Source organism: Nocardiopsis halotolerans DSM 44410, from assembly GCF_000341065.1.
GTDB classification, from domain to species: domain Bacteria; phylum Actinomycetota; class Actinomycetes; order Streptosporangiales; family Streptosporangiaceae; genus Nocardiopsis; species Nocardiopsis halotolerans.
Genome location: NZ_ANAX01000243.1, coordinates 1 through 46041 on the forward strand (window position 1 = coordinate 1; position 46041 = coordinate 46041).

The 46041-nt window shown below is 72.3% G+C and carries 42 protein-coding genes and 3 pseudogenes; 27 read left to right on the forward strand and 18 right to left on the reverse strand.

Annotated features, from left to right (window positions below):
• Positions 1-871, forward strand: a pseudogene (locus tag D455_RS30965) (heparan-alpha-glucosaminide N-acetyltransferase domain-containing protein); the annotation flags it as partial.
• On the opposite strand, the gene D455_RS0118850 reads toward D455_RS30965, so the two are convergent.
• On the reverse strand, positions 834-1535 hold the full coding sequence (locus tag D455_RS0118850) for a hypothetical protein (protein ID WP_026122767.1): 702 nt from the start codon (positions 1533-1535) through the stop codon (positions 834-836). The pseudogene D455_RS30965 and the gene D455_RS0118850 overlap by 38 nt on opposite strands.
• 98 nt (positions 1536-1633) lie before the next feature.
• Positions 1634-2083 (reverse strand): GNAT family N-acetyltransferase, encoded by a 450-nt coding sequence (locus D455_RS30970; protein WP_338037829.1) that lies wholly within the window; start codon positions 2081-2083, stop codon positions 1634-1636.
• Between the two features lie 569 nt (positions 2084-2652).
• Here D455_RS30970 and deoC point away from each other — a divergent pair.
• The 5 genes from deoC to D455_RS0118880 are packed head-to-tail and all read left to right on the forward strand — an operon-like array spanning position 2653 to position 8486.
• Positions 2653-3600 (forward strand): deoxyribose-phosphate aldolase, encoded by a 948-nt coding sequence (deoC, locus tag D455_RS0118860; protein ID WP_026122768.1) that lies wholly within the window; start codon positions 2653-2655, stop codon positions 3598-3600.
• A gap of 5 nt (positions 3601-3605) precedes the next feature.
• A complete protein-coding gene (locus D455_RS0118865; protein WP_017572266.1) occupies positions 3606-5036 on the forward strand; it encodes an aldehyde dehydrogenase family protein in 1431 nt (476 codons plus the stop codon).
• Positions 5029-5979 (forward strand): aldehyde dehydrogenase family protein, encoded by a 951-nt coding sequence (locus D455_RS0118870; RefSeq protein ID WP_017572267.1) that lies wholly within the window; start codon positions 5029-5031, stop codon positions 5977-5979. The genes D455_RS0118865 and D455_RS0118870 overlap by 8 nt, the downstream gene beginning before the upstream one ends.
• A gap of 27 nt (positions 5980-6006) precedes the next feature.
• On the forward strand, positions 6007-6804 hold the full coding sequence (locus D455_RS0118875; RefSeq protein WP_017572268.1) for a purine-nucleoside phosphorylase: 798 nt from the start codon (positions 6007-6009) through the stop codon (positions 6802-6804).
• 11 nt (positions 6805-6815) lie between these two features.
• Positions 6816-8486: a phospho-sugar mutase gene (locus tag D455_RS0118880; protein WP_017572269.1), complete on the forward strand. Its 1671-nt coding sequence runs from the start codon at positions 6816-6818 to the stop codon at positions 8484-8486.
• 9 nt (positions 8487-8495) lie between these two features.
• Here D455_RS0118880 and D455_RS0118885 read toward each other — a convergent pair whose 3' ends face one another.
• Positions 8496-8987, reverse strand: a complete 492-nt coding sequence (locus D455_RS0118885; RefSeq protein WP_017572270.1) for an Lrp/AsnC family transcriptional regulator — start codon at positions 8985-8987, stop codon at positions 8496-8498.
• Between the two features lie 859 nt (positions 8988-9846).
• On the opposite strand from D455_RS0118885, the gene D455_RS0118890 reads away from it, so the two are divergent.
• The 10 genes from D455_RS0118890 to D455_RS0118935 all read left to right on the forward strand — a co-directional run bounded on the left by D455_RS0118890 (position 9847) and on the right by D455_RS0118935 (position 20991).
• A complete protein-coding gene (locus tag D455_RS0118890) occupies positions 9847-10845 on the forward strand; it encodes a thiamine pyrophosphate-dependent dehydrogenase E1 component subunit alpha (RefSeq protein ID WP_051064659.1) in 999 nt (332 codons plus the stop codon).
• On the forward strand, positions 10842-11861 hold the full coding sequence (locus D455_RS0118895) for an alpha-ketoacid dehydrogenase subunit beta (RefSeq protein ID WP_017572272.1): 1020 nt from the start codon (positions 10842-10844) through the stop codon (positions 11859-11861). The genes D455_RS0118890 and D455_RS0118895 overlap by 4 nt, the downstream gene beginning before the upstream one ends.
• Before the next feature lie 7 nt (positions 11862-11868).
• Positions 11869-12210: a biotin/lipoyl-containing protein gene (locus D455_RS0118900; protein WP_017572273.1), complete on the forward strand. Its 342-nt coding sequence runs from the start codon at positions 11869-11871 to the stop codon at positions 12208-12210.
• 135 nt (positions 12211-12345) lie between these two features.
• Positions 12346-13077, forward strand: a complete 732-nt coding sequence (locus D455_RS30975) for an alpha/beta fold hydrolase (protein WP_026122771.1) — start codon at positions 12346-12348, stop codon at positions 13075-13077.
• A gap of 354 nt (positions 13078-13431) precedes the next feature.
• Positions 13432-14484, forward strand: a complete 1053-nt coding sequence (locus tag D455_RS0118910; protein WP_017572275.1) for a BMP family lipoprotein — start codon at positions 13432-13434, stop codon at positions 14482-14484.
• Positions 14485-14767: 283 nt separating this feature from the next.
• A complete protein-coding gene (locus D455_RS0118915; RefSeq protein WP_026122772.1) occupies positions 14768-16378 on the forward strand; it encodes an ABC transporter ATP-binding protein in 1611 nt (536 codons plus the stop codon).
• The gene (locus D455_RS0118920) at positions 16375-17952 is read left to right on the forward strand and encodes an ABC transporter permease (protein WP_017572278.1); all 1578 of its coding nucleotides are present in this window, start codon (positions 16375-16377) and stop codon (positions 17950-17952) included. The genes D455_RS0118915 and D455_RS0118920 overlap by 4 nt, the downstream gene beginning before the upstream one ends.
• Complete coding sequence (locus D455_RS0118925; RefSeq protein WP_017572279.1) at positions 17949-19211, forward strand: ABC transporter permease; 1263 nt, start codon at positions 17949-17951, stop codon at positions 19209-19211. Before D455_RS0118920 ends, D455_RS0118925 begins: the two co-directional genes overlap by 4 nt.
• The gene (locus D455_RS0118930) at positions 19190-19609 is read left to right on the forward strand and encodes a cytidine deaminase (protein ID WP_017572280.1); all 420 of its coding nucleotides are present in this window, start codon (positions 19190-19192) and stop codon (positions 19607-19609) included. Before D455_RS0118925 ends, D455_RS0118930 begins: the two co-directional genes overlap by 22 nt.
• A gap of 92 nt (positions 19610-19701) precedes the next feature.
• A complete protein-coding gene (locus tag D455_RS0118935) occupies positions 19702-20991 on the forward strand; it encodes a thymidine phosphorylase (protein ID WP_017572281.1) in 1290 nt (429 codons plus the stop codon).
• 76 nt (positions 20992-21067) lie between these two features.
• On the opposite strand, the gene D455_RS0118940 is transcribed toward D455_RS0118935, so the two are convergent.
• The 3 genes and pseudogenes from D455_RS0118940 to D455_RS36040 form a co-directional block, all read right to left on the reverse strand.
• Positions 21068-21268: a DUF397 domain-containing protein gene (locus D455_RS0118940; protein WP_017572282.1), complete on the reverse strand. Its 201-nt coding sequence runs from the start codon at positions 21266-21268 to the stop codon at positions 21068-21070.
• Positions 21265-21438: a hypothetical protein gene (locus D455_RS34745; RefSeq protein ID WP_193789451.1), complete on the reverse strand. Its 174-nt coding sequence runs from the start codon at positions 21436-21438 to the stop codon at positions 21265-21267. Before D455_RS34745 ends, D455_RS0118940 begins: the two co-directional genes overlap by 4 nt.
• A 71-nt stretch (positions 21439-21509) precedes the next feature.
• Positions 21510-21557 (reverse strand): annotated as a pseudogene (locus D455_RS36040) (hypothetical protein); the annotation flags it as partial.
• On the opposite strand from D455_RS36040, the gene D455_RS0118950 reads away from it, so the two are divergent.
• Positions 21556-21822, forward strand: coding sequence for a hypothetical protein (locus D455_RS0118950; RefSeq protein ID WP_017572283.1), 267 nt, complete (start codon positions 21556-21558; stop codon positions 21820-21822). The pseudogene D455_RS36040 and the gene D455_RS0118950 overlap by 2 nt on opposite strands.
• Before the next feature lie 162 nt (positions 21823-21984).
• Here the strand turns inward: D455_RS0118950 and D455_RS0118955 are convergent, their stop codons facing one another.
• The 3 genes from D455_RS0118955 to D455_RS0118965 form a co-directional block, all read right to left on the reverse strand.
• Positions 21985-22368, reverse strand: coding sequence for a VOC family protein (locus D455_RS0118955; protein WP_017572284.1), 384 nt, complete (start codon positions 22366-22368; stop codon positions 21985-21987).
• A gap of 320 nt (positions 22369-22688) precedes the next feature.
• A complete protein-coding gene (locus D455_RS0118960; RefSeq protein WP_017572285.1) occupies positions 22689-23288 on the reverse strand; it encodes a hypothetical protein in 600 nt (199 codons plus the stop codon).
• A gap of 63 nt (positions 23289-23351) precedes the next feature.
• Positions 23352-23825: a hypothetical protein gene (locus D455_RS0118965; RefSeq protein ID WP_017572286.1), complete on the reverse strand. Its 474-nt coding sequence runs from the start codon at positions 23823-23825 to the stop codon at positions 23352-23354.
• A 123-nt stretch (positions 23826-23948) separates the two neighbouring features.
• Here D455_RS0118965 and D455_RS0118970 point away from each other — a divergent pair, with 123 nt between their 5' ends.
• The 6 genes from D455_RS0118970 to D455_RS0118995 all read left to right on the forward strand — a co-directional run bounded on the left by D455_RS0118970 (position 23949) and on the right by D455_RS0118995 (position 31950).
• Positions 23949-25709 carry an acyclic terpene utilization AtuA family protein gene (locus D455_RS0118970; RefSeq protein ID WP_017572287.1) on the forward strand — a complete coding sequence of 587 codons (1761 nt, stop codon included), beginning with the start codon at positions 23949-23951 and terminating at the stop codon, positions 25707-25709.
• The gene (locus tag D455_RS0118975; protein WP_017572288.1) at positions 25706-27304 is read left to right on the forward strand and encodes an acyl-CoA carboxylase subunit beta; all 1599 of its coding nucleotides are present in this window, start codon (positions 25706-25708) and stop codon (positions 27302-27304) included. The genes D455_RS0118970 and D455_RS0118975 overlap by 4 nt, the downstream gene beginning before the upstream one ends.
• A gap of 11 nt (positions 27305-27315) precedes the next feature.
• Positions 27316-29472: an ATP-binding protein gene (locus D455_RS0118980; RefSeq protein WP_017572289.1), complete on the forward strand. Its 2157-nt coding sequence runs from the start codon at positions 27316-27318 to the stop codon at positions 29470-29472.
• Positions 29469-30641 carry an acyl-CoA dehydrogenase family protein gene (locus tag D455_RS0118985; RefSeq protein WP_017572290.1) on the forward strand — a complete coding sequence of 391 codons (1173 nt, stop codon included), beginning with the start codon at positions 29469-29471 and terminating at the stop codon, positions 30639-30641. The genes D455_RS0118980 and D455_RS0118985 overlap by 4 nt, the downstream gene beginning before the upstream one ends.
• An 85-nt stretch (positions 30642-30726) precedes the next feature.
• Positions 30727-31281, forward strand: a complete 555-nt coding sequence (locus tag D455_RS30990) for a TetR/AcrR family transcriptional regulator (protein WP_083922307.1) — start codon at positions 30727-30729, stop codon at positions 31279-31281.
• Between the two features lie 90 nt (positions 31282-31371).
• The gene (locus tag D455_RS0118995; RefSeq protein WP_017572292.1) at positions 31372-31950 is read left to right on the forward strand and encodes a hypothetical protein; all 579 of its coding nucleotides are present in this window, start codon (positions 31372-31374) and stop codon (positions 31948-31950) included.
• 177 nt (positions 31951-32127) lie between these two features.
• Here the strand turns inward: D455_RS0118995 and D455_RS30995 are convergent.
• From D455_RS30995 to D455_RS0119010, 3 genes and pseudogenes are all read right to left on the reverse strand, one after another.
• Positions 32128-33461: pseudogene (locus D455_RS30995) on the reverse strand (GH1 family beta-glucosidase).
• Positions 33462-33720: 259 nt separating this feature from the next.
• A complete protein-coding gene (locus D455_RS0119005; RefSeq protein ID WP_017572293.1) occupies positions 33721-35004 on the reverse strand; it encodes an MFS transporter in 1284 nt (427 codons plus the stop codon).
• 310 nt (positions 35005-35314) lie between these two features.
• Positions 35315-37285, reverse strand: coding sequence for an acyl-CoA dehydrogenase family protein (locus tag D455_RS0119010; protein ID WP_017572294.1), 1971 nt, complete (start codon positions 37283-37285; stop codon positions 35315-35317).
• Between the two features lie 234 nt (positions 37286-37519).
• Between D455_RS0119010 and D455_RS0119015 the strand changes: the two genes are divergently transcribed.
• Positions 37520-38458, forward strand: coding sequence for a polysaccharide pyruvyl transferase family protein (locus D455_RS0119015; protein WP_017572295.1), 939 nt, complete (start codon positions 37520-37522; stop codon positions 38456-38458).
• Positions 38459-38489: 31 nt separating this feature from the next.
• Here the strand turns inward: D455_RS0119015 and D455_RS0119020 are convergent, their stop codons facing one another.
• Positions 38490-38774, reverse strand: coding sequence for a helix-turn-helix domain-containing protein (locus tag D455_RS0119020; protein WP_017572296.1), 285 nt, complete (start codon positions 38772-38774; stop codon positions 38490-38492).
• Positions 38775-39166: 392 nt separating this feature from the next.
• Here D455_RS0119020 and D455_RS0119025 point away from each other — a divergent pair, with 392 nt between their 5' ends.
• A complete protein-coding gene (locus tag D455_RS0119025; RefSeq protein WP_017572297.1) occupies positions 39167-39562 on the forward strand; it encodes a type II toxin-antitoxin system VapC family toxin in 396 nt (131 codons plus the stop codon).
• 50 nt (positions 39563-39612) lie between these two features.
• On the opposite strand, the gene D455_RS0119030 is transcribed toward D455_RS0119025, so the two are convergent.
• The 4 genes from D455_RS0119030 to map all read right to left on the reverse strand — a co-directional run bounded on the left by D455_RS0119030 (position 39613) and on the right by map (position 44107).
• Positions 39613-40590 (reverse strand): S66 peptidase family protein, encoded by a 978-nt coding sequence (locus D455_RS0119030; RefSeq protein WP_017572298.1) that lies wholly within the window; start codon positions 40588-40590, stop codon positions 39613-39615.
• 134 nt (positions 40591-40724) lie between these two features.
• Positions 40725-42110 (reverse strand): M20/M25/M40 family metallo-hydrolase, encoded by a 1386-nt coding sequence (locus D455_RS0119035; protein ID WP_017572299.1) that lies wholly within the window; start codon positions 42108-42110, stop codon positions 40725-40727.
• Between the two features lie 215 nt (positions 42111-42325).
• Positions 42326-43159 carry a M55 family metallopeptidase gene (locus D455_RS0119040; protein ID WP_017572300.1) on the reverse strand — a complete coding sequence of 278 codons (834 nt, stop codon included), beginning with the start codon at positions 43157-43159 and terminating at the stop codon, positions 42326-42328.
• Between the two features lie 96 nt (positions 43160-43255).
• Positions 43256-44107: a type I methionyl aminopeptidase gene (gene map, locus D455_RS0119045; protein WP_241480278.1), complete on the reverse strand. Its 852-nt coding sequence runs from the start codon at positions 44105-44107 to the stop codon at positions 43256-43258.
• Positions 44108-44254: 147 nt separating this feature from the next.
• Between map and D455_RS0119050 the strand changes: the two genes are divergently transcribed.
• Together D455_RS0119050 and npdG are read left to right on the forward strand one after the other, a co-directional pair.
• Complete coding sequence (locus D455_RS0119050; protein WP_017572302.1) at positions 44255-44449, forward strand: hypothetical protein; 195 nt, start codon at positions 44255-44257, stop codon at positions 44447-44449.
• Between the two features lie 71 nt (positions 44450-44520).
• The gene (gene npdG, locus D455_RS0119055; RefSeq protein WP_017572303.1) at positions 44521-45216 is read left to right on the forward strand and encodes an NADPH-dependent F420 reductase; all 696 of its coding nucleotides are present in this window, start codon (positions 44521-44523) and stop codon (positions 45214-45216) included.
• Positions 45217-45296: 80 nt separating this feature from the next.
• Here the strand turns inward: npdG and D455_RS0119060 are convergent, their stop codons facing one another.
• Positions 45297-45899: a hypothetical protein gene (locus tag D455_RS0119060; protein WP_026122775.1), complete on the reverse strand. Its 603-nt coding sequence runs from the start codon at positions 45897-45899 to the stop codon at positions 45297-45299.
• Positions 45900-46041 lie beyond the last annotated feature (142 nt).

The window sequence follows — 46041 nt, forward strand, 5'->3', positions numbered from 1 at the left end:
GCTCGGCCCGCCGCTGTCGTTCCTGCTCCGGGACCACGTCTTCCCGCCCTCGCCCCGGACGGCGTCGCTGTCCTCGCTCACCGAGTTCCTCCTGACCGGCTACTACCCGGCGATCACCTTCATGGTCTTCGTGGCCGCGGGGATGGCGGTGGGCCGTCTGGACCTGGCCGCGACCGCCGTGCGGCTGCGCCTGCTGGGCACCGGCGTCGTGCTGGCCCTGTTCGGCTACGGGGGCTCCTGGCTCCTGCTCCACCCGATGGGCGGCCTGGACCGGCTGGTGGAGGAGGTCGGCCCGGGGCTGACCGGTCTGCCCCCCGCCATGGTGACCGACCCGGCGGTGGTGGAGGACGTGCGCTACGCGGTGACCGACCAGATGCACTCGATCTCAGGGCAGGTGCCCACCGACTCCTGGTGGTGGCTGGCGATCGGCACGCCCCACACCGGTACCACCTTCGAGATGGCCGAGGCGGTCGGACAGGCACTCGTGGTGCTGGTGGTGTGCGTGTTCCTGTGTGAACGCCTGCGCGTCCTGACGTACCCGCTGACCTCGGTCGGGCGGATGCCGCTGACCGTCTACACCGGGCACCTCCTGGCCCTGGCGACGGTCATCGCCGTCGACGGCGGGTTCGACTGGCGTCAGCCGTGGCTGCTGGAGTGGTTCGTCCTGGGCGCGCTGGTCTTCGCCACCGTGTGGCGGCTGCTCGCGGGCAGGGGACCGGCCGAACTCCTCCTCGGCGAGGTCGCGAACAGCGCGGTCGCCCTGGTGGAGGAGCGCAGGGCCGGGATCGACGGCCGTCCCGGCGGCCCCGACGGCTCCGGCCGTCCCGACGGCACTACGGGCGGTTTCCCCGGGGATCGTCCCGGCGGGTGATGTTGGCCGAGGTGCGGTCGCGGTGGGCGAGGGAGTCCGTCGTGGTCCGGGAGTTCTGCCGCATGAGCCTGCGCGCGTCGTCGGCGGCCGACCGCGCCACGGACGGACTCGCCACCGGGCGCTGGGACATCTCGGTGTCCTCGGGCAGGCCGATGTCCATCGGCAGTCCCGCCCGGCTGATCACCCGCAGCTGGGCGGCCTCCTGGGACCTGGAGGGCCGGATGTCGCCGTCGGGTGTCCGCCACGCCCTCATCCGGGCGTGCAGCCAGTCGGTGCCCTGGTACTCGGGGCCGCTCGCCCACGGCACGCCGTCGGGCCGGTGCCCCAGGGCGTGCAGCACGTCGGCCACGGTCCACCCGGCGGAGAAGAACCGTGCGGTCTCGCTCCGCAGCACACGGAAGTCCACGCGGCGCAGGGACGGGTCCTCGCGGCGCAGTGTCTCGCAGGCCTCGTGCACGGCGCGCGGGGTGTGCCGGGGGCGGTGCAGGGGATCGGCCTCGGGCCTGCGCAGCAGGGCGTCGTCCACCGTCACGATCACCTCGCCCCGGCGGTTGTCCCAGATGCCGACCTCCTCACGGGCCCAGCCCTGGGACTCGGCCAGCGCCGTCGCCATCCTGCGCAGGTCGACGCTCTTGTCGTCGCTGCTGATCCGGAACTCCGCCATGGTCACAGCGTAGGCGCTCCTCCCTCCGCGCGGCGCCCGGCGCCGCACGTCCGAAGCGCGAACCGGTGCGGGGCGGAGCGCGTGAACGCCCCGGTCGTTCACGGCGGGGTGGTCGGGGCGTCCCGGAGCAGGGGGCGCGTCATCACCAACTGCGGTCCTCCGCCCGCGTCCACGAAGCGGTGCCCGGTGAAGGCGAACCCGGCGCGGCCGTAGACACGGGCCGCCACGTCGTTGGCCTCGTTGACGCACAGCACCAGTTCGGTCGCCTCCGGAGCCACGTCGGCCGCCAGCCGGTCCAACAGGGGAGGGCCGCACACGGCGCGCCCCACGCCCCGGCCCTGCCAGGTCATGGCGACGTAGAAGGCACGCAGCAGCACGGCGTGCTCCGGGTCGGCGACCAGGTCACGGGTGTGCACGGCCCGGTCCAGGACGCCGAACCCCGCGCACGCCGCCCGTGCCCCGGCGGCGTCGGTGACGGGCGCCTCCGTCGCGGCGACGGCGAAGGGCGTGCGCGCCGGATCGGCGTCGGCGGCGGGCAGGGTGGTCACCGGCGGCTTCACGTACNCCGCAGCAGGGCCGCCTCCGGATCGTCCCGGTCCAACCGGACCAGGCGTACCGGCCGTGTTCCCCGCACGCGTCCGCCCTCGTCCGCATCCGTGTCCTCGGTGTTCACAGGGCGCTCGATCCGCTCTCCGGCTGACACCACCACTCCCGTCGTCTCCGGCCACGCCCTCCGACCAGCGGACCCGGTGGGGCGGGAACCCGGGGGAGGGATTCGGCCCAGTCTGGCATCCCGCTCCCCACGGTCAAGGGAGTGGTCCGGTCTGGACCGGACGTGTCCGCGGCGGTCGGGAGAGAACCCCTCCCGTGCCCGTCACGGGGGTTTTCCGGGGACGGATTGGGGGAAGCCACAACCATCATTCATGGGATGACTTGGAGGCTTCTCCAACCTTGGACGGCGCGGTCCGGACGGATGCTGACGCCGCTCCCGCCCGGCGTTAGGGTGACTGCCTGACGGCCCGGACCGGGGGGCGACACCCTCCGCGCCGAGCCGCCCAGGAGCCGTTTCCGCTGGCCACGGCNGGACGGACCGGCCAGCAATCCGATCGAGCTGTAGGTGCCCGTGCCCCACACCGCATTCGCGCCCGAGGCGACGACCAACCGCGAACTCCGCGCGTTCCTACACGGACTCCCGGGTGTGGACGAGGTCGGCGCGCGCGCCCGCGCCCAGGACCTGTCCACCCGGTCCGTCAAGACCACCGCCAAGGCCCAGGCCATCGACCTGGCCATCAGCATGGTGGACCTGACCACGCTGGAGGGCGCCGACACCCCCGGCAAGGTCCGGGCCCTGTGCGCCAAGGCCGCACACCCCGACCCCGCCGACACCACCGTGCCCCGCGTGGGCGCGGTGTGCGTCTACCCCGACATGGTCGCCACCGCCGTCGAGGCGCTGCGCGGCACCGGAGTCGGCGTGGCCTCGGTGGCCACCGCCTTCCCCTCCGGCCGGGCGCCCATGGACGTCAAACTCGCCGACACCCGACGCGCGGTCGCCGACGGCGCCAGCGAGATCGACATGGTCATCGACCGCGGCGCCTTCCTGTCCGGCGACTACCTCAAGGTCTTCGAGGAGATCGCCGCCGTCAAGGAGGCCTGCGGCACCGCCCACCTCAAGGTCATCCTGGAGACCGGCGAACTCGCCACCTACGACAACGTGCGCCGCGCCTCCCACCTGGCCATCCGGGCCGGGGGCGACTTCGTCAAGACCTCCACCGGCAAGGTGTCCCCGGCCGCGACCCTGCCGGTCACCCTGGTCATGCTGGAGGCGGTCCGCGACCACCACGCAGCCACCGGTAGGCACGTGGGCGTCAAGCCCGCGGGCGGCATCCGCACCACCAAGGACGCCATCCGCAACCTGGTCCTGGTCAACGAGGTCGCCGGTTCCGACTGGCTGACCCCGGACCTGTTCCGCATCGGAGCCTCCAGCCTCCTCAACGACCTGCTCATGCAGCGCACCAGGCTGTCCACCGGCACCTACCCGGGCCCCGACTACTACACGCTGGACTGAGAGCCGTGATCTTCGAGTACGCGCCCGCACCGGAGTCCCGCTCCGTCGTCACCCTGCGCGAGACCCACGACCTGTTCGTCGACGGAGCCTTCACCCCGGCCGAGGGCGGCGAATACCTGACCACCCTCAACCCCGCCGACGAGACCAAGCTCGCCCAGGTCGCCGTCGCCGGGTCCGCCGACGTGGACCGGGCCGTCGCCGCCGCCCGCCGCGCCCACGACACCGTCTGGGGCCGGATGCCCGGCGCCGAACGCGGCAAGTACCTGTTCCGCATCGCCCGCATCCTCCAGGAGCGCTCGCGCGAACTGGCCGTGCTGGAGTCGATGGACAACGGCAAGCCCATCAAGGAGACGCGCGACGTCGACCTTCCCCTGGTCGCCGCGCACTTCTTCTACCACGCCGGGTGGGCCGACAAGCTCGCCCACGCCGGGCTGGGCGCCGACCCGCGCCCGCTGGGCGTGGCCGCCCAGGTCATCCCGTGGAACTTCCCGCTGCTCATGCTCGCGTGGAAGATCGCCCCGGCGCTGGCCACCGGCAACACCGTCGTGCTCAAACCCGCCGAGACCACCCCGCTCACCGCGCTGGCCTTCGCCGAGATCTGCCAGGAGGCCGACCTGCCCCCGGGCGTGGTCAACATCCTCACCGGCGCGGGCGAGACCGGACGCGCCCTCGTGGAGCACCCCGGCGTGGACAAGGTGGCCTTCACCGGCTCCACCGAGGTCGGCCGCCGGATCGCCCGCTCGGTCGCGGGCACCGACAAGCGCCTCACCCTCGAACTGGGCGGCAAGGGCGCCAACATCGTCTACGACGACGCGGCCCTGGACCAGGCGGTCGAGGGCGTCGTCTCCGGGATCTTCTTCAACCAGGGCCACGTGTGCTGCGCCGGTTCCCGGCTGCTGGTCCAGGAGTCGATCGCCGAGGAGCTGCTGCCCCGGCTCAGAACGCGCATCTCCAAGCTGCGCCTGGGCGACCCGCTCGACAAGAACACCGACATCGGCGCGATCAACTCCGCCGCCCAACTGGAGCGCATCCGCGAACTCACCGACACCGGCGAGGAGGAGGGCGCCGAGCGCTGGTCGCCCGACTGCGAACTTCCGTCGACCGGCTACTGGTTCGCGCCCACCGTGCTGACCGGCGTCAGCCAGTCCCACCGGGTGGCCCGCGAGGAGATCTTCGGCCCCGTGCTCTCGGTCCTGACCTTCCGCACCCCGGAGGAGGCCGTGGCCAAGGCCAACAACACCCCCTACGGGCTCTCCGCGGGCGTGTGGACCGAGAAGGGCTCGCGCATGCTGTGGACCGCCGAGCGCCTGCGCGCCGGTGTGATCTGGTCCAACACGTTCAACAAGTTCGACCCGACCAGCCCCTTCGGCGGCTACAAGGAGTCGGGATACGGCCGCGAGGGCGGGCGGCACGGATTGGAGGCCTACCTTGGCTGATCGGCGTCACACCGGAAAGGCCGCCAAGGGCGGGGAGGGCACCGGCGGTGGCGCCGCCGCCCGCGTCCCCGCGCGCCTGGCGGTCCGCAAGACCTACAAGCTCTACCTGGGCGGGGCCTTCCCCCGCTCGGAATCGGGCAGGAGCTACCCCGTGACCTCCTCCAGCGGCCAGCACCTGGCCAACGCCGCGCTCGCCTCGCGCAAGGACGCCCGCGACGCCGTGGCCGCCGCGCGCAAGGCGTTCGGCGGCTGGTCGACGCGCACCGCCTACAACCGCGGCCAGATCCTGTACCGGATCGCCGAGATGCTGGAGGGGCGCCGCGCCCAGTTCGTCGACCGGGCCGTGGACGGTCAGGGGCTCTCCCGAGCCGACGCCGACCGCGTGGTCAGCGCCGCCGTCGACCGGTGGGTGTACTACGCGGGCTGGACCGACAAGGTCGCCCAGGTCCTCGGGGGCGCCAACCCGGTCTCGGGCCCCTACTACAACCACTCCGCGCCCGAACCCACCGGCGTGGTCGCGGTGTTCGCGCCCCAGAACGCGCCGCTGCTCGGCCTGACCTCCGTGGTCGCCCCGGTGATCGCCACCGGCAACACCGCCGTCGTGGTCACCTCCGAGAGCGCGCCGCTGGCCGCGATCGACCTGGCCGAGGCGCTCGCCACCTCCGACCTGCCCGGCGGCGTGGTCAACCTGCTCACCGGCCGGGCCGCCGAACTGGGCCCCCACCTGGCCGCGCACGCCGACGTCAACGCCCTGGACCTCACCGGCGCGGGGGAGTCGGCCGTGGAGTTCGAGGAGACCGCCGCCACCACCCTGACCCGGGTGCTGCGCCCCGGTCCCGGCGCCGACGGCGGTGAGGACGCCTGGCTCGACCCCGACCCCGGCACCGCCCGGATGAAGCCCTTCCTGGAGACCAAGACGGTCTGGCACCCCGTGGGCATCTAGGCACGAACGAACGGAAGAGAGCGCACTGTGACTCGCACACCCCAGGCCGCCGCCGAGGAGGCCGCCGCCGAACTGCGTTCGCGCACCGGCGTGGACACCTACGACGTCGCCCTGGTCATGGGGTCGGGATGGGCTCCCGCGGCCGACCTGCTCGGTGACGCGGGGCACGAGGTGCCCACCGCCGACCTGCCCGGCTTCGTGCCCCCGGCCGTGGAGGGCCACAGCGGCACCGTCCGCAGCATCCAGGGCGGCGGGCGCTCCATGCTCGCCTTCCTGGGGCGTACCCACCTGTACGAGGGCCACGGCACCGCCTCCGTCGTGCACGGCGTGCGCACCGCCGTGGCGGCGGGCGCCAGCACGGTCGTACTGACCAACGCCGCGGGCGGCATCAACCCCGCCTACCCGGTGGGCTCGCCGGTGCTCATCGCCGACCACATCAACATGACCGCCCGGTCCCCGCTGACCGGCGCGACCTTCGTCGACCTCACCGAGGCCTACACCCCCGCCCTGCGCGAGCTGGCCCGCTCGGTCGACCCCTCCCTGCCCGAGGGCGTGTACGCGGCGATGCCCGGCCCGCACTTCGAGACCCCCGCCGAGATCCGCATGCTCAGCGCCATGGGCGCCGACCTGGTCGGCATGTCCACCGTGCTGGAGGCCATCGCCGCCCGTGCCGCGGGCGCGCGGGTGCTGGGCCTGTCGCTGGTCACCAACATCGCGGCCGGGCTCACCGGCGCCAACCTCGACCACGAGGACGTGCTGGCCACCGGCCGGGACGCCGCCGGAAACGTCGGCCGCCTGCTCGCCGACATCGTCGCCAAGCTCTGAGGGGAACCCCGATGACCGTCGTCGACCAGGCCAGGCAGTGGATCGGCCAGGACCCCGACCCCGACACCCGCGCGGAACTGACGGGGCTCGCGGAGCGCGCCGAGCGGGGTGAGGCCGACGCGATGGCCGACCTCACCGACCGCTTCGGCACGCGTCTGGAGTTCGGCACCGCGGGGCTGCGCGGCGCGCTCGGCGCCGGACCCAACCGGATGAACCGGGTCGTGGTCATGCGCGCGGCGGCCGGTATCGCCGCCTGGCTCGGCGACGGACCCGGGCACGTGGTCATCGGTTACGACGCCCGGTACCGTTCGGCGGACTTCGCGCGCGACAGCGCCGCCGTCCTCACCGGCGCCGGACACCGGGTGTCCCTCATGCCGGGGCCGCTGCCCACCCCGGTCCTGGCCTTCGCCGTCCGCGACCTGGGCGCCGACGCCGGGATCATGGTCACCGCCAGCCACAACCCGCCCCGGGACAACGGCTACAAGGTCTACGCGGGGGCCGCCAAGGCGGGCGGGGACGCCGACGCGGGCACCCAGATCGTCTCCCCGGCCGACACCGAGATCTCCGAGGCCATCGACGCCGTGGAATCGGTCGTCGACCTGCCCCTGGGCGAGGACTGGACGGTGCTGGGGGAGGAGATCGTGGACCGCTACCTGGACGCGGTCACCGCGCTGGTCCCGGGCAAGGACCGGGAGCTGTCCACCACCTACACCGCCATGCACGGCGTGGGCGGCCGGGTGCTGCTGGAGGCGATGGATCGGGCCGGGTTCCCGCGCCCGTCCGTGGTCGCCGCCCAGTTCGACCCCGACCCCGACTTCCCGACCGTGGACTTTCCCAACCCGGAGGAACCCGGCGCCATGGACATGGCGCTGGCCACCGGCGCCGCCGACGGGGCCGACCTGGTGATCGCCAACGACCCCGACGCCGACCGGCTCGCGCTCGCGGTTCCCGGGCACGGCCTGCTCACCGGCAACGAGGTGGGCGGCCTGCTCGCCGAGTACGTGCTGGACCACACCAGCGGCCCCGACCGGGTGGTGGCCACCTCGATCGTCTCCTCCAGCCTGCTCGGCAAGATCGCCGGGGATCGTGGGGTGCGCTACGAGGAGACCCTCACCGGTTTCAAGTGGCTGGCGCGCGCGGGCGGACCCGGGCAGCGGCGGGTCTTCGCGTTCGAGGAGGCGCTGGGCTACTGCGTGGGCGCGGACGGGGGCCGTCCGGTCGCCGACAAGGACGGGATCAGCGCGGCCCTGGTGGCGTCGGCGCTCGCGGCCCGCGCCAGGCGGGACGGGGTGAGCCTGCTCGACCTGCTCGACGACCAGGCACGCCGGTACGGCCTGCACCTGAGCGACCAGCTGTCGGTACGGGTGGAGGACCTGGCGGTGATCTCCGCGGCGATGCGGCGGTTGCGCGCCGAACCGCCCGCCGCGTTCGGTCCCCTGCGGGTGGAGGGGGTGGACGACTTCGCCGTCGGACACGCGGGTCTGCCGCCGACGGACGCCCTGCGCTTCCGGTTGGAGAACAGGGGGCGTGTGACGCTCAGGCCCTCGGGGACGGAACCCAAGCTGAAGGCCTACGCCGAGGTGGTGGTGGACGTGGACGGCGACGTGGCGGCCACCCGCGCACTGGGCTCGGGTCTGCTGGCCGAGCTGATGGCCTCGGTCGCCGAGGTGGTCAGGGGATGAGGGGACCCTTCAGTCGCCGTCGGCGGGTTCCACGACGGGCCGGTGTACGACCTCGTCGATGACGGTGAGCGTCTGGGTGGCCGTCACACCGGGAAGGGACTGCAACCGGGTCAGGATCAGGTCGCGCAGCTGGTTGGTGTTGGCGACACGGACGAGCAGGACGATGTCCGCCGAGCCCACGACGTACCAGCAGTACTCGATCTCCGGGTAGGAGGACAGGATCTCCCGGTTGGCCCGCCAGTCCGGCTGGCTGCCCGAGATGAGGACGAGCGCGGTGACGCCGAGCCCCATCTTGGAGTGGTCGGTCACCACGGAGTAGCCGCGGATGACGCCCTCGTCGGTGAGCCGCTTGATCCGGTTGTAGGCCGTCGCCCGGGACACGTTGGCCAGTGCGGCGATCTCGGTGATCCCGGTCCGCGCGTCCTTGGCGAGGGCGCTCAGGATCGTCTGGTCGGTCGTGTCCGGCCGCCGGCCGTTCCTACGCTGGTCGCCCATGGCCATGTGCGTGCTCCTCGTGTGCTCTTGTTTCAGGACGAAGCCCCTTGTCGTCGTCATTGACCGGGGCTAACGAGTTACCAGGTAAACGTTGTTTCCGTCTAGCGGAATCTCAGTCGGCGAGACCAGCCGTCCGATCACCGAGAGGAGATCGGAGCGGATCGGGGAGCGGGGACCCGGAGGTCCGACGTGCGGGGGGCATGTCGGGGGAGCCGACTGTACTCATGGTTGACGTGGTCGGTGGGTTGGTGGTTTCCCGGACCGGCGGGTAACTACACCGGGAGTCCGAAAGTGCGACAGATCTTCCTGTCGGGGGGCCTTTCCGCGCCCATGTGTCGTGGAGTCGGGGGGTTTCGTTGACCGGATGGCCGGCTTCCCCGAACGTACGCGCTCGACGCCCCCGTGCGCATCCGTAGCGGGTGAACGCGGCTGTTCCGTGACACGGGACGCCGGTGCCGGTGACTCCGTGTGCCTGTTCGGGGCCTCTCCGGATTGGATGAGGCTTTGGTGGTGATTCCTCTGTGTATAGGTGCGTGTGTCGTTTTCTGGGGTGGAGTGGAGTTCACTCTAGACATCAGAGGACGATGACGCCCTAGTTGTCCTCATCTGTATCAACTACTCGCCTGTATCTAGCGAAAGTGTCGAATCTTCCGGAGAATCGGCGTACAAGACAGACACCATCCGGCCCGGCCCGGCACCACCACATGGGGCGGGGCCACGTTGGGAGCCGCTCGACATGCCCGCCCGTCGCCCACCATCGCCCCAGAGCCCGCTTCGCGGAAGGCGCGGGGCCACCACCCTCAACGGAGGCGCTGTGCACCCAGTCTCGTCGATCCACGAGCCAGCGGGCCGGGACACCATCGCCGTGGACCACCTGCCCGCCGACCTCACCCGCGCGCTCTACCGCCACATGAGGACCGCGCGCGACCTGGACACCGAGGCCATCGCCCTGCAACGCCAAGGTGTCTTCCCCGCCTACGTGTCCGTGCGCGGCCAGGAGGCCGCCCAGGTCGCCAGCGCCTCGGCGCTGGACCCGGCACGGGACTTCGTCTTCCCCACCTACCGTGAGATGGCCTCCGCCCTGGCCTACGGCGTGGAGATGGTCGGCTACATGGCCACCCACCGCGCCCTGTGGCACGGCGGTCTCTACGACGTGGCGGCCTCCCGGTTCGGCGCCGTCAACGCCGTGGTCGGCGGACCCGTCCCGCACGCGGTCGGGTGGGCCGTGGGCGAGCGGCTGCGCGGCGACGACGGCGTGGCCCTGGCCTACTTCGGCGACGGCGCCAGCTCCGAGGGCGACGTCCACGAGGCCATGAACTTCGCCGGGGTCCTCGGCGCCCCGGTGGTCTTCTTCTGCCAGAACAACCAGTGGGCGCTCTCGGTCCCCAACGAGCGCCAGGTCGCGGGCGGCTCGGTCTCCGCCCGCGCCGAGGGCTACGGCATGCCCGGCGTCCTGGTGGACGGCAACGACGCGGGCGCGGTCTACGAGGCCACCGCCGAGGCCGTCGCCCGGGCCCGCCGGGGCGAGGGGCCCACGGTCGTCGAGGCGCTCACCTACCGCGTCGAGCCGCACTCCACCTCCGACGACCCCGGCCGCTACCGCGACGACGCCGAGGCCCAGCGCTGGCGCGACCGCGACCCGGTCACCCTGCTGCGCGAGGCCCTGCTCGCCGCCGGGCACGCCGACGAGGCGCTCCTCAGCGAGACCGACGCCCGGGCCCGCCAGGAGGCCGAACGCATCCGGGACGGCGTCGCCAGCGCACCCGAGCCCGACGGGTCGGAGCTGTTCACCCACGTCTTCCGGGAGACCACCGAGGAGCTGACCCGGCAGCGCCGCACCTGGCAGGAAGAGGTCGAGCTGTGACCGAGCTGATCGAACGCCCCGACACCGCGGCCGACACCCCCACGGTCGAGCTGTCCATGCAGCAGGCCATCAACCGCGCCCTGCGCGACCTGCTCACCGAGGACCCCGACGTGCTGGTCTTCGGTGAGGACGTCGGCACCCTGGGCGGCGTCTTCCGCGTGACCGACGGCCTTCAGAAGGAGTTCGGGGACAGGCGTGTCTTCGACACCCCGCTGGCCGAGTCCGCGATCATGGGCATGTCGGTCGGCCTGGCCATGAACGGATGGCGGCCCGTCCCCGAGCTCCAGTTCGACGGTTTCGCCTACCCCGCGATCGACCAGATCGTCAACCAGGTGGCGCGCATGAACTACCGCACCCGAGGTGCGACCCCCATGCCGATCACCCTGCGTCTGCCCTCCTTCGGCGGTATCCAGGCGCCCGAGCACCACGGGGAGAGCCTGGAGGCGCTCTTCGCGCACACGCCCGGCCTCAAGGTCGCCGCGCCCTCCGACCCCGCCGATGCCTACAGCCTGCTGCTCCAGTCGGTGCGCTCCGACGACCCCGTCGTCTACATGGAGCCCAAGTCCCGCTACTGGGACCGCAGGCCCGTCCAGCTGCGCGAGCCCAGCGATCCCATCGGTACCAGTCGTGTCGTGCGCCCCGGCCGACACGCCACCCTCATCGCCTGGGGCGCCATGGTGCACCGATGCCAGCAGGTGGCCGAACTGGCCGCCGAGGACGGCGTGGACCTGGAGGTGCTGGACCTGCGCTGGCTCAAGCCCATCGACGCGGCCGGGCTCGCGGCCTCGGTCTCGCGCACCAGGCGGGCCGTGGTCGTGCACGAGGCGCCGCTGACCGCCGGGCTCGGAGCGGAGGTCGCCTCCCTGGTCACGGAGAACTGCTTCCGTGATCTGGCCGCCCCCGTCCAGCGCGTCACCGGCTTCGACGTGCCCTACCCCGCGGGTCCCCTGGAACCGCAGTACCTGCCGACCATCGACCGCGTCCTGCTCGCGGTGCAACGGACCCTGGAGTACTGAACCGACCATGGCAGAAGAGAACATCACCTTCGCCCTCCCCGACCTGGGTGAGGGGCTGGTCGAGGCGACCGTCCTGGAGTGGCAGGTCGCCGTCGGCGAGACGGTCGAGCGCAACGCCCCCCTCGTGGAGGTGGAGACCACCAAGTCCGCGGTGGTCATCCCCTCGCCCAAGGAGGGCCGGATCGTCGAGCTGCACGCCGACGAGGACCAGGTGGTCCCGGTGGGCGACCCCCTGGTGACCTTCGCGGTGCGGGCCGAGGACGCGCCCCAGGCGGGCATCGTCGGCAGGGTCCCCGACGAGGAGCCCCGCCCCGCCCGTCGGGTGCGGCTCAAGCCCCCGACGGACTGACGACGAAGTGTGACCGGGGCCCGTTCGGAGAAAGGCACGAGAGAGGGCGCCCAAATGCGCCTTCCTTTCGGAGAAATCTCTGATCGGGCCCCGGATTTTTCTTTCCATTCTTCGATGACAACGATGGGGAGTGGCATGTCCACGAATCCCGCCGACGGCGTGACAACGCGTTATGTGGATTTGCGTCCGCAGACTCCGGGTGGCGGAGTTCCCGTACTTCTTCTGCACGGTTTCGGCACCGACTTCGGCATGAATTGGCGTGCCGCGGGGTGGACACAGGCTCTGGAAACGGCCGGGCTACGGGTGATTGGGCCCGATCTGCGCGGCCACGGCACCAGTGACAAACCGGCGGACAGCAGTTTCTACCTGCCCGAACACTTCGTCGCCGACCTGCTCTCCGTGCTCGACGAGTCGGGCGTGGACGAGGTCGACGCGGTCGGTTACTCCATGGGTTCACGCCTGGCCTGGGAACTGGCGCTGACCGCGCCCGAACGGGTCAGACGGGTGGTTCTCGGTGGTTTCGGGCCGAAAAACGCCTTCGCCGGGACGGACCTGTCGGACCCGGGTTCGGGGGACACGCCCTTCGACCTCGTCTTCCGCACGGTGGCCGCCCTGCCGGGCAACGACCCCGCCGCCCTGGCCGCCTGCGCGCGCGGTCAGGCCTCGCGTCCCTTCAGCGACGAACCCCCGCTGACGGGGTTTCCCGTGCTGCTCGCCGCGGGAGCCCGGGACCCGCTCGCCGAGGGCGCCGCCGCCCTGGCCGAGCGCTGTGGGGGCACCCACGTGGAGATCCCCAAGCGCGACCACGCCAACGCCGTCTCCTCCAAGGTGTTCCGGCAGGCCGTGCTGGACTTCCTGGCGGACTGAGGGGCTGGAACGGCCCCCGGCTGCCCGCGGACACGGGCGTGGTTGGTCCGGTCTGGACCAGCCGCGCCCGTGAGCCGGTGTGACGATCTGTGAAGGTGGAAACGCCAAGCGTGGTAATGCCGTGTCGGTGCGCCGAACGGCAACCGGGTAACGCAATCCCGAAACGGCGCCGACCGCTTCTGGCACCCGCCTGGCGACTTCCGGGTAAGGACCCGTGTCGCTCCGCTCTCGCCTTCATAACAACTCCGTCTGTTCGTTCGATGTACTTTCGGCCACCAGATATCGTCCGGCTGCAGAACTCAGTCCGGTCGCGCGCGAATGCTGGCCGCTGAGAGGGCGTAAGAGGAGTGAGAAGTGAAGCGCAGCAACGCAGTCAGGTTCGCCGCGGTCGCGGCGGCCGGTGTTCTCGCCCTCACCGCGTGTGACAACGCGGCCGAGGGTGGCGGCGGCGAGGGCGGCGGCGAGGCCACCGACTCCGAGGTGCGGGTCGGCCTGGCCTACGACGTCGGCGGTCGCGGTGACCGTTCCTTCAACGACGCGGCCTACCGCGGCCTGAACCAGGCGGCCGAGGAGCTCGGCGTGGAGACCGCCGACTTCGAACCCAGCGACGGTGAGTCCGAGGCGGCCAAGGAGGAGCGCCTGGCCACCATGGCCGAGGAGGGCTTCGACGTCGTCATCGCCGTCGGGTTCGCCTACGCTGGTCCGGTCGAGGCCGTCGCGGCCGAGTACCCCGACGTCCACTTCGCCATCGTGGACTCCGCGATCGAGGGCGTGGACAACGTCACCAGCCTGGTCTTCGCGGAGAACGAGGCGTCCTTCCTGGCCGGTGCCGCCGCGGCGCTGACCACCGAGGAGGACCACATCGGCTTCGTCGGCGGCGTCGAGACCCCGCTGATCCACAAGTTCGAGGCCGGGTACGTCGCGGGCGCCGAGCACGTCAACGAGGACGTCACCATCGAGGTCGACTACCTCAGCCAGCCGCCGGACATGAGCGGCTTCAGCGACCCGGCCAAGGGCCGCGAGCTCGCCCAGGCCCAGTACGACCGCGGCGCGGACGTGATCTACCACGCCGCCGGCGCCTCGGGCAACGGCGTCCTGGAGGCCGCCGTCGCCAACGACTTCACCTTCATCGGCGTCGACAGCGACCAGTACGAGAACGCCACCGAGGAGCAGAAGCCGTACGTGCTCACCTCCGCCATCAAGCAGGTGGACGTGGCCGTGTTCGAGCTGATCGAGGACGCCACCGAGGACGAGGTCGAGGCCGGTATCCAGCGCTTCAACCTGTCCGACGGCGGTGTGGACTACACGACCTCCAACGAGGAGGCGATCAGCCCGATCCAGGACCAGCTGGACGAGATCAAGCAGCAGATCATCGACGGCGAGATCGAGGTTCCGTCCGAGCCGTAGGCCGTGTAGTCCCGGACCTCCGCTTCGCCTCGGTCCGTGTTCGGGCGCCCGAACCAGCCCCCAGCACACGGGGGCTCAGCCCAGGAAGCGGACCCAGAAGGCTCCACCGCGCCACGGCGCGACCGCCACCGCGGGCCGAACCAGCGGTGACAACGCGTCCACGGGCGGCACCGACCGGGCACCACCCGGGCCGGTGCCGCCCCGGTCGCCGTTCAGCGACGGGCGTCCGGCACCGGCCGCGACCCGGCCGCCGAGCCACGCCGCACATTCCACGAGGAGACAGATGAGCAGCACGCCATCGGGCAAAGGGGCCCAGGCGCCCCCCGCCGTTGAGCTGCGCGGGATCACCAAGCGTTTTCCCGGAGTCGTGGCCAACCACGACATCGACATCACCGTGGCCCCCGGTACCGTGCACGCCATCGTCGGCGAGAACGGTGCGGGCAAGTCCACGCTGATGAAGACCCTGTACGGCATGCACCGCCCGGACGAGGGCCAGATCCGCGTCCAGGGCAGGGAGGTGCGCTTCGGCTCACCCTCCGACGCCATCCGGAACGGCATCGGCATGGTGCACCAGCACTTCATGCTCGCCGACAACCTCTCCGTGCTGGAGAACGTCGTCCTGGGCGCCGAAGGCCGCCACGGCATCGGCAACCGCGCCCGCGCGAAGATCCGGGAGCTGTCCACCCAGTACGGCCTCGGGATCGAGCCCGACCGCCTGATGGAGGAGCTGGGCGTCGGCGAACGCCAGCGCGTGGAGATCCTCAAGGTCCTCTACCGCGGCGCGCGGACCATCATCCTCGACGAGCCCACCGCCGTCCTGGTCCCGCAGGAGGTCGACGAGCTGTTCGACAACCTGCGCGAGCTCAAGCGCGAGGGCCTCACCGTCATCTTCATCTCCCACAAGCTGGACGAGGTCCTGTCCGTCGCCGACGAGATCACCGTGATCCGTCGCGGCACCACCGTGGCCACCGCCGACCCGGGCACCACCACCGCCCGGGAGCTGGCCACGCTCATGGTCGGCGGCGAACTGCCCGTGCCCGAGCTGCGCGAGTCCACCGTCACCGACCACGTCGTGCTCTCCCTGGACGGGGTCACCGTCCGCTCCGCCGACGGCCGCGCCGTCGTGGACGGGGTCGGCGTGGACATCCACCGGGGTGAGATCGTCGGCATCGCCGGTGTCGAGGGCAACGGCCAGTCCGAGCTGATCGAGGCCATCATGGGCATGCGCCCGCTGGCCGACGGGCGCATCCTCCTGGAGGAGCGGGACGTCACCGGCTGGTCCACGCTGCGGATCCGCGAGGCGGGCGTCGGCTACATCCCCGAGGACCGCCACCGGCACGGCGTGCTGCTGGAGTCCCCGCTGTGGGAGAACCGCATCCTCGGCCACCAGACCAAGGAACCCAGCGTCCGCGGCCCCTGGATCAACAAGGTCGGGGCGCGCGCGGACGCCGCGCGCATCGTCGACGAGTACGACGTGCGCACCCCCAGCATCGACGTGATCGCCGACGCCCTGTCCGGCGGCAACCAGCAGAAGTTCATCATCGGCAGGGAGATGAGCGGGTCCCCGCGCTTCCTGGTCGCCGCCCACCCCACCCGCGGTGTGGACGTGGGCGCCCAGGCCGCCATCTGGGAGCAGCTGCGCGACGCCCGCGCCGCCGGTCTGGCCGTGCTGCTGATCTCCGCCGACCTGGACGAGCTGATCGGCATGTCCGACACCCTGCACGTGATCCTGCGCGGCCGGCTCGTCACGCAGGCCGACCCGACCACCGTCACACCCGAACAGCTGGGCTCGGCCATGACCGGAGCCGGACTGGACGGGGCCGACCAGAGCACGGAAGGCGGTACCGACGGTGCCGACGGTGCCCACCGACACGGAAGTGAGGGCGGCGCATGAGTAGGCTTCCCCGCCCCGACACGACCCTGTCCGCGCCCGTGGCGCTGGGCGTTCCGGTCGTCCTGGGCGTGCTGCTGACCCTCGGGCTGGACACGGCGCTGCTGTGGTGGGCGGCGCTGATCATCGGTGTCGTGGTCGCCTTCGCGTTCGTGGCCTGGTCCGGTCCCATGGTCCCCGCCGCGGGACGCTCCGGCGGCGCCGGATCCGCCGAGGAGGGCGGGGTCCTGCGCGCCACCCTGGTGGTACCGACCGCCCTGGTGCTGTCGGTTGCGGCCGGACTGCTGACCGGCTGGTTCCTGGACCTGTCCCTGGTCGAGCCGGTGGCCGCGGTCCTGGGAGCCCTGGTCGGCTCCGCGCTGGCCTTCCTGCTCTTCCACCGGCTCTCGGGCATGCTCGCGCTGTCCTTCGCCGCGGTCCTGGCCGCCGGGGTCATCGCCACCGCGGTCACCGCGGCCGTGCTGTTCTTCAGCGGTATCCCGCCGCTGGCCACGTTCGCGCGGATGATGGAGTACGGCTCCAGGCCCGACAGCCTGGTGCGGATCATCAACGACGGCACCACGTACTACCTGGCCGCCGTCGCGGTGGCGATCGGCTTCAAGATGAAGCTGTTCAACATCGGCGTGGACGGCCAGTACCGGCTCGCCGCGCTGCTGGCCGCCGCCGTGGGCGGACACATCCTGCTGCCGCCGGTGATCAGCCAGATCGTCGTCGTCATCACGGCCGTGGTGGTCGGCGGCGTGTGGGCCGGTATCGCCGGGTACCTCAAGGTGACCCGGGGCGTGTCCGAGGTGATCTCCACGATCATGCTCAACTCCATCGCCACCGGCATCACCGCCTACCTGCTGAGCACCGACCGCCTGGCGGTGGAGATCAGCACCAACAACATCGGCACCCCGCCGATGCCCGAGTCGTCCTGGGTGCCGGGCGTCCCGGCGCTTTTCCTCGGCTCCGAGGACAGGATCTACGGTTTCGTGTTCCTGGCCGTCGCCGTCGGCATCGCCTACTGGGTGATGCTCAACCGCACCCGCTTCGGCTTCGAGCTGCGGGCCACCGGCCAGTCGAAGANCGGCGTCGACGTCAGGAAGATGGTGTTCCTGTCCATGCTCTTCTCGGGCATGGTCGCCGGTCTGGTGGGCCTGCCGCAGCTGCTGGGCAGCTCGCACTACTACGCCCTGGACTTCCCGACCGGCATCGGCTTCATCGGCATCGCCATCGCGCTGCTGGGCCGCAACCACCCCGTGGGCATCGTCTTCGCCGCCCTGTTCTGGTCCTTCCTGAACCAGGCGTCGGGCATCCTGCCCTTCGACGACATCCCGCAGGAGATCGCGGTCATCGCGCAGGCCACCATCGTGCTCACCGTGGTCGTGGTCTACGAGGTCGTGCACCGCTGGGGCCGCCGCTACCAGCAGCAGCAGATCGGCAAGCAGCTCGACGTCACCGCCGGGCCGAGCACACAGGAGACGGTGAAGGTCAAGGTGTCCACGGAGGAGTCTCCGGCCCGCACCGACGGGTCGCCCGACCCGGACGGCACCGGCCCCGACTCCGACGACAGGCGCGGAGGGGAGGCCAAGTGAGCCAGGAGATGAACGTGATGGAGCCGGTGGCGAAGCCCTCGCCACGGCCCCGGGGATGGGCGCGCTGGCGCTTCCTCACCCTGTTCGGCGCGGTGCTGGTGGCCCTGGCGGGCCTGCGCACCATCACCGGCCAGGACATGCTCACCGACGCGGGCACCATCAACACCACCATCACCTTCGCGGTGCCCATCGGCCTGGCCGCCCTGGGCGGTCTGTGGGCCGAACGCGCGGGCATCATCAACATCGGCCTCGAAGGCATGATGATCCTGGGCACCTGGTTCGGCGCCTACTTCGCCTGGTCCACGGACAACCCGTGGATGGGCCTGCTGGCGGGCGTGCTCGCCGGTATGGCGGGCGGCCTCCTGCACGCCGTGGCCACGGTGACCTTCGCGGTGGACCACATCGTGTCCGGTGTGGCGATCAACATCCTCATGCTCGGCGCCATGCGCTACCTGTCGATCCTGGTCTACGCCGACGTGCCCGGCGCGGGCGCGGCCCAGTCGCCGATGGCCCCGTCGTTCCCGGTGTGGGACCTGCCCTTCGTCGCCCGGGCGCTCGGGCCGGTCGCCGACAGCGGGGTCTTCCTGGTCGCCGACCTGGCCTCGCTGGTGGTCGGCGTGACCACGCACATGCCCGCGCTGACGGTCGTCGCGATCCTGATGATCCCGCTGTCCTACCTGGTGCTGTGGAGGACCACCTTCGGCCTGCGGCTGCGCTCGGTGGGCGAGAACCCCGACGCGGCCGAGTCCCTCGGCGTGCCGGTGTACAGCCTCAAGTACGTCGCCGTGATCGTCTCCGGCGGCCTGGCCGGTATGGGCGGCGTGTTCCTGTCCGTCGTCGCCTCGCAGATCTACCAGGAGGGGCAGACCGGCGGCCGCGGCTACATCGGTCTGGCCGCGATGATCTTCGGTAACTGGCGTCCGGGCGGCCTCGCCATGGGCGCGGGCCTGTTCGGCTACACCGACGCCCTCCAGGTGCGCGGCGGCGGCGAGGCGGTCCACGCGCTGCTGCTGCTCCTGGCGGTGGCCCTGCTGGGTGTGGCCCTGTGGCAGGTGCGCCGGGACCGCAAGGGGCTGGCCGCCTTCGGCGTGCTCGTCTCGGTCCTGCTGTTCGCGTGGTTCTTCTCCACCGACTCGCTGCCGCGGGAGCTGGCCACCTACAGCCCGCACGTCACCACCCTGCTGGTACTGTCGCTGGCTTCCCAGAGACTGAGGCCACCCGCCTCGGTCGGTAAGCAATGGAGGGCGAGCCGATCATGACGGACACACCCGTGAAGGTGGACTGGGCCGCGCTCCGGGCCGCCGCTCGCGAGGCCATGGCCCACGCCTACGCTCCCTACTCGAACTACCCGGTGGGCGCGGCGGCGCTGGTCGACGACGGCCGGGTGGTCAGCGGCTGCAACGTGGAGAACGCCTCCTACGGGGTGGGCCTGTGCGCCGAGTGCGGTCTGGTCAGTGCCCTGCACGCCTCCGGCGGCGGGCGTCTGACGGCGTTCAGCTGCGTGGACGGGCGGGGGGAGACCCTCATGCCCTGCGGGCGCTGCCGACAACTGCTGTTCGAGCACGGCGGGCCGGACCTGCTCGTGGACACCCCCGAGGGAATCCTGACCATGGACCAGGTCCTGCCGCAGGCCTTCGGCCCGCACAACCTCACGTAACCAGTTCAGTGTTGTTCTGGGGCCTCCCCGGACGCCGCCCGACCGGCGGTGCCCGGGGAGACCTGTTTTCCGCCAGGTGAAAGGAAGATGACATGGACGTCATCGAGGTCATCCGAGCCAAGCGCGACGGGGGAGAGCTGACCCCCGAGCAGATCGACTGGGTGATCGGCGCCTACACCCGGGGTGAGGTCGCCGAGGAGCAGATGTCGGCACTGGCCATGGCGATCTTCCTGCGCGGGATGAACCGGGCCGAGGTGAGCCGCTGGACCGAGGCCATGCTGTCCTCGGGCGAGCGCCTGGACTTCACCGACCTGGCGCGGCCCACCACCGACAAGCACTCCACGGGCGGGGTGGGCGACAAGATCACCCTGCCGCTCACCCCCACCGTCGCCGCGTGCGGCGCGGCCGTGCCGCAGCTGTCGGGGCGGGGGCTGGGACACACCGGCGGGACCCTGGACAAGCTGGAGTCGATCCCCGGGTGGCGCGCGTCGCTGTCCACGGACGAGATGCGGGAGGTGCTGGACTCCACGGGCGGGGTGATCTGCGCGGCCGGGTCCGGGCTGGCCCCGGCCGACCGGAAGCTGTACGCGCTGCGGGACGTGACCGGGACGGTCGAGTCGATCCCGCTGATCGCGGCGTCCATCATGAGCAAGAAGCTCGCCGAGGGCACCGGGGCGCTGGTCCTGGACGTCAAGGTGGGTTCGGGCGCTTTCATGAAGGACACCGCCTCGGCGCGCGAGCTGGCCCGCACGATGGTCGACATCGGGCGCGACCACGGGGTGCGCACGGTGGCGCTGCTGACCGACATGGCCGCTCCGCTGGGGCGCCGGGTGGGCAACGCGCTGGAGGTGGCCGAGGCCGTGGAGGTGCTCTCCGGCGGCGGGCCCGCGGACGTGGTGGAGCTGACCGTGGCGCTGGCCCGGGAGATGCTGGCCGCGGCCGGGCTCGTGCCCGGTGAGGACGGGGTGAAGGACCCGGCCGAGGCGCTGCGGGACGGTAGTGCCCTGGCCGTGTGGAAGGACCTTGTCCGGGCGCAGGGCGGCGACCCCGAGGCGCCCCTGCCGGTGGCCGCCGAGCGCCGGGTGGTGCTCGCTCCGGCCTCGGGCACGGTGACCCGGATGGACGCCTACCAGGTGGGGGTGGCCGCGTGGCGGTTGGGCGCCGGTCGGGCGCGCAAGGAGGACGCGGTGTCCTTCGGTGCGGGGGTGACCCTGCACGCCAAGCCGGGGGAGCCCGTGCAGGCGGGGGAGCCGCTGTTCACCCTGCACGCCGATGAGGCGGAGCGGTTCGAGCGGGCCGCCGAGGCGCTGGAGGGCGCCTTCGACATCGACCCGGAGGCCGGTTACGAGGCCCGGCCGCTGGTGATCGACCGGATCGCCTGAGTCCGAACCCTGACCGTGGGGCGGGCACCGGTTCTCCGGTGGCCGCCCCACGGGTGTTCCGGGTGGAGGGTGAGGGTCAGCGCGCGGCGCTGCGCAGGAGCGCGGACCACTCGGGGGAGGGGAAGGAGAGGTAGCCGAGGTCGCGCTGGGTGGAGTCGCGGACCGCGAACCGCTGGGGCTCGTTGAGGAAGGGGCCCGCCTCGACACACTGGCCGCCGCCGTTGACGCTGTAGCTGCTGGTGCGCCAACCAAAGACGGCCGACGTGTCCCGGTTCACCGCAACTCCTGTCCGATCACGCGTAGGAAGTCGATCGACGCCGCCGTGTTGGGACTTCCCTGGTGCAGGCGATCGTATCGGCCGACCAGATCCTCCGCGCCTTCTGATTCGACGAACAGGGCACCAGTGGGTGTTTCGATGCGGGCGACCGCAGGAAAGGGCTCCGGCATGTGGATGATCCTGAAGGCGCCCGCGCTTCCCCATGTGCTCCGGCGGAGAAGGGAAGCACCCTGACGTCGACGTTGTCCCGCTGAGCGGAAGCCACTAGGTGAGCGATCTGCTCCGCCATGACCTGGTTGCCTCCGGCGGGGCGCCTCAGGGCGACCGACCTGGAGGCGCAGGACTACGACAGGAGGGCTCCCGACTTCCTCGTCATCCAGGACGACGAGGTCACCATGCAGGTCACGCTCGCCTCCGACCGGTGCGCCTCGGTCGAACTCACCCTCGCCGAGGGTCTGTCGAACTCGCCGAGCACCGTGGGGGTGGTGACCAGCGTGATGTGTCTGTTCGAATTGGGCCGGAAGTTCCGCGACGCCCACGCCGAAACCTGCTGACCCGCCCACTCCCGCGCGGCACGCACGGCTCCCGGTGGAGGACGGTTCCGCCGTCCTCCACCGGGGACAGTCGAAACCGTTCGGAACGGGACACGGTCTCGGCCGCCAACGAGCGGTGGTGACCAGCTGCCGTACGAGAACGGCCAGGATGGCGCGTGAGGTTCAGGAACTCGTCGCGGCTCGATCGGACTCGCTGCGAAGAACGCAGAATTCGTTGCCTTCGGGGTCGGCGAGGACCGCCCAGCCAGAGCCGTCGGGATTCCGGTGATCGGCGACAAAGGTGGCGCCGATCCCCAGCAGCCGTTCCACCTCCTGATCACGCGAGGTCTCCGGGCGCAGACACAGGTGGATCCGGTTCTTGGTCTTCTTGGGCTCGGGGACCTGGTTGAAGTGCAGCACCGGACCTTCCGGCAGCAGTACCTGAGTCTCCTGCTCGCCTGGTTCGTCAGCAGGGTGCAGCGGATGGCCAGTCACCCTGCTCCAGAACCGGGCCAGCTCGTAGGCATCCGCACAGTCGATCGCCACGTTCTGCAATACCGAAAACATGCGCGCCAGTCTTCCCGACCGCTACTCCGGACGCTACCGAGTTGCGCTCGTCGTTCGCACGCACAGCTCCCGGTGGGCCACCACGTTCCGAAAGTCCAGGAACGCCGGGCGGTCGAGTCGACACCGCTGATCTTCGTTCTGTACCTGTTTGCTGCACACGAGAGCCGTTGGCCAGCGGGCTGACCGGATTCGTTGCCGGTGTGAAGCGAGGAGGTCGGATTTCCACGGTATTCGGGAGTGAACGGCCGTGTGTCGGAGCTCGGACAAGAAAGAACCGCGCCACAGCGGGGCGCGGTTCGTCGGAGACGGCGGTCGGCGGATCACTCCGGGATCTGGAACGGCTGCGGATCGGTCCCGGTCGGCATCATGACGTAGGTCACGATCGCCAGGATCAGCAGCAGCACGCTCACGATGAGCACGGCGGTGGCCAGCCAGCGGGCCCAGGGCCGGGTCCTGACCTTGGCCAGGGCGAGCGCCAGCGCCGCGAACAGCGCCGTGATCGCGGCCATAGCCCCGCCGATGAGTGTCTGGATGGAGAACTGCGAGACCTGGTCCACCGGGACCGGCTGGTCCCCGACGATGGCCACCGTGGTGAAGAGTTGGACCAGTTGGCTGGAGAACACGGTGATGCCGAGCAGGAACAGCGCGGTCAGGGCGAAGGTCTCCGCGGACACCACGCCGCTGGACCTGGTGGTGTCCTCCGGCGGAACCGCCGTTCCGGTTCCCTCCCCCGCAGCGACGGGTTCCTCCGCCGGTGCTTCGGCCCAGGTGACGGGCTCACGTTCGGTGCCCGGTTCGCGCTCGAAGCCCGGCTCACGCTCGAAGTTCGGCTCGCGGCCGCTGGCCGGGGTGGCGCCGGTGTCCGGCTCGCGGCCTCGGGTGCGGTCGATCGGGTCGTGACCTTCCGGTGATGTACTCACGCGGCCAACGTACCCGTCCGACCACCAAGGGAAGTTCTACGGAATCCCTGTTCACAGCCCAGACTAGAGGGAGACGTAGGTCAGCGCGGAGGCCGCGACCAGCAGCGCGCCCACGACCACGGCCGCGGTGGCGGCCCAGCGGCTCCACGCGCGCGTGCCCACGTTGCTCCGGAACAGGGACACGGCCCCGGCGAGCACGGTCAGCGCGCTCAACCCGCCCGCGACCATGACCTCGGCGGCCATGGTGTTCATCTCGCCCGGGTTGTTGGTGGAGGCTCCGGCCACGGCGAAGAAACCGAAGAGCTCGAAGAGCCGCGTGTTCACCGCGGTGAGCGCGAACAGCATCAGGGAGATGACGCTGAAGGCCTCCGCGGAGAACGGGCCGCCGGGGGAGCGGACCGGTGCTCCGGAGATGAAGGCGCCGCTGGCCTCGGTCTCCCCGAACGTTTCGGTGCCCTCGGCGGCCGGAACGTTCTCAGCCTCCTCGGGGGCGGCATCGGTGGGGGTGGGGTTGGTGTCTTCTCGCGAGGTGCTCACGGCGCCAAAACTACCGCGCGCGTCTCCCCTCTCAGAGCGGTCTAACGTACCCTCCGTGGCCACTATCGGCCATACCGTCATTTTTTACCCGCCAAAAACAATCATGCGTGCTTGTTTTTTCGTGTGGTCGGTGTCACTCTCGTGTCCATGACCGCTACGCCACCGCTGTTGGTCGGGAACGCCTCGGGCTTCTACGGGGACCGCCTCGCCGCCGTCCACGAGATGCTCACCGAGGGACGGATCGACGTCCTCACCGGCGACTACCTGGCCGAGCTCACCATGGCCATCCTCGGCCGCGACCAGCTGGACGACCCCGGACGCGGCTACGCCCGGACCTTCCTGCGGCAGATGCGCGACAGCCTGACCCTGGTCATGGAACGCGGCGTCAGGGTGGTCACCAACGCGGGCGGCCTCAACCCGCGCGGTCTGGCCGACCGGCTCACCGAACTCGCCGACGGGCTCGGCCTCGAACCCCGCATCGCCTGCGTCACCGGCGACGACCTCATCGACCGGGCGGAGGAACTGGGCCTGGGCTCACCCCTGACCGCCAACGCCTACCTGGGCGCCTTCGGCATCGCCGCCTGCCTGGACGCGGGGGCCGACATCGTCGTCACCGGCCGCGTCACCGACGCCTCCCTGACGGTGGGCCCCGCCGCCGCCCACTTCGGCTGGACCCCCGCCGACCTGGACGCCCTGGCCGGGGCCACCGCGGCCGGGCACGTCATCGAGTGCGGCACCCAGGCCACCGGCGGCAACTACGCCCCTCCCACCGGTCGGCGAAGCGAGGTCCCGGACCCGGGCCGCCCCGGCTTCCCCCTCGCCGAGGTCCACGCCGACGGCAGCGCCGTCATCACCAAGCACCCCGGCAGCGGCGGCACCGTCACCACCGGCACCGTCACCGCCCAGCTCGTCTACGAGATCCGCGGCCCCCGCTACCCCGGCCCCGACGTCACCACCCGCCTGGACACCGTCCGCCTCACCCAGCAGGGCCCCGACCGCGTCCTGCTCAGCGGCACGCGCGGCGAGGAACCGCCCCCCGACCTCAAGGTCGGCCTGACCAACCTCACCGGCTTCCGCAACGAGGTCGAGTTCCTCATCCCCGGCCTGGACGCCGAGAGCAAGGCCGCCCTGGTCGAGCGCCAGCTGCGCGCCGGGCTCTCCCCCCGCGAACCGGACGACCTGCGCTTCACCCTCGTGCCCGCCGAGGACCCCCACGGCCCCACCCAGGACGCGGCCACCGCACGCCTGCGCGTGGTCGCCCGCGATCACGACCCCGCCGTCATCGGCCGCTCCTTCGGCGCCGCCGCCGTGGAACTGGCCCTGGGCAGCTACGCCGGGTTCCACCTCACCTCGCCGCCGCGCGACGCCCGCCCCGACGGGGTCGCCGCCACCTCCGCGTTCGTGCCCGCCGCCGAGGTCGCGCACACCGCGATCCTCCCCGACGGCGCGCGGCTCCCCGTCGCCCCCGCGCCCCGCACCCGCGCCCTGGCCGCGGTCCCCGAACCGCCACCGCCCGACCCCCTGCCGGACGGGCCCACCCGCCTGGCGCCGCTCGGCCTGGTCCTGGGCGCGCGCAGCGGCGACAAGGGCGCCGACGCCAACCTGGGCGTGTGGGTGTCCGACGACATGGCGTGGCGGTGGCTGGCCACCACCCTCACCGTCGACCTGCTGCGCGAACTCCTGCCCGAGACCGCCGGACTCCGGGTCACCCGGTACCTGCTGCCCCGCCTGCGCGCCGCCAACTTCTGGATCGAGGGCATGCTCGCCCCAGGCACCGCCCGCCGCGAGGGGACCGACCCCCAGGCCAAGGGGCTGGGCGAGTGGCTGCGCGCACGTAGGGCGCCGATCCCCGAGGCGCTGCTGGAGGAGGTGGAGCGACCGTGAGCGTCCTGGGAACGCGACTCGACACCGCCTCGCCCACCTTCGCCGAGGCACGCGAGGCCATGCTCGCCGCCCTCTCCGAGATCGACGCCGAACACGCCAAGGCCCTGGCCGGGGGCGGGCGGCGCTACGTGGAGCGCCACCGCGCCCGGGGCGGACTGCTGGTCCGCGAGCGGATCGAACTCCTCCTAGACGAGGGCAGCCCCTTCCTGGAACTGTCCCCGCTCGCCGCCTGGGGCAGCGACTTCCACGTCGGCGCCAGCGTCGTCACCGGGGTGGGCGTGGTCTCCGGGGTGGAGTGCGTGCTCGTGGCCAACGACCCCACCGTGCGCGGCGGATCCAGCAACCCGTGGACCCTGCGCAAGTCCACCCGTGCCGCCGAGATCGCCGAACAGAACAGGATGCCGCTGATCAGCCTGGTGGAGTCCGGCGGCGCGGACCTGCCCACCCAGAAGGAGATCTTCGTCCCGGGAGGCCGCACCTTCCGCGACCTGACCCGCCTGTCCGCCGCCGGGGTCCCCACCGTCGCGCTGGTCTTCGGCAGCTCCACCGCCGGGGGCGCCTACGTTCCCGGCATGAGCGACCACGTGGTCATGGTGCGCGAGCGCTCCAAGGTGTTCCTGGGGGGACCGCCGCTGGTCCGGGCGGCCACGGGCGAGGAGAGCGACGACGAGTCGCTGGGCGGCGCCCGCATGCACGCCGAGGTGTCCGGGCTGGCCGACCACCTCGCCGAGGACGAGCGCGACGCCATACGCGTCGGTCGCGCGATCGTGGCCCGCCTCAACCACCGCAAGGCCGGTCCCGCCCCGCGCGCGTCGGTCCGCGAACCCCTGTACCCGGCCGAGGACCTGCTCGGCGTCATGCCGCCCGACCTGCGCGTCCCCGTCGACCCACGCGAGATCATCGCCCGCCTCGTGGACGGCTCGGAGTTCGACGAGTTCAAGCCCTCCTACGGAAGCGGCCTGGTCACCGGGTGGGCCGACCTGCACGGGTACCCCGTCGGCGTGCTGGCCAACGACCACGGCGTGCTGTTCAGCGCCGAGGCGCAGAAGGCCGCCCAGTTCGTCCAGCTCGCCAACCGCGCCGACACGCCGCTGGTCTTCCTGCACAACACCACCGGCTACATGGTCGGCCGCGAGTACGAGCAGGGCGGCATCATCAAGCACGGATCGATGATGATCAACGCGGTCTCCAACAGCACCGTCCCCCACTTCTCGGTGCTGGTCGGCGCCTCCTACGGCGCGGGCCACTACGGGATGTGCGGCCGGGCCTACGACCCCCGCTTCCTGTTCGCCTGGCCCAGCGCCCGGTCCGCCGTCATGGGGCCCAAGCAGCTCGCCGAGGTCCTGTCCATCGTCTCCCGCCAGTCCGCGGCCCGGAAGGGCCATCCCCACGACGAGGAACAGGACGCCGCCATGCGGGAGATGGTGGAGAACCAGATCGAGGCCGAGTCGCTGCCCCTCTTCCTGTCCGGACGGGTCCACGACGACGGCGTCATCGACCCCCGCGACACCCGCACCGTCCTGGGCCTGTGCCTGTCCCACGCCCACAACGCCCCCGTCCGCGGCACCGACCGCTTCGGCGTCTTCCGGATGTGAGGGAGGAGACCATGAACGACACGTCCCCGGCCCGGAGTTCCGACGGGCTGGCCTCCCCACCGGCCAGCGGACCCTCCGGTACCGGTGTCCGCGCTGAACCAGGCCCCGCGCCCGCCGAGACCCGCGACGGCCGGTCCGTCCAGCCGCGCCCCATCACCCGCCTGCTGGTCGCCAACCGGGGCGAGATAGCCCGGCGGGTCCTGCGCACCTGCCGCTCCCTGGGCATCGCCACCGTCGCCGTGTACGCCACCGGCGAGGAGACCGCCGCGCACGTGACCGAGGCCGACACCGCCGTGCGCCTGCCCGTCCCCGAGGGACGCGGCCCCGTGGACGCCCACCTCGACCCCGCGGCCGTCGTCGAAGCCGCCCTGACCGCCGACGCCGACGCCGTCCACCCCGGATACGGTTTCCTGTCCGAGAACCCCGCACTGGCCCGCGCCGTCGCCGCCGCCGGACTGACCTGGGTCGGTCCCCGCGCGGAGGCCGTCGAGAGCATGGGCGCCAAGACCCGCGCCAAGCGGATCGCCCGGGAGGCCGGAGTGCCCGTGGCCGACGCCCTCGACCCCGACGACGTGCGCCCCGAACACCTTCCGGTGCTGGTCAAGGCCGTCTCCGGAGGCGGAGGGCGCGGCATGCGCGTGGTCCGCGACCTCGCCGACCTGCCCGCCGAGGCCGCCGCCGCACGCGCCGAGGCCGCCTCCGCCTTCGGCGACCCCGCCGTGTTCTGCGAGCCCTACGTCCCGCGCGGACGCCACGTCGAGGTGCAGCTCCTCGCCGACGCCCACGGCACCGTGTGGGCCCTGGGCGAGCGCGACTGCTCCGTCCAGCGCCGCCACCAGAAGGTCATCGAGGAGACCCCCGCCCCCGGACTCCCCGACGACCTGCGCGCACTCCTGCACGACGCCTCCCGCCGCCTGGCCCGCGCCATCGGCTACACCGGTGCCGGAACCGCCGAGTTCCTCGTCCCCGTCGCGGAGGAGGGCTTCGGCGCCCCCGTCTTCCTGGAGATGAACACCCGAATCCAGGTCGAGCACCCCGTCACCGAGTGCGTCACCGGCCTGGACCTGGTCGAGTGGCAGATCCGCGTCGCCGAGGGAGAACCCCTGCCCGCGGGCGGCCCGCCCGCGCCGCGCGGCCACGCCGTCGAGGCGCGCCTGTACGCCGATGACCCCCGCGACGGCTGGCGGCCCCGCACCGGCGTCCTGCACGCCTTCGACGTGCCCGACACCACCGCCCGCTTCACGCCCCTCACCACCCCCGGCGTCCGCCTGGACAGCGGCGTCGAACCCGGGGACACCGTCGGCACCGACTTCGACCCCCTCCTCGCCAAGGTCGTCGCCCACGGCCGCGACCGCCGCGACGCGGTCCGCCGCCTGGCCTCCGCCCTGGCCGCCGCGCGCGTCCACGGCGTGGGCACCAACCGCGACCTGCTCGTACGCTGCCTGCGCCACCCGGACTTCGGCGCCGCCGAGTCCTCCCCCGAACGGCTGCACACCGGCTACCTGGACGACGACCGCCTCTCCGCACTCGCCCAGCCCCTGGCCGACCCCGCGACCGAGCGCCTCGCCGCGCTGGCCGCGTCCCTGGCCGCCGCCGAGGCCGCCCGTACCGGTGCCCCCGTCCCCGCGGGGATCCCCGCCAACTGGCGCAACCTGCCCTCCCAGCCCCTCGTCCGCGAGTACACCGCCGACGGGGGAGGGGACCGCACGGTCACCACCTCCCACCGCGTCCTTCGAGGCGTCCACCTGCCCGAACAGCCCGGGGTCCACGTGCTCCGGGCGGCGCCCGGCCGGGTGGTGCTGGAGGTCGACGGCCTGCGCCGCGCCTTCACCGTCCACCGCCACGAGGGGAGCACCGACGTCCACGTCGACTCGGCCCTGGGGTCGGTCACCCTCACCCCCGTCGACCCCCTGCCCGAACCCGAGACCGCGGTCGACCCCGGCGCCCTGCCCGCGCCCATGCCGGGCACCGTCACGGCCGTGGACGTCGCCGTGGGGGACCGGGTCGCCCCGGGACAGACCCTGCTGCGCATGGAAGCCATGAAGATGGAGCACCGCGTCACCGCACCCGCCGCCGGTGCCGTCCGGGAGATCCCGGTCGCGGCGGGACGGAGGGTGCCCGCAGGGGCGCCCCTGGCCGTACTCGACTACGAAGGGGACCACCCGTGACCGGTGCCATGACCTTCAACGAACCCGCCGAGCGCGTGGAACTGCGCGCCGCCGTGTCCGCGTTCGCCGCCAAGTACGGGTCCGACTACTACCGGGCCCGGGCCAGGGAGGGCGCCTACCTCACCGACCTGTGGCGCGAGGCGGGCGGACTCGGCTACCTGGGCGTCAACATCCCCGAGGAGTACGGGGGCGGAGGCGGCGGCATCGGCGACCTGGCCGCCGTCCTGGAGGAACTCAGCGCCGCCGGGTGCCCCACCCTGATGATGGTGGTCTCCCCGGCCATCTGCGGTACGGTCCTGTCCCGCTTCGGCACCGCGGAACAGCGGCGGCGCTGGCTGCCGGGCCTGGCCACGGGCGAGCGCATCATGGCCTTCGCCATCACCGAACCCGACGCCGGGTCCAACTCCCACCGCATCACCACCACCGCCCGCCGCGACGGTGACGGATGGGTCCTCAGCGGCCGCAAGACCTTCATCTCCGGTGTGGACGTCGCCGACGCCGTCCTCGTCGTCGGCCGGATCCAGGACGAGGACACCGGGCGCCTGTCCGCCGCGCTGTTCGTGGTCCCCACCGACACCCCCGGGTTCGAGGCCCGCCGGATCGAGATGGACCTGGTCAGCCCCGACCACCAGTTCCAGCTGTTCATGGACGACGTGCGCCTGCCCGTCGACGCCCTGGTCGGCGACCCCGGGGCCGGGCTCCTCCAGCTCTTCGCCGGACTCAACCCCGAACGCGTCATGGCCGCCTCCCTGGCCTCCGGCAGCGCACGCCACGCCCTGGACCAGGCCGTGGCCTACGCCAAGGAGCGCAGGGTGTGGCGCGACACCCCCATCGGCGCCCACCAGGGCCTGGCCCACCCGCTGGCCCAGGTCAAGATCGAACTGGAACAGGCCCGTCTGATGACCCAGCACGCGGCGTTCCGCTACGATTCCGGCGACGACGCGGGGGCCGGGGAGGCCGCCAACATGGCCAAGTACGCCGCCGCCGAGGCGTGCGTGCGCGCGGTCGACCAGGCCGTGCAGACCCTGGGCGGCAACGGCCTGGCCAGCGAGTACGGCCTGGGTTCGGCGATCGCCGCCGCCCGCCTGGCGCGCATCGCGCCGGTGAGCCGGGAGATGGTGCTCAACTACGTGGCGCAGCAGTCCCTCGGCCTGCCCAGGTCGTACTGACGGGTCGAGCGGGGGAAGTGCCGATCGGGGGAAGTGACGTGACCGAGGCCGTGCGCGAGCCGCGGCAGGGGGGCNGCGGGCGCGGCTGCTGGAGGCCACCGTGGCCTGCCTGGCCGAGGAGGGCACGGCCGGCGCCACCGTGGGGGCGGTCGCGCGGCGGGCCGGGGTGTCCCGCGGCGCCGCCCAGCACCACTTCCCCACCCGTGAGGACCTGTTCCTGGCCGCGCTGCGGCACATGCTCGACAGCCGTGGAGCGGAACTCCGGCGCGGCGCCGCCGCCGTCCCCGAGGGGCCGGGCCGCACCGAGGCGGTCGTGCAGATGGTCGTGGACGCGTTCACCGGGACCGACTTCCGGGCCGCCCTCCAACTGTGGTCGGCCGCCGCCAGCGACCCGGTCCTGCGCGAACGGATCATCCCCATGGAGGAGCGGATGGGCCGGGAGGTCCACCGGGCCGCCGTGGAGCTGCTGGGCGTGGACGAGTCGGTCCCGGGGGTCCGCGAGACCGTCCAGGCCACCCTCGACCTGGCACGCGGCCTGGGACTGGCCAACCTGCTCACCGACGACGGCCCCCGGCGGCGCCGGATCGTGCGCCAGTGGGCGCGTACGCTCGATGAGCAGCTGCGGGACCGGAGCACCTGAAACCGGCTACCCCGACGGCACGGAGCGTGCTTATCATCGAAGCGGCGGGCCCGGCCCGCCACGGATCTCATCCCGGACTGGACAGGCGGTGTGAAGGTGAGTGCGGACGCGGGCGTGGACCTCCCGGGCATGGCCAGGCGGGCACTGGACGCGTTCGCGGAGAGCGCGTCCCGCCGCAGGGACCGCGACTCCCTGATGGACAACGCCTTCGCCGCCCTCTTCGACCTGTACCGGACGGCCACCCCCGCCCAGCTGCGGTCCCCGGCGGGGCTGGAGTTCAACGCCACCCTGGCCGAGCTGCTGGTGAGCGGCAACAACCCCGCCCGCCTCAGCCTGTACGTGGTCCGCAGCCAGACCGCCGCGGAGAACGGCCAGCACGAGGCCTACCGCCCCGCCTGCTGGCGGCGGTCCATGCTGGAGCTGCTCGGCGAGGAGTTCGTGCCCTGGCGGGACTTCCTGAGCCCCGTGGACCTGGAGGCCGTCGCGCGCGTGGACGAGGCCCTCGTGGAGGTGGCGGGCAACGCCCGGCCGGTCAGCGACGAGGAGGTGCCCGCGTGGGTGCCCGAGTCGCACTGGTGGTGGTGGGAACCGGCCCGCCAGCGCGGCGAGGACGTCCCGGACGTCCCCGAGCCCCGCGACAGCGGCACCCTGGACGCCGTCGCGGACTGACCTTCGCCCCCACCTTCGAGGAGCGCCCCTGTCCACACGGCGAGGCCACGTCCTCCGCGCCGCCGTGGCCACTTCGGCCGCCGCCCTGTCGATGGTGCCGTTCCTGGTGCTCGCCGCCGGTCGGGAGTGGGGAGAGGCGCTGATCACCGCGGGGGTGTTCGCGGTGTTCTTCCTCCTTCACGTACCACGCGGGCGGGTCCGGGCGGCGACGAGGTCCCGGTACCAGGCGAAGGAGTCCTTGGGGGTGCGGACCTGGGTGGCGTGGTCCACGTGCACCAGCCCGAAGCGCTGGTGGTAGCCCTCGGCCCACTCGAAGTTGTCGGTGAGCGTCCACACGAAGTACCCGCGTACGTCCGCGCCCCGCTCCCGCGCGGCCTCCACGGCGGCGACGTGCCCCTCCAGGTAGGCGATCCGTTCGGGGTCGGAGACCCGGCCGCCGGGAGACACCGGGTCCCGCTGGGAGCAGCCGTTCTCGGTGACGTACAGCGGCGGGGGGGNAGCGCGTCGCCGTGGCGTTCGCGCAGCAGGTCGATCATCCGGCCCAGCCCCTCGGGCACCACCGGCCACCCGAACGCCGTCACCGGCGCGTCGGGGACCTCGCCGAACCCGAACGGCAGGTCCGACCCCTCCTCGGGCGCGGTGACCACGGTCGGGTTGTAGTAGTTGACGCCGAACCCGTCCGCGCTGCCCGCGATCACCCCCAGGTCCCCCTCGCGCACGCCGGGAACCTCCGCGACGCCGAACGCGGACAGGTCCGGGTACACGCCGGTCAGCACGGGATCGGTGAACAGGCGGTTGTGCAGGGTGTCATAGGCGTCCGCGGCGTCGACGTCGCCTTCGGCGGCGGGGCTGACGGGAGAGAGGTTGTTGGTGAGCAGCACCTCCAGGCCGCGCGAACGCAGCTCCCCGGCGGCCAGCCCGTGCGCGAGCAGCAGGTGGTGGGCCACCTCCATCGCCCCGGGCACGTCCAGGGTCCGCCCGGGGGCGTGGACGCCGAGGACGTGCCCGTAGGTCATGTGCACCAGGGGTTCGTTGAGGGTGATCCACCGGCCCACGCGATCGCCCAGGCGGTCGGCGGCGGCCGCCGCGTACTCGGCGAACGCGTGCGCCGTGGCGCGCGTGCTCCAGCCGCCCGCCTCCTCCAGCGCCTGGGGCAGGTCCCAGTGGAACAGGGTGGGCACCGGCGCGATCCCCCGTTCCAGCAGGGCGTCCACCAACCGGTCGTAGAAGTCCAGACCGGCCCCGTTCACCGCTCCCCGTCCGGTCGGCACGACGCGGGGCCAGGCGATCGAGAACCGGTAGGCGTTCACCCCCAGGCGGTCCAGGAGTTCCACGTCCTCGGACCACCGGCGGTAGTGGTCGCAGGCCACGGCGGGACTGTGCCCGTCGCGGACCGCCCCCGGGCGCCGGGCGAAGACGTCCCACACCGAGGGGCCGCGTCCGTCCGCGTCGAGGGAGCCCTCGACCTGGAAGGCGGCGGAGGCCACTCCCCACAGGAAGGGTGACGACATGGGCGGTACCTGCCTTTCGCTGGTTTCCCCGGGGGGCTCGGGGGTTCGGAGGCCGGGCTGAGCGTTCCGCCCGGATCTCGGGACACGGGTGATACCGGTGCGGCACGGACGGGGCCGCCCCGGTTCCCGGGCACGGGTGCGCCGTCCGAGGCCGGTGCTCGGGCGGGGGAGCGGGGACGGCCCTGGCGTGCTGTGCGGTCGTGGTCCGCCGCCGGTGCGCGGCCCCGGCGGGGCTGGGGCATGGGCGGTTGGACGGGCATCAGGCGACTCCCCTGATACGCCACACCAGGACCGCGCCCAGCAGGCTGAGCAGCCCGCACACGGTGTACAGGACCGGATATCCGCCCAGGTGGACGACGATCGGACCGGCCAGGGCCGGGGCGATCACCTGCGGCCCGGCGCTGGCGATGTTGACGATCCCCAGGTCCTTGGCACGTCCTCCGGCGGCGGGCAGCACCTGGGTGACCAGGGCGTTGTCCACGGACAGGTAGATGCCGAAGCCGATCCCCAACACCACCGCGCACACCAGACCCATCGTCCACGTGGGGAAGGTGGCGACCAGGAACGAGGGCACCGCCGAGACCACCCCGCCCAGGAACACCATGCCCCGGCGGCGGCCGATGCGGTCCGAGACCAGTCCGGCGACCACGGTCGTGCACACGACCGCCGCCGTGTAGACGCAGATCAGGATCAGCAGGCCGTCCGTGGCCGAGGAGCCGGGGAACAGCTCCTCGTAGCGCACCTCGTCGGTCAGGAAGTAGAGCAGGTAGAGGGTGAACATGGCGTTGCCCGTCTGCATGAGGAAACGGGTCAGCCAGGCCCAGCCGAAGTCGGGGTACCGCCGCGGGGACACCCACAGGCCGCGCGCGAACGTGCTCCACGCGGGGCGCGCCTCCCGGGGCAGCGGCGGGTCGGGGGCCAGCAGCGCGAACGGCAGGGCGCAGACGATGGTCAACGCGCCGATGAGGGCGTAGCCGGGAGCGATTCCCGTGACCACCACGGTCACCAGGAGCACCGCCACCACCACGCCCGCCGACTGTGGGATGCCGATCCACCCGGAGACCACACCGCGCTGGCGGACCGGCACGTGGTCGGGCACGGCCGCGAGCAGCGTCGCGTTCAGGCATGACAGCGCGGTCTGGACGAACGCCCACCCCAGCAGGACCCCGGCCACGCCGCTCTGCTGGCCGAGGACCACCAGGCCCAGGCCGCCCAGGAGCGCACCGGCCAGGATCCAGGGACGGCGGCGCCCGAACCGGCTGGTGGTGCGGTCGGACAGGGCTCCGGCCAACGGTGTGCCGAGGGTGGAGCAGGCCGCGCCGACCCCGGTCACCCAGGCCAGGGTGGTCTCCTTGGCGTCCGGGGCGAGCAGGCCGACCTGTTCGGGCAGCAGCACCTGGAGGGGACCGAAGAAGGCCATCCACATGCCCAGGTTGGCCAGGCTGATCCCGGCGACCCACAGGCGACGCACGGGGCGGGTGGGTTCGGCGAGTGCCGCGGGTGTCTGTGGGGTGGGGGAGGACTGCGCGGGGGGTGTGCGCACGTGTGACCTACCTAACATGAATTCCTCTCATGTTAGGTGGAACGTCCCGGCGTGGAAAGCCCCGTGGCGGTGCCGTGCGCGGGGCGCCTGAGGCCTCCGGGACGTGCGTGTCGCCGGAGCGCGAAGGCCACCGGTGCCCCCGGCCGAGCCCGCCCTGACTCACCCCCACCACCGAGGCCGGACAGGGTGTGCCGGAAGGGGCGGCGAACCGACGTCACCGTCCCTCCACGGCGGGCCCGTGCCGTTCCGGCCCCGGCCGTTCCCGGGTCCGTGCCGTGTCGCGCCCGTCCCCGGACGCGACACGGACGACTCAGCCGCGGCCGGGAACCGGGTCGCCCTGACGGGTGTGCTCGGCGCCCAGCGCGATCGGCGCGGCCAGCCACTCGTCGCGCAGCCCGAACGCGTTCACCAGCCGCACGGCGTAGGGCCGCAGGCCGCGGCACAGGTCGTTCACCGCCTGGGTCACCGCCTTGGCCCGCGAGGTCGAGAGCCGCTCGTGCTCCAGGAACCAGGCCCGGTTCTCCTCGACCACCGACAGCACGTACAGGTCGCACAGCCGGTTGAGCAGCTTGGCCGTCGAGGTGTCCCCGCAGCGGTCGATCCCCGCCACGAACGCCTCCAGCACCACCCGGTCCATGTGCGCGCGGCCCGCGGTGAGCACGTGGTCCTGGGCGTGGTTGAGCACCTCGAAGGCGTCGCCGCCGTCCTTGCGGGACCTGCGCAGCCGTGCGGCCAACCCCTCGATGACGTGCTTCTCGCGGTCCTCCAGCAGTTCCAGCTGCCAGCCCCGGTTGTACAGCCCGGCCTCCTCGCCGCGCCCGGGAGCCGCCGCGACGAGCCGCTCGACCAGGGGGATGGCGGCGGTGCGCTCGATGACCGTCTCGAACACCTTGCCCGCCATGAACCGGACCAGCCCCAGCTGGTCCATGTCGCCGAACGAGTCCTTGAAGTTGGTGAGCAGGCCCTTGGTGAGCTGTTGGAGCAGGACCGTGTTGTCGCCCTCGAAGGTGGTGAAGATGTCGGAGTCGGCCTTGAGCTGCGGGATGCGGTTCTCCGACATGTACCCGGCGCCGCCGCACGCCTCCCGGCAGGTCTGGATGGTCTGGGTGGCGTGCCAGGTGGCCACCGCCTTGAGCCCGGCCGCCCGCGACTCCAGCTCGCGCTGGGCGTGCTCGTCGCGCTCCGGCGCCTCGGACAGCTCGTGCAGGCGGGTGACCAGCTCCTCCTGCGCGAAGTGCAGCGCGTAGGTGCGGGCCAGCGCGGGCAGCAGCTTGCGCTGGTGCGCCAGGTAGTCCAGGACGGGCACCTCCCGCTCGGGCCGGCCCTCACCCTCGGGCCGGGTGAACTGGCGTCGGGTGTCGCCGTAGCGCACCGCGATGGTCAGCGCCGCCTTGGCGGCGCTGCCCGCGCCGCCCGCCACGCTGACCCGGCCCCGGATCAGCGTGCCGAGCATGGTGAAGAAGCGCCGGTTCTTGTTCTCGATGGGGCTGGAGTAGGTGCCGTCGGCGGCCACGTCCCCGTACCGGTTGAGCAGGTTGGCGCGTGGTACCCGCACGTGGTCGAACTCCAGGCGGCCGTTGTCCACGCCGTTGAGCCCGGCCTTGTGCCCGCAGTCCCCGATGCGCACGCCCGGCATGGGCGTGCCGTCCGCGTCCCGGATCGGGACCACCAGGGCGTGTACGCCGTGCTCCTCACCGCCGGCGGCCAACTGGGCGAACACCACCGCCACACGGCCGTCGCGGGCCGCGTTGCCGATGTAGTCCTTGCGGGCCGCCTCATCGGGGGTGTGGACCACGAACTCCTCGGTGTCCGGGTCGTAGGTGGCCGTGGTGCGCAGGCTCTGCACGTCCGATCCGTGGCCGGTCTCGGTCATCGCGAAGCAACCGGGCAGCTCCATCGACATCGCGCCGGGCAGGTACTCGGCGTGGTGGCGTTCGGTGCCCAGGGCGTTGATCGCCCCGCCGAACAGCCCCCACTGCACGCCCATCTTCACCATGAGCGACAGGTCGTTGACCAGCATCTCGAAGCCGACCACGGACGCGCCGACGTCGCCCCGGCCGCCCACCGACTCGGGGAAGCCGTAGGCGGGCAGGTCGCTCTTGGCCAGGTCCCTGAGCTGGCTGAGCGTGCGGGCGCGGTGTTCCTCCACCGACAGCCCGTGGACGGGGGCGTACAGGTCTCCCTGGAGGACGTCGCGCACGTGTTCGCGCACGTGGGCCCAGCGGCCGTCGAGGAGGCCGCGGAGTTCGGCCTCGTCCACCCTCAGCGCCTGTTCGGTCATGTGCTCCCCCTGTCGGTACTCGCTGACGCGGCCCTGCCACCCGCCTACCACCGGCGGACGGCGGCACACACGGGCCGGGCCACGCGTACATCATCACGTTAGGGGGCGGGGCGGGTCCGGAGCGGCCTCCGCCGGATGGTTGGGACGACGGCATCCGAGGTAGTCCAGCCACTGGGCGCTCCGCGTGGACGGAGAACGGGAACGCCGCAACCGAGGGCGAGGAGGGGAGAGCGCGTGGAACAGCGCATGGGAGAGGAGTCGAACACCCGGACACGGGTCCTCCTGGCCGGGTGGTTCTCGTTCGTGGACGGGGAGGCCACGGCGGGCGACGTCGGGGCGGCGATGACCGTCTCGGTCGCGCTGCGGGAGGAGGGCGTCGCCCACGACACCGTGTGGAGTCCCCGTTTCCGCATGGGTGGGCCCTCCCTCGACGAGGTGGATCCGGCCGACTACTCCCACCTGGTCTTCGTGTGCGGTCCGGTCAGCGGGCGCCAGGTCGAGGAGCTCCACCGGACCTTCGCGTCCTGCCGGCGCATCGCGGTCGGCGTGTCGGTGATCCGCACCGGGGACCCGGCCTTCCTCGGGTTCCACACCGTGCTGCCCCGCGACGGAGCGGGTGGGGAACCGCGGCGCGACCTCGCCGCGGGTGCTCCCGCCCCTTCCCCGGTGCCGGTGGTGGGAGTGATCACCGCGCCCGGTCAGGGCGAGTACCGGGACCGTTCGGCCCACGCGGAGGTGCACCGGGCCCTGGGGAGGTGGCTCGTGGCCAAGAACTGCGCGCGGGTGCCGGTGGACACCCGGCTGGACACGGACGACTGGCTGCACTGCGCCGCCCCGCACCAGTTCGACGCCCTGGTACGTCGGATGGACCTGGTGGTGACCACGCGCCTGCACGGACTGGTGCTGGCCCTGCGCAACGGGGTGCCGGCCGTGGTGGTGGATCCCGTCGTGGGCGGTGCCAAGGTCGCGGCCCAGGGCAGGGTCTGGAACTGGCCGGTGGAGACGGTCCACCACCCGGAGGGGGAACTCGACCCCGGGCGCCTGGACCGGCTCTGGAAGTGGTGTCTGGACTCCGGTCACCAGGCCGCGCGGTCCCGGTCGGACGACCTCGGCTCGCCGCTGGTCGGCGCGCTGTCGGAGGCGCTGCGGAGCTCTACTCCCGGCCGCGTCTGACGGCGGCCACCGTGCGGCTCCGCGTGCGCGGTCAGACCGCCACCGAGGCGGGCAGGGGTTCTCCCGCGGAGACGTCGGCGTCCACCCGGCGCAGGAGGTCGTCCAGGGACAGGTCCAGGGCGGCGGCGATCGACGCGACCGTGAAGAAGGCGGGGGTGGGGATGCGTCCGCCCTCGATCTTGCGCAGCGTCTCGACCGAGATCCCGGCCTGGCGTGCGACGTCCACCATCGTGCGCTCCGCACGGGCCTGACGGAGCAGACCGCCCAGGAGGCGTCCGCGCTCGATCTGGTCTGCGGTCAGCGGTTCACGAACCATGCGACGAGTCTAACCCGTCGGTTTCCCCCTCTCCCCGAAGGCGGGGGAGTCCGCCGCCGAGGAGGGCGCTCCTCCCGGCTCCCTGGCCGCCGATCGCCCATGCATGGAATATGCATGCATGGTTGCTTTGCAGATCAGAGGGGTCGCTGACGAGGAGAGGGACGTCCTCGTGCGTCGCGCCAAGGAGAGAGGGCAGTCGTTGCAGGGTTTCCTGCTCGATCTGGTCAGGGCCGAGGTGCGGCGGTCGCGCAACGCCGAGATCCTGCGGGGCTTCAGGGACGCTCCGACGGTCTCGGCGAGGGTGAGGAGGACCCGGTCACCGACATCATCCGGGCCGAGCGTGAGGAACGCATGGAGCGTTACGGAATCCACGACGGACCGGACGGCGGTTAGTGGTCGTCATCGACGCGAGTGTTCTCGTCAACGCGCTGGTGTCCGACGGGACCGCTGGTGCCCGGGCGAACGAACTGCTCGCGGAAAAGGACACCTGGGCCGCACCCGAGCACATGCCGATGGAGGTGTTCTCAGCGGTGCGAGGACTGTGCCTGGGCGGAGGGATCACCGAAGGCAGGGCTCACGCCGCCCTCACCGAGTTGAGTGAGGGTCTGGAGATCGATCTGGTCGGTGTGCGCCGGTTGTCCTCCATGATGTGGGAGTTGCGCGGCCATGTCAGCGGCTACGACGCCGCCTACGCGGCTGCGGCACGGCTGCTCGACTGTCCCCTGGTGACCGCTGACATCCGTTTGGCGAAGGCGGTCGAGAAGCACTGCCAGGTCATGACGGTCTGAGGAACGACGAGAAGCGCCGCCCGGCCCGGAGACAGGCCGGGAGCGGGTCATCACGCCAGACCCGGGACGGCCAGCTCCAGACGGCCGCCGTCCGCGTCGAGCAGCGCCGGTATCCCCAGCGGGACCGTCAGCTGGGCCGCGCAGTGACCGAAGTCCAGCCCCCACAGCACCGGCACCCCCAGCGGCTCCAGCCGGTCGCGCATCAGTTCGGCGACCACCTCCGGGCCGGGCGGGCAGTCCGTCCACGTCCCCAGCGCCACCCCGGCCACCCCCGACATCCACCCGCTGCGCAGCAGATGGGTCAGCATCCGGTCGAGCCGGGCCACGTCCTCCCCGATGTCCTCCAGCAGCAGGACGCCCCCCGAGGCTGACAGGCGGCTGCGCGGGGTCGCCAGGCCGTCGTTGAGCAGGCTCAGATTCCCGCCGAAGGTCACGCCCTCGGCCCGGCCCGGCACCAGCGCACGCGCTCCCGGCGAGGTCAGCACCGTCCGCCGCTCGGGACGGAACAGGGTGGTGCGCAGCTCCTCCTGGGCCGTCCCGTCACCCACGAAGTACCGGGTGCCGACCACCGGACCGTGCACCGTGGCCACCCCCAGCTCCACCGCGAACGCCTCGTGCAGCGCGGTGACGTCGCTGAACCCGACCAGCGCCTTGGGCCCGGCCCCGCGCATCGCGTCGAAGTCCAGCAGGTCCAGCGTCCGGTGGGCCCCGTCGCCGCCGCGCACGCAGAACACCGCGTCCACGTCCGGATCGCACCAGGCCTCCTGGAGGTCGGCGGCCCGGACGGCGTCCGTGCCGGCCAGATAGGGCAGCCGCGGATGCCGGTCAAGCACGTGCGGAGCCCGCTCCACCTCCAGCCCCCAGCCGCGCAGCGTTCCCTCCGCCTCGTCCAGCCGGTCCGCCGGGACCGGACTGCACGGGGCGACCAGCCGCACCCGGTCGCCCTCCCGCAGACGCGGAGGCCGGACCAGCTCCCGCACACCCCGCGGATCCGGGGTCCGCACCGCCGCGCCCGCCACCTCGGTCATCGCCTCTCCCACGCCTGGCCCTTCCTGATCACGCGCGTCCCTCCGACGCGGCTCCTGCTCCCACCACCAGCACTCGGACACTCCCCGCGTGACCGGTCACACGCCCGCACACGTGCCCGGCCGGGGACCGCCGCTCACGCACGCAGGAACGTGTCCAGAGCGCGCACGCCGAAGCGCAGCCCCTCCAGCGGCACCCGCTCGTCCACGCCGTGCAGCAGGTTCGTGTAGTCCAGGCCCTCGGGCTGCGCCAGGGGGGAGAAGCCGTAGCACTCGATGCCGAGCCGGGAGAAGACCTTGGCGTCGGTGCCCCCGGACAGGCACACCGGAACGACGTGGGCGCCCGGGTCGTGGAACAGCAGGGCCTCACGCAGGTCGGCGAACGCGGGGGAGTCCACGGGCGCGGACACCGGCGGCGAACCGTGCGCGTACTCCCAGGACACACGGTCACCGGTGAGCTCCTCCATGGTGGCGGTGAACTGTTCCTCGCCCCCGGGCAGTACCCGGCCGTCCACGCCCGCCGTGGCCTCCCCGGGCACCACGTTCACCTTGTACCCGGCCGAGAGCATGGTGGGCGTCGCGCTGTTGCGCGTGGTCGGGCCGATCAGCGGCGCGGCCGTTCCCAGCCTGGCGACCAGGGCGTCCACCGCCTCCGCGGTGTCGGTGTCGCCGGGGACGCGCTCCACCTCCAGGGCGGCGGCGATCGCGTCGATCGCCGCACGCGTGACGGGGGTCAGATGCAGCGGCCACGCGTGCGCGTCGATCCGGGCCACGGCCGCGGCCAGGGCGCCGACCGCGTTGTCACCCGGCGGACGGGACCCGTGTCCCGCCGTGCCGTGGGCGCGCAGGGTCAGCCAGGCGCTGCCGCGCTCGGCCGCGCCCACCGGGTACAGCCGCACCGGTTTCCCCGAGACGGTGCGGGCGTGGATGGTCTCACCGCCGCCCTCACCGATCGCGGTGGTGCAGCCCTCGAACAGGTCGGCGTGCTCGCGGACCAGGTAGTCGGCGCCGTGGGCGGCGCTGTCCTCCTCGTCGGCGACGAAGGCCAGCACGATGTCGCGCCGGGGCCGGAGACCGTACCGGGCCCAGTGGCGCACGACCGCGGTGACCATGGCGATGGTGTTCTTCATGTCCACGGCGCCGCGCCCCCACAGGGCGGGCACGCCGGTGACGGGGCAGTCGGCGATCTCCCCTGAGAGGGGCGGCAGCGTCCAGGCGGCGGCGTCGGCGGGCACCGTGTCCAGGTGGCCGTGCACCAGCAGCGCCGGGGCCGTGGGGTCGGTGCCCGGGACGCGTGCGACCACGTTCGCGCGTCGGGGGGCCGACTCCAGGACGCGAGGGTCCAGCCCGGCGTCGCCGAGCGCCTCGGCGGCGTACTCGGCGGCGGCGCGCTCGTCGCCCCGGCCGCCCCCGTGGTTGGTGGAGTCGCGGCGGACGAGCCCGCGGGTCAGCTGGACGGCGTCCTCCCCGGCCTCCGCGAGGCCCTCGGTTCTCTCGGAGAAGGAAGTGATCGTGCGACCCACGTGCGCGGCCTCGCTCTCGCTGAGGTGTCAGGGATGGGGGAGAACCGCAGTGGCTGGTGGTGACGAGGTGCTCCCGGCCACAGTTCTACCAGTCCCGCCCCGGGGAGCCCCGGCATTGAAGACACCGTGGTTCCAGGGGACGAGCGGGGCCACCGTGGTGGAACGGCGGACCGGTCCGTGGGGTGCCCGTCCTCGCCCTCCTGGACGCCCGGGTCTCAGCCGTAGCGCTCCTCCATGGCGTTGGAGACGAGCGTGGTCACCGCCTTGAAGCAGCGGATCATCTCGTAGGCGTCGGGGGAGACGTAACGGACACGCCGCACCCCGGTACGGGTGACACCCGGAACGATGGCGGCGGCTTGGGCGAGCTGCGCGGAGTCGACCTCCACCTCCACCGCCCTGGCGGCGGTCTCCACCGGATCCAGGTGCCCGGCCAGCATCATGGCGTCGCGCGCGTTGGACCGGATGTCCCGCGCGGTCCTGGCCGGGGGACGGCAGCGGGCCGCGTACCGGCTGACGTGGTCCTTGACCGCGACCGTCCGCGCGAACGGGGCGTAGGTGGCGGCGTCCTCGCAGGCGCGGTCGTCACCGGTCACCAGGATGACCGGGGTACCGTACTCGGCGACCACGGCGGCGTTGAGACGGCCCTCGCTGGCGGGTTCGCCGTCCAGCCACACACCGGTCACCGCGTTGGGCAGGTAGGTGTGCGCGAGCACGCCCTCGTCACCGGCGCCGCAGTGGTATCCCAGGAACACCACGCCGTCGCAGTCGCCGGACTGCACGCCCTCGACCATGGACAGCTCCTTGTGCCGTCCGGTGATCATGGTCGCGTCGCCGTTCAACTCCTCCAACAGGAGGTTGCGCATGGTCGCGTGCGCCTCGTTGACCAGCACCTCGGTGGCGCCGCCCTCGAACAGGCCCTCGATCGCGGCGTTGACGTCGCTGGTGAACATGGAACGGCAGCGCTGCCACTGCTCGGTGCCGGGCTCGACGTCGGCGGGCCAGGTGACGCCCGTGGCGCCCTCCATGTCGGCGGAGATGAGGATCTTCACCCCCACGACCCTACGCCCCGCCCCTCCGGGGATCCAGGGGCGCGCGCCACCTCCGGCAGCCGCCTCCGCGCGCCGGGCCGGTGGCGCGGCCAGGGCTCAGGGCAGCGTCAGGATCTCCGCGCCGGAGTCGGTGATGACCAGGGTGTGCTCGAACTGGGCGGTCCACTTGCGGTCGGCCGTCACGGCGGTCCAGCCGTCGTCCCACATGTCGTACTCCACGCCGCCGAGCGTGATCATCGGCTCGATGGTGAAGGTCATCCCCGGTTCCATGACGGTGTCCGCGCGCGGATCGTCGTAGTGCGGCACCACCAGGCCCGAGTGGAACTCCGGTCCCACGCCGTGGCCGGTGAAGTCGCGGACCACGCCGTAGCCGAAGCGCTTGGCGTAGGACTCGATGACCCGACCGATCACGTTGATCTGGCGCCCCGGACGGCAGGCCCTGATCGCGCGCGTGAGCGCCTCACGGGTCCGCTCGACCAGGAGCCGGTGCTCCTCCGTGACGTTCCCGGCCAGGAACGTGGCGTTGGTGTCGCCGTGCACACCGTCCTTGTAGGCGGTGATGTCGATGTTGACGATGTCGCCGTCGGAGACCACGGTGTCGTCCGGGATCCCGTGGCAGATCACCTCGTTGAGCGAGGAGCACAGCGACTTCGGGTAGCCCCTGTAGCCCAGCGGGCTGGGGTAGGCCCCGTGGTCCAGCAGGAACTCGTGGCCGACCCGGTCCAGCTCGTCCGTCGTCACACCGGGCTCGACGTGCCTGCCGACCTCCTCCAGGGCCCGCGCCGCGATCCGCCCGGCCTCCCGGATCCGCTCGATGGTCTCGGGGGTCTGCACGTCACCGAGGATCCCCTCCGCGGGATGCTTCCGTCCGACGTACTCCGGGCGGACGATGTGGGAGGGAACCGAACGTTGTGGCGAGATGCGCCCAGGAACCAGCGGAGTAGTCATGGACACTGATTGTAGTTCGTGGGTGGCCCCGTCGGACCTGCGCGATGCGTCTCCGGCCGGAGGTGTGAGGGGGTGCCGGGCCCTGGGTAGATGCCACCACGAAGCACGTTCCCGCCTCGGGCGACGTCCCGTAGAAAGCGAGTGACAGTGAGCGAGGACACCCCGCAGGACGACAAGTGGTGGTACTGCCTCAAGCACGGGAGGGTCGAGCACGGTCCCGGCTGCCCCAACAGGATGCGCATGGGCCCCTACCCGGACGAGGACACGGCCGCCAGCGCGATGGCCATCGCGGCCCAGCGCAACGAGGAGTGGGACGTCTCCTCACGAGAGGAGGAACTGTGACCCGCGCCCGGGCGGCCCGCCGCGCGGGGCCGGGGTGCCCCCCGCGTCCGGGGCTCTGACAGGATCGGCGCATGACTGAACAGAGCACACCCGAGGGCACGGACATCGCCGGGCTGTCCGTCGCGGTCCTGGGCGGGACCGGGGACCAGGGGCGGGGTCTGGCCCGCCGCCTCGCCCTGGCGGGGCACACCGTCCACCTCGGCTCGCGCAGCGCCGAACGCGCCGAGAGGGCCGCCCGCGAACTGGTGGAGGCCGAGACCGCCGCCGTCGACGTCCGCGGTCTGGACAACGCCGGAGCCGCGTCCGCGGGCGACATCGTCATCGTCGCCGTGCCCTGGGACGGCCACCGGGAACTGCTGGAGGGCCTGGCCGAGCCGCTGGCGGGCAAGATCGTCGTGGACTGCGTCAACCCGCTCGGCTTCGACAGGAGGGGGCCCTTCGCGCTCGACGTCGCCGAGGGCAGCGCCGCCGAGCAGGCCGCCGAGGTCCTGCCGGAGAGCCGCGTCACGGCCGCCTTCCACCACGTGTCCGCGGTGGTGCTGCTGGACCCGGAGGTCGACCAGGTGGACCTGGACGTCCTGGTGCTGGGCGAGGACCGCGCCGCCACCGACGTGGTGCGGGCCCTGGCCGAACGCATCCCCGGGGTGCGCGGCGTCTTCGGCGGCCGGCTGCGCAACGCCCACCAGGTCGAGGCCCTGACCGCGAACCTCATCGCGGTCAACCGCCGCTACCGCACTCACGCGGGCATCCGGATCACCGGCCTGTGACTCCGGTGCCGTGGTGGGCGGTGCCGTGAACGCGCGCGGCGCCGGTCCCCGGAGACCGGCGCCGCGACGGGAGGGCGGGGTCAGCCGCAGTAGGCCGCCCGCTCGGCGTCGGTCATCGGCACCGTGGACTGGGTGACCGTGCTGCCCTGGTCCCGGGCCGGGCCCTCCGCGGTGAAGGGGGCGTACCAGACGTAGTGGCCCCACTCGCGGTCGGGGAAGTGCAGCTCGTAGGTTCCGTGGACGCGCTGCATCCGGGGCCCGTAGTACACGCGGGCCACCTCCCCGGGCTGTGCGGTGACCTGCGTCCGCTGGGCCTGGGTGTGGGACGAGGTCCACTCGTGGCCGTAGGAGACGCTGAAGCTCTGCTTGAAGATCGCCCCGAACGTCGCCGTCATCGACAGGTTCACGCTGTTGGTCTCGCTCGTGGTGCTGGACCAGATCACCAGGGAGGTCTGCTCGCGGTCGGTGCAGTTGTAGACCGGGGCGCCGACCGGCTCGGAGGTGTTCTGGAAGTACTCCGGCTCACCCGAGGGGTGGAACTCGCACACGTCGGTGCCCTCACCGCACCGCTCCAGGAGTTCCCTGACCGTCGGGGCGCCCTCGTGGTCGGCCGCGGCCGGTACGGGGGTGAGCGCCAGGGCCGCCGTCAGGCCCGCCGCGGCCCCCACTGCGAGGGTTCTCATCGCTTCGCCTTTCGTCGGGTGGTCACGGGCACGCGGCCAGCTCGGCGTTGGTCATCGGGCGCACGTTCTGCGTGACGACCTCGTCGGGGGAGTCGGGTACGGGGCCTTCCACGGTGAAGGGGGCGTACCAGACGTAGTGGCC

Excerpts from the sequence above, each read along its gene's own strand:
- npdG (WP_017572303.1), top strand. The coding sequence starts at position 44,521 with ATGACTGAACAGAGCACACCCGAGGGCACGGACATCGCCGGGCTGTCC.
- D455_RS0118915 (WP_026122772.1), top strand. The coding sequence starts at position 14,768 with ATGAGCAGCACGCCATCGGGCAAAGGGGCCCAGGCGCCCCCCGCCGTT.
- D455_RS0118980 (WP_017572289.1), top strand. The coding sequence starts at position 27,316 with ATGAACGACACGTCCCCGGCCCGGAGTTCCGACGGGCTGGCCTCCCCA.
- D455_RS0118880 (WP_017572269.1), top strand. The coding sequence starts at position 6,816 with ATGACCGTCGTCGACCAGGCCAGGCAGTGGATCGGCCAGGACCCCGAC.
- D455_RS30975 (WP_026122771.1), top strand. The coding sequence starts at position 12,346 with ATGTCCACGAATCCCGCCGACGGCGTGACAACGCGTTATGTGGATTTG.
- D455_RS0118935 (WP_017572281.1), top strand. The coding sequence starts at position 19,702 with ATGGACGTCATCGAGGTCATCCGAGCCAAGCGCGACGGGGGAGAGCTG.
- D455_RS0118885 (WP_017572270.1), bottom strand. The coding sequence starts at position 8,987 with ATGGCCATGGGCGACCAGCGTAGGAACGGCCGGCGGCCGGACACGACC.
- D455_RS0118850 (WP_026122767.1), bottom strand. The coding sequence starts at position 1,535 with ATGGCGGAGTTCCGGATCAGCAGCGACGACAAGAGCGTCGACCTGCGC.
- map (WP_241480278.1), bottom strand. The coding sequence starts at position 44,107 with ATGACTACTCCGCTGGTTCCTGGGCGCATCTCGCCACAACGTTCGGTT.
- D455_RS0119030 (WP_017572298.1), bottom strand. The coding sequence starts at position 40,590 with ATGACCGAGGTGGCGGGCGCGGCGGTGCGGACCCCGGATCCGCGGGGT.
- D455_RS0118955 (WP_017572284.1), bottom strand. The coding sequence starts at position 22,368 with ATGTTTTCGGTATTGCAGAACGTGGCGATCGACTGTGCGGATGCCTAC.
- D455_RS34745 (WP_193789451.1), bottom strand. The coding sequence starts at position 21,438 with ATGCCGGAGCCCTTTCCTGCGGTCGCCCGCATCGAAACACCCACTGGT.
- D455_RS0118950 (WP_017572283.1), top strand. The coding sequence starts at position 21,556 with ATGACCTGGTTGCCTCCGGCGGGGCGCCTCAGGGCGACCGACCTGGAG.
- D455_RS0119010 (WP_017572294.1), bottom strand. The coding sequence starts at position 37,285 with ATGACCGAACAGGCGCTGAGGGTGGACGAGGCCGAACTCCGCGGCCTC.
- D455_RS0119060 (WP_026122775.1), bottom strand. The coding sequence starts at position 45,899 with ATGAGAACCCTCGCAGTGGGGGCCGCGGCGGGCCTGACGGCGGCCCTG.
- D455_RS0119020 (WP_017572296.1), bottom strand. The coding sequence starts at position 38,774 with ATGGTTCGTGAACCGCTGACCGCAGACCAGATCGAGCGCGGACGCCTC.
- D455_RS0118930 (WP_017572280.1), top strand. The coding sequence starts at position 19,190 with ATGGAGGGCGAGCCGATCATGACGGACACACCCGTGAAGGTGGACTGG.
- D455_RS0118900 (WP_017572273.1), top strand. The coding sequence starts at position 11,869 with ATGGCAGAAGAGAACATCACCTTCGCCCTCCCCGACCTGGGTGAGGGG.